We start from the raw sequence: 57,169 nt of genomic DNA on the forward strand, positions 1-57,169 counted from the left end.
CCTTGGAGAGGGAAGTGCTAGATCAGATCTTTGATGTGATAGTCATCGGCGGCGGCATCAATGGAGCAGGCATTGCTCGTGATGCGGCAGGCAGAGGATTGTCTGTCTTATTGTGCGAAAAAGATGATCTGGCCGAGCACACGTCTTCTGCGAGCACAAAGCTAATCCATGGCGGACTTCGCTATCTGGAATATGGCGAGTTCTCGCTTGTGCGTAAGGCACTACAAGAACGAGAAGTATTGCTTGATTCTGCTCCGCATATCATGTGGCCACTTCGCTTTGTGATGCCACACAATCAACACCTTCGCCCGGCGTGGATGATTCGGTTAGGGTTATTTTTGTACGATCATCTAGCCGCTAGAAAAACACTGGCGGGTTCTGCTCAAATAAGACTAGATCAACATGAAACCGGTCTGCCGCTCAAAAGCAGCTACAGCAAAGGCTTCATGTATTCGGATGGCTGGGTAGATGATGCACGGTTGGTTGTGTTAAATGCACGGGATGCCGCGCTACATGGCGCAAAAATCCTTACCCGAACAAAATGCATTCAAGCACAAAAGACGGGTGAACATTGGGTTGTCACGCTACGTAACGAACACGACACCTTTACGGTAAAAAGCAAATCTATTGTCAATGCAGCAGGCCCTTGGGCAGCTTCCTTTTTGGATGACGCGGGTACCAACCAGCCACATCGATCATTACGCCTAATTAAAGGCAGCCATATTGTTGTGCCGCGCTTATTTGACCACGAGTGCGCATACATCTTTCAAAACCCTGATCGGCGCATCATGTTCGCGATTCCGTATGAGCATGATTTCACCCTCATTGGCACCACCGATGTAGATTACATTGGCGACCCAGGAGACGCGACTATTTCGAACGAAGAAATAGACTATCTCTGCAAGATGAGTAGTGAGTACTTCACTGCATCCGTCACCCCTGACATGGTGAAATGGCACTACAGCGGCGTCAGACCATTGCTAGACGATGAACACAGCAATGCTGCTAGCGTAACGAGAGACTACTCTCTAGAACTCGTTACCAATGGGCCTGCATTACTTAATGTATTCGGCGGAAAAATTACGACATTTCGCGTGTTAGCAGAAACGGCTGTTAATCAACTCGTTGCCGCCTTAGGGCTAAGCTGCAAACCTTGGACGAGCAAAAGCAAATTACCGGGCGGGCATTTAGGATCGCTATCTAAAACAGCCTATATCCAAAGTGTATGTGAACACTACCCTCACCTCCCAACCGATATGGTCGCAAGGGTCGCGCAGCTGTATGGCAGTGAACATCGCCGCATATTAGGCAATGCAAAAAGCCTGTCTGATCTGGGCGGCTACGTGATCCCAGGCATGACGGCGAGTGAGATTCAATATCTGCGTAAGTATGAATGGGCGGTATCAGCCAAAGATATCTTGTGGAGAAGAACGAAATTAGGACTTCACGTACCAGATTGCGAGACAACTTTGCAGAACTGGTTAGTAGAAAATCCAACATGAGCAACAAAAACGAAAATAATTAGAAAAAAAAATAGTTCCAAAAACAACATTTAATACAATTTTAATATTAAAGTTAGAAAATCGCAGCTGACCAAATGATCAAGGTCATTGATTAAACAAGTTTAGTTTTAGCTTGAATGCGTTTAGTGCATTCAAGTAGTTGGCTTGCGGTACCGATGGTCGGTGCCGGCTATTTTTAACTGCAATTTGTTGTTTGACTATTCTTACCGAGGGAGATCTGTATGTTGAGTCGCCAATTGAAGTTGTCTACAGGTGCTGCATTAGTTGCTTTTGCTTTCCATGCACAAGCAGATGACCAAGTGTTGCGTTTATTGACTTGGGCTGACTATGCACCACAAGCAGTTGTTGATCAGTTTAAGAAAGAAACCGGCATTACCGTTGAAGTCACTTTGTCAAACAACGAAGAAATGATTTCAAAACTACGCGCAACTGGTGGCGCAGGCTTTGACTTGGTCAACCCAAGCCAAGACCGTATCACCGGACCAGCCAAAGAGTTCGGCATTTACCAACCAATCGATTTGAAGAAAGTGAAAGTAGCCAACTTCATTCCATCGATGTTGGAATCGACCAAAAAAGTAACTGGCTTAGATGGCAAAGTATATGGCGTGCCACTATTTTGGGGGACTGATGGTTTAGTGGTTAACTCTGCAAAATCAAAAGCAGCGGATTACAGCGATCTATGTAAAGCAGAATACGCTGGCAAAACCGCTGTGCGTCTAAAACGCCCAACGCTAATTGGCCAAGCGTTTGCAATGGGTAAAGATCCATTTAAGGCTTATGCAAATCCTAAGCAGTACGAAGCGATTATGAATGCAGCTGGCGACAAGCTAATTGCATGTAAAAAGAACTTGAAATACTTCTGGGAAAGCAAAGACCAGCTACTAAACGACATTCGCAATGGTGAAGTAGTTGCAGCTCAAATGTGGGATGCGGGTGGTTGGAAGCTAAACACCGAAAATGCAGCAATCAAATTTGTTGCGCCAAAATCAGGTGCATTGGGTTGGGTTGACACCTTCGCGATTCCATCTAAAGCGAAAAATGTAGACGCAGCTTACAAGTGGATTAACTTCATTAGCCGCCCAGACGTGGCCGCTAAAGTGGCGAAATCTGCCGGTAGCTTTACTGCGATTAAAGGCGCAGAAAACTACATGGATGCAGTCATGAAAAAACAATTGGCTGAATCTTTCCCACCTGCAGCAATGAAAAACATCAAATGGTACCCAGCAATCCCTGCTGGCCTAGAAGAAATTGATGGCAAAGTACTAGATAAGATCAAAGCAGCAAACTAAGTTTCACTTGCTTGGGCGGCATTCCTAGAATGCCGCCATTTTTATTCGGTATGTTACAGATTTTTGAAAGCCATCCGTTCATTCGGTTTTTATGAGCGGCAAATGAGGCGGTACAAACCGCACAAAGATGAACCCAATCCTCGTCTGAGATCGGACAAAGAGGGTAAGCAACACATCAGGATTGAGCCATGCAAACTTCGTCTTCATCTGCTCCGATTGACTTGTCTGTTCAGGCAGTCAGTAAACACTACACCAACTTTACAGCGGTCAATCAGCTAAGCCTTGATGTACCGAAAGGTAGCTTTTTCTCGATTTTAGGCCCTTCTGGATGCGGCAAAACCACCTTACTTCGGATGATTGCCGGGTTTATTACACCAGATGAAGGGGATATTTTGATCGGCGGTAAGTCGATGAATAATGTGGCACCAAACCGTCGCCCTGTGAACATGGTGTTCCAGCACTTAGCGCTATTCCCGATGATGACAGTGGGTGAAAACGTTGGGTATGGATTGGCAAGACGAGGCTTAGCGAAAGCAGAGATCCAAAGAAAAGCAGAAGATATGCTCTCCCGTGTCGGCTTACCAGGGATTGCTGGTAAGCGGATTGATCAATTATCTGGCGGCCAGAAACAACGGGTAGCGATTGCGCGCAGTTTAGTACTAGAGCCAACCCTGCTGCTATTAGATGAACCATTAGGCGCGCTAGATTTGAAGCTTCGTGAACACATGAAGCTAGAACTAAAGCAATTACAGCACGAAGTAGGTACCACCTTCGTTTACATCACGCACGATCAAAGCGAAGCGCTAGTGATGAGTGATCGCGTTGCGGTCATGAACAAAGGGCAATTTGAACAAGTCGGTACACCTCAAGAATTGTATTACCACCCACAAACCGCGTTTGTGGCTGGCTTTGTTGGTAACAACAACCGCCTAGAAGGCGCATTAAGTAGTGCCCAACAAGGGGCAACTGCGGCAGGACTACCTTTGCATGCCACATCGATGCAAGGCGGCACGAGCGGCAACGCCTCTTTCTTTATTCGCCCAGAAACCATTGCGCTCTCTAGAAATGCAAGCGAAATGGAAAACTTTGCCAATCAGTTCCGTTGCAAAGTAGAAACCCTATTCTTTGACGGTGCGAACTCTACCGTACAGGTGAGAGAAGTAGGTAGCGGCACTCAACTGCATGTTGCCTTACCACATACCGGGCAACATGCAGATTTAGTTCATGACGAAACCGTGCATATCGGCATTAAAGCTGAACATGTACAAGCGTTCCAGAGGTAAGCGCCATGAATGGACTAAGCCCTAAAAAACTCACGCTTTATCTTTTATTAGCCCCGGCCATTTTATGGTTGCTGCTGTTAATTGTTCTCCCACATACAGGCATGGGGATTATTTCCCTACGCGAGCGCGTAGGCCCCGGTGAATTTGCCTTTAGTTTTAAGCAGTACATGACCTTCTTTGAAGAGCCTCTGTACTGGAATACCTTTGTGCGTACCGCCGTGATGTCGTTAATCGCAACGGTTTTAGCTTTGGTGCTTGCCTTCCCTGTTGCTTGGACGATTGCCAAAGTAGCCAAAGGTCGCATGAAGGCACTAATGCTAGCAGCCACCCTACTCCCATTTTGGGCAAGTGAATTGGTACGTACGTTAGGCTGGCTAATCTTACTCAGAGGCAGCGGTGTGATTCCGGGCTTCTTCCAGATGATTGGTCTAACGAATGAGCCAGTAGAGTTGCTGTATCACGATGCCACCATTCTGGTTGGCTTGGTATATAGCTCCTTATTATTCATGCTGGTCCCACTGATTAATGCTTTAGAAACTTTGGACGATAGTCTGATTGAAGCAGCATACGATTTAGGTGGCAACCGATTTGATATTTTACGTCGGATTGTGATTCCGCATGCGGCACCGGGCATTGCAGCGGGTTGCATCATGGTCTTCATGCTGACGCTAGGTAACTACTTAACCCCAGTGGTGCTGGGCGGAAAAAGCTCGATGTGGTTTACCGAACAGATTTACACCCAATTTATTACTCGGTTTAACTGGGAGCAAGGTGCGGCATTTGCCTTCTTATTGCTCGGCTTATCGTCATTACTGGTATGGGCAGGTCTAAAAATTACCGGGCAACGATTTGCAGACGCGATGCGTCGTACTTAATTCATTGAGGCTATCATGATTCCAAGTTTGCCAGACTCAAAGTTTCTTACGCGTGGCAGAGCGGTTTATGTCACCTTGTTCTTTCTATTTTTATTACTACCGCTTTCTGTCGTTGCTGTATTTGCATTTAATAACTCACTCTTTCCTACTCCACCATGGAAAGGCTTTACCTTTGATTGGTTCATCGCACATACAGATGATCGTACCGGCTTATTCTTTGATACCGCGTTATTAACCAGTATTTGGGTAAGCTGCAAGGTCGCTTTTTGGGTAACCGTCTTGTCTGTAACCATTGGTACTGGCAACGCCTTTTTGCTAGAAAGAGCACAGTTCCCCGGCAAAAGCATCTTAACCACCATGATGCTGGTTCCATTGGTGATCCCAGGTGTGATCCTGGGCATCTCGATTCTCTCTTTTGCGAGCCAGATTGCCAACTTCGCTTATGATCAATGGGAGCTAGAATTAGAATGGTTGCGCCCAGGCTTACCTCTCGTGGTAGCGGGTCAGTTTTCCTATATTGTGACGATAGCAACGCTCACGATTGCGGCAAGGTTGAAGCGATTTGACGAATCACTAGAAGAAGCAGCGCTAAACCTAGGGGCGAGCCGTTTTGCAATATTACGAACAATTACCTTGCCTTATCTAAAACCAGCTATTATTGGTAGTGGAGCCGTTGCTTTCTTGCTCTCGTTCGAGAACTTCAATACAACGCTCATGTTAGTTGGTAGTGATAATCCGCTTACCGTATTAATGTACGGCCGGATGCGTGAAGGTGCCTCACCGGTACTCAATGCCGTGAGCCTGCTACTAATGATGGTCTCAGGCATTGCAGTCGCTCTGATGTACTTCAGGAAACCTCGTCAAAAGTGAGGGGATTGCCATGCTGGTACTGACGCAACTACTCGGCGCAGTTGCCCTATTAATTTGGGGCACTCATATGGTTCAAACAGGGCTAATACGCGCCTGGGGAGGACCTTTACGTAAAGCACTTGGGCAAAGTGTCAAAAGTCGCTTTACCGCCTTCTTTACTGGCATGGGTATTACCGCCCTGATTCAAAGCGGCACAGCCACTACCTTGATGGTGGCTGGCTTTGTTGGCCAAGGCTTAATCACCACAGCCGCTGCGCTTCCGATCATTTTAGGGGCGGATGTTGGCTCTAGTTTAGTTGCCCAGTTTTTCTCGCTAAAACTAGTGTGGCTATCTCCTCTACTCATTCTGATTGGCGTATTGCTCTATCGGGCAAATCGTAGCCAACAAAGTAGACAAGCCGGCAAAGCCACCGCTGGGCTTGGCATCATGATGCTCGCCTTGCAACTGATTGGTTCCACGATGGCCCCGATCAGCCATAGCGATGCGATTCAAGTGATTTTCCAATCCATCACTGGCGATACCTTATTAGATATTTTAGTCGCCGCTTGTTTAACCTTTGTTGCCCACTCTAGTTTAGCGATTGTGCTGTTAGTCGCCACCTTGGTTGGTAATGAAGCACTCTCCCCCTTGCTTGGGCTAGCGCTCGTATTAGGTGCCAATATGGGCAGCAGCATGAGCCCATTGCTATCTGGCGTCGGGAGCGGTTCAAATGGCAGGCAAGTGGCGATTGCGAATCTTGTTTTCAAACTATGTGGCATCGCCTTAGTCGCCCCATTTATCAAGCATGCAGGGCCTTGGCTAACCTACTTAGGTGATACACCTGAACGGCAAGTCTTGCATTTCCACGTTTTATTTAATGTATTTACGGCGGCGGTTTTCCTTTTCCTCAATGTGCCCGTTGCCAATTTATGCGCCAAATTGTGCAAATCGGCTAACGAATCTCGTCAACCGCATCAAACCAAATATCTAGATGAAGCGGCCTTAGAAAGCCCAGAGCTAGCGATTGCATGTGCGGCGAGAGAGGCAATGCGCATGGGCGATATGATCGACGAAATGCTTCGTGATACCGAATCAGCCATCTGCGAGAACGATGATGCAGCGACACGTCGCGTGGAAGATAGCGAGGTGGTCATCGACATCCTCTATAAATCGGTCAAAAACTATTTAATGCGAGTAGAGAGAGATGGACTATCCACAGAAGACAACCAACGCTGGGTAGACGTGCTTTCATTAACGATCAATCTCGAGCACATTGGGGATGTCATCGACAAAAACCTAATGGATTTAGCTAGACGAAAAATACACAACCAGCGAGTTTTCTCTGAAACCGGGAATGTAGAAATTCATGACCTGCACCAGCGTCTGATTAGTAACTTACGTCTTGGCCTAAATTTATTTATGCGGCCAGACGTCAAAAATGCACAGCGGTTACTAGATGAAAAAACTCAGTTTAATCAACTTGAACGACGCTATGCTGAAAATCATTTGCAACGTCTAGCAGAACAACGCGTGCAAAGTATCGAAACCAGTAGCCTGCATTTAGATGTCATTCGCGACTTAAAACGGGTAAATAGCCACATTTGTTCTCTGGCATATCCGATTTTGGAAAATGCCGGAAAGCTTAGTTCGAAGCAGCCACAAGTAGTGATTAAAACAAAGCGATATCCCAAAAGTGCCCATATCAAAGGCGCCTAAATAAACAACACCCATTCTGTTTTCAAGGACGGTATATGCAGCAAGCTTGGCCATTTCCTTTTTTAATTGCCCATCGTGGTGGTGGTAAACAGGCACCAGAAAATACGCTCGCAGGCATGATGGAAGCCATCAAACAAGGCTATCGTGCAGTGGAATACGATGTAAAACTAAGTGCAGACAATCTTTGCTTCTTATTGCATGACGATACAGTTGATCGCACCACCAATGGAAATGGATTGGCAGCAACCCAATCTTGGGCAGCGCTATCACAGCTAGATGCAGGCAGTTGGCTAACAGAAGCATTTGCCAATGAACCCTTACCCAGCTTTGCAACGATTGCGAGTTATTGCCACCATGCGGGATTAGCTTCCAACGTCGAAATCAAACCTTGCCCGGGTAGAGAAGAAGAGACTGGTAAAGCAGTAGCCTTAGCCGCACAGCAATTGTGGTCGAACCAAACAACTAAACCGCTACTCTCTTCTTTTGCCTACGAATCTTTAGTGGCCGCTAAAGCAGCAGTGCCCGCCTTACCGTGCGCTTGGCTAATTGAAGCTCCATGGCCAGAAGATTGGGAAGTGAAGTTAAAAGCGATCGATGCGGTATCTTTAAACACAGATGAAGCACTCCTCACGGAAGCGCGGGTGAAAGCAGTCAAAGATGCCGGATACAAGCTACTTGCCTATACCGTTAACGATGTAGAACGAGCAAAGACGTTACAAGCTTGGGGGGTAGATGGCATCTTTACTGATGAACTCACGTTGATGCAAAAAGCGTTTAGTTAATCGCCCCACAAATAAAAAAAGGTGCCTTCACAGCACCTTTTTTACTTCATCAGAGAAATCATACTTATTCGCGATGATACGGATGGTTATTCAAGATAGACACTGCTCTATATAACTGCTCTGCCAACATCACCCGGGCCAAGCCATGCGGTAACGTCATGGGCGACAAAGCAAGCAATTGGTCTGCGCGTTGCTTCACTTCAGGGTCAAGTCCATCCGCCCCACCAATCACAAACGCCACGTCACGGCCATCTTGTTGCCAAGCTTCCATTTGCTTAGCCAGATCCATTGTCGTCCAACGGGCACCGCGCTCATCCATCGCCACCAATCTAGCTGACTTTGGCAAGGCATCTAGAATACGCACCTTTTCAGCCGCCATGACTTGCTCTGCCGTCTTACCACCGACGCGCTTCTCCGGTTTCAGTTCAATGAGTTGCAGCGGCCATTCTCTAGGCATCCGCTTTGCGTACTCTTTGTAGCCCTCTTCCATCCAGCCAGGCTGCTTTTGCCCAACTGCCAGTAGCGAAAGTTTCATCGGCAAATCCGTTTCGTTTTTTCTGATTCTCTCGATGATTAAATGCGTTTCAATGGCACCAATTCATCCGCAGACATTTCGTCATACTTTTCCATTGGTTGATGAATCCAAGGATTATCTTCCAAGAAATCGACAACGTAGTCTGGTTTAAACACAGAGCAGGACTTTTCCCAAATCACCCCTGTTCGCACTTCTTTGATATGCGGGTAACGTTGCTTTAACTCTTCCACCACGCGGCGCAGTGTCACACCAGAGTCCACCAAATCATCTAACAACAAAATACGATCGCCCAAGGTGTCGGTCGCCATCGTAATATGCTCAGAAATCACTAATTGATTTTGCGTTTTACCGTTTGACTCACGATAAGACGAGGTAAACATCACGGCCAATGGGGTATTAAAAATACGCGCCAACACATCCCCCACGCGTAAGCCACCCCTTGCAATACAAATAATCTGATTAAAGCGCCAGCCTGATGTATACACTTTCAAAGCTAACTGTTCTGTTAAACGATGGTACTCATCCCAACTTACATGCAAATCTGCCATGTTTTCCTCATTTGATTGGCAAAGCGCAATCACACATTTATCTTTACTTAGACGACAAAAAAGCCGCTCAGTTGAGCGGCTTTTTCTTTGTTCATCCGCACATTAGCGTGGTGTAGAAACCGGCTTCTGGCCGCCCCACAACTGCTCTAAGCTATAGTATTGGCGAACAGCGGGTTGCATCACATGCACAACCACGTTCCCTAAATCAACCAACACCCACTCACCGTACTTTTCGCCTTCCGTGCTTAGCACTTCAACGCCTAATTCTTTCATTTTTACCGCGACATTATTCGCAAGTGCTTTCACCTGACGGTTACTATCACCACTCGCGACAATCAATGCATCCCATAAAGGGCTTAATTTGCTGACATCTAACACTTGAATATCTTTCGCCTTGATATCTTCAAGTGCATCAATTACCGCCGCTTTCAGCGCATCCAGTTCCATCTAACATTCCTGCCTGGCTATCGATATAGCCGGTTATCTAAAATAAAACGCCGCACAGGTTCAGCCAATAAGCCTTCTGTTCCCTGTTCTGATCGTAACCGAGATCTTAACTCAGTTGCAGAAACATCTTCGGGCGGCGTAGATAAAACGTATATTTTACCGTGACTTAGCGTTGGTCGACTAGGACTTGTTGCATTTTCTGATAAAAGGTGTGCAACCGTTGGATTTAAACCATGGGTTAAATCAGATCCTGGCCTTGCCGCAACGGCTAAATGCGCTAAATCTAGTATGTGTCGCCAATCATGCCATGTATGAAAATGCGTCAGCGAATCCGCACCCATCAAGAAAACAATGGGCGCAGACGCTCCCAACTCACCTCTTAACTCTGCTAAGGTTTCCACTGTGTAGCAAAACCGATCTCGCCTTAGCTCACGGTCGTCTAACAACAACCCCGGTTCGTTACCAATGGTTAACCGGCACATCTCAAGGCGCTGCTCGTTACTCGCAACCGCCTGCGCACGATGGGGAGGAAACCCCGTAGGGATGACCCGAATGCAATCTTCCGCTTCGTGTAATTGCAGTTCATCTCTTAGGGCGCGAACAATGCGAAGGTGAGCCAGATGCATGGGGTCAAAGGTACCACCAAAGACCCCTGTTACCGGCAACCATGCGGCATTATTGGCGGATATGGCCGTCTCCTAGCACCACATATTTTTGGCTGGTTAAGCCATCTAAGCCAACTGGTCCGCGAGCATGGATTTTATCGGTAGAGATACCAATTTCCGCCCCTAGTCCATATTCAAATCCATCAGCAAAGCGGGTAGAGGCATTGACCATCACCGATGCAGAATCCACCTCTCTTAAAAAGCGGCGAGCTTTGGTATAGTTTTCCGTCACGATGCTATCGGTATGATGAGAACCATATTGATTAATATGGTCAATTGCCTCATCCAACCCAGAAACCACTTTTACAGACAAGATTGGCGCTAAATACTCGGTTCCCCAATCTTCTTCTGTCGCAGCTTTAATGGTCGTTAAGACAGATAGCGTCAATTCACATCCACGAAGCTCAACTGATTTACTGTTATATAGTTCAGCCAGCTTTGGCAATACTTGATCAGCCACGCTGCGGTGAACTAGCAAAGTTTCCATTGTATTGCAGGTACCGTAACGATGTGTTTTGGCGTTATCAGCAATTGGCAATGCTTTAGCAATATCCGCTTCGTCGTCGATATACACATGGCAAATACCGTCAAGATGCTTAATCACCGGCACGCGTGCTTCACGGCTAATCCGTTCAATTAAGCCCTTACCGCCACGAGGCACAATCACATCCACGTATTCCGGCATGGTAATTAGCATACCCACTGCCGCACGGTCGGTGGTTTCCACCACTTGCACCGCATCGCCAGGTAAGCCTGCAGCTTCCAAGCCTTTACGAATACAATTCGCCAGCACTTGGTTCGCACGGATCGCTTCCGAACCACCACGCAGAATCGTCGCGTTACCAGACTTTAGGCACAATGCAGCCGCGTCGATGGTCACATTCGGACGGGCTTCATAAATGATACCAATCACGCCAAGTGGCACACGCATTTTGCCGACTTGAATACCGCTTGGGCGGTAAGACATATCGGTAATTTCGCCAATTGGATCAGCCAAGGTCACAATCTGATGCAAGCCTTCAATCATGGTTGCAATGGCTTTTTCTGACAAAATCAGACGATCCACCATCGCGGGGTCCAACCCATTTGCCCGAGCGGCATCTACATCTGCTTGGTTCGCTGCAATCAGTTCGGGTTTAGCCAATTCAATTTCTTTGGCAACCGCGATTAACGCACGATTTTTTTGCATGGTCTCGGCCCGTGCCATCACACGGGAGGCATTACGGGCAGCTTGCCCGAGTTGCTGCATATACTGTTGAACGTCCATAGTGCTTCCGTAGCATTGAAGGATTAACAATTAGGATGCCTAAAAAGGCAAAAAACTGCTTAGCTAAATTACCAAGCAGTTTGACTGATTCTACACAGGAATAAGAAGGATTTCACCCCAAGAAAACAACTAGGCCTCTGCCCGTTCGGCAAGTAGCTTTTGGTTAAGGAAGTTTTGAATCACCAACTTATCGATAAACTGGACTTCACCAAACTTCACGCCTAAAGCAATCGGTTGTTTCTCGGCATCATTCACATTGATACTTTTTACCGTTGCCTCTAACGAAATATAGTGATCCGTATCCAGCACATTGACACGAAAAGCCAACGTAATCGGCTGCTCTATTTCGCAGACTTTCTTCATCATATTTAATCTTGCACCATGCAAGCTAATGTCTGAAATCAAGCACGCGTTTTTGCTTGAATTAAAATCCTCATCGAGCATTTCAAACGAAGCCACAATATTTACGTTCACGCGACTAGCACTACGTACATTAATCACCTGCGCTTTTTCAGGGATTTTGAGATGCACATAAGGATATGGTGTCAGTACACTTTTCACTACATAGGTATCGAATGAGTAAATCGCGCGCCCAAGAAAGGCGCGAATACGAAAGGGTTGCCCTTCTCGCAATAAAACCAGGCTGCCATTAGCTGATGGAGTCGAAATAATGACGCTACCTTTATCATATAGGCCAAATAGTTTGACGTAGTAAGGATTAGCATCATCAGCAGAAGGTAGCACCTGTAAGGTATCACCTAGTTTAAAAGGAATTTGCTCTATCGAAATAAAGCTAGACTTATCTTGCTTTGCTGGCTCATGCGTTTTTTCATCATCGACGACATCAGGTCGAACAAACCGTCCAGGCTTCCAACGAGAGTCTCGATACATCCCCAGTTTCAGCAAGGTCTCTAACTGACGCTCAGACTGAATCAACTGCCCTTCTTTCAAGAGAAGCTTATGATCTCTATCAAATACAGGCCACTGCAAAACTTTCCCAATTTCAAAGTCTTGCCGGCGTAGCGGCATCAGGTCATTAACAGCCATTCAGAAACTCTCTAGTAACACACGTATCCACGTACTCTAAAGACACTAAGTCTTGTATAACGCTCATACTACCCATATTTATCAAAATAGGTAAGAAAAAGCAGTTAGGCAATTGATTTTTATAACAAACCTTTGATTTTGAGGCTATTATGCCTGCTAATGTTTAGTGAAATACGTCAAATACATGTTAAACAAACCTAAAACCCTTGTCCCCATCGACTTTTTAGTTGCGATTGTTATTTTATTTTTCGTCGTCAAACTTAGGTTGTTACCCGCATTACTTGGCGGTTTGTTAGTACATGAGCTAGTTGCCATGCTCGCACCAAGATTTTGGCGAGGGACCTTAGAAACAGGGAAAGCCAAATTACTCGTTGTTGCCATGATCGCAACCGCTATCATCACGATTTTGGCGCTCTTTGGATTTGGTTTTATTCTCGTCATCAAAGGTGGCAGCGGCAATGTCTCCCATCTTCTCCAGAAAATGGCCTCGATTATTTCGGAATCGAGAACCTTTATCCCTGAGTTTTTGTATGGTTACATCCCCGTTGATATTAACGAACTAAAAAGCACCATCACTAACTGGCTAAGAGAGCACGCAGATGAATTGCAACTCATCGGCAAAGAAATTGGCGTGGTGCTTGTTCAAGTACTGGTCGGCATGATTATTGGCGCGTTGATCGCATTGCAAGATATGGTGAGACCAAAGCCACTTGGACCATTGGGCAGCCTCATTCTTGAACACTTACAACGCTTTTCGAGTTCATTTAGGAATGTGGTATTTGCCCAGATTAAAATTGCGGCGGTAAACGCAACACTCACAGCGGTGTATTTAGCGGTATTACTTCCGCTGTTTGGTATTGAATTACCGTTGGTGAAAACCATGGTCATTCTGACCTTCTTATTGGGTTTAATCCCTGTGCTTGGCAACCTCGCCTCCAACACCATTATTGTCGTTGTGAGCATGAGTCATTCGCCTCAAATTGCAATTGCCTCACTAGCATATTTGGTCATTATTCATAAGCTTGAATACTTCCTTAACGCTAAAATCATTGGCCATCGCATTCATGCGGCCTCTTGGGAAATCTTGCTCGCCATGCTCGTCATGGAAGCGATCTTTGGTTTACAAGGCGTGATTGCTGCGCCGATTTTCTATGCCTACCTAAAAAGAGAACTCACCTTAAAAGGCTTAATTTAAATCATTACGTCGACTTCTCTATCGTTTTATCCGGCCAGAACACGCATTCTGATAAAGAATGTCGTATGATAAAGAGGTATAGATCAGGAGATGACAAATGAAGGTAGAAACTTGGTGGCTTTTTCTCATGACAACCTTTGTCATTTCAGCAACCCCCGGCCCCAACATGCTTTTAGTCATGACACACAGTGTTCGCCATGGTTTCAAAGACTCAATGGCGACGATGCTAGGTTGCATGACCGCCCTACTGATAATGCTCAGCATCTCTGCCGCCGGCTTAGGCGCATTACTAGAAGCGTGGCCAGTCGTATTTGATACGCTTCGCTGGATAGGCGCGGCTTACCTTGCCTGGCTTGGATACAAATGCTGGCGTTCACCGGTTCCAGCAGATGGATCAACAGAAGCTAGCACCCAATTTACGCCAAGTAAGCGCAGCAAAAGTGCCTTATTCAAACAAGGTTTTCTGATTGCTTCAAGTAATCCAAAAGCACTTGTCTTTGCGGCAGCCTTTTTCCCACAGTTTATTGATACACATCACCCTGCACTCGGGCAGTTTTCCATATTGTTAACCACATTTGCAGTGGTAGAAGTGGCTTGGTATTTTGTGTATGCAGCAAGTGGTCGCAAAGTGGCCGTACACTTGCAAAAAGCACCGATTATTAAGTTATTTAACAGAGTGACAGGTGGTGTATTTATGGGGTTTGGTGTTGCCATGGCGGCAGTAAAGCACTAAGCGTCATTACATAAACCACGCCATCACCGTTGTCTTGAGGTTTTTTATGCTGCGCCGATTCATTCTTGCATCGTTACTATTTACGAGCTTTTCTGCCAATGCGGCTTGGAAAGCCATTTATAGCAATAATGAAATGACGCTTTATCTAGATGAGGCCACCCAAGAAACCAAAGGGATGGTCGCCAAGGTTTGGACAAGAGAGCGTTATAGCAGACCTAAACAAGCAGATCCTGGCGACTTTTTCTTTAAAACACTCGCGATTCAGATGCAATACGCTTGTGACAAACGAACACAAACTCCGCTACTCAGTGTCTATTATGATTTAGCGGATCAGGAAATTAAGCGCCAAAATGGCGATGATAAGGCGCAGCCCATTGTGCCAGGCTCTGTGGACGAAAAACGCTTTAATGTCGCGTGTAAAATTAGTCCGCCGACTCCAGTAAAAGAACCAAGTACAGCACCAGCCAAACCTGCCACACCGAAAAAAGCACCTGCCAAACCAGCAACCAAACCGCCTGTCGTGGCAAAGCCAAAAACAACCGCAGAAAAGCCAGCCTCCGCAGCGCCCAAAATCATGACGCTAGTGGCGCCTGCGCAAGGCAAAACGGAGCTTTCTGAAGAAGAGCAACTCAAAGCAATTGTCAAAAACCTTGTTAATGACAATACCAGTTACATGAAGTCTCACCCAGCTAGTTTCTTTGACCCCATCAAAGAAGGTCAGTATCCACGAGCCACCGTGGTTACCTGTGCCGATTCGCGCGTACAAAGTACCGCGTTTGACCAAACACCGGAAGGTGACTTATTCACGGTCAGAAATATTGGTAATCAGTTTTTTAGCAATCAAGGCTCCATTGAATATGGCGTCCATCATTTAAAAACACCGTTGCTGATTTTCGTTGGCCACTCTGCGTGCGGGGCAGTAAAAGCGGCGATGGGTGATTACTCTTCGGAATCAAACGCAATCAAAAAAGAGCTTAACTCGCTGACGATCGATAAAAAGAACGACATCACTCAAAACGTAGTGTTTAATGTTCATAATCAGGTTAAAGCCGCGAAAAATGTCTTTTCTGAGGAAGTAAAAAAAAAGGAGCTAACGATTCTTGGCGCGGTGTTTGATTTTAGAGATGATCTAAAAAAAGGCATTGGCAAGTTGACAATCGTTAACTTCAACGGCGAAACGGACGCCAAGAAGGTCGATAAACTCTTAAGCGCATTAACGAGCGAAAAAGCGGCCCCAAAGAAAACCACAAAGAAGTAAGCCTTTCTTTCTATGCATAAATTGCCCATTACAATCCGTGGTTACCATTTAGATGGTTATGGCCATGTCAACAATGCTCGCTACCTTGAGTTCATGGAAGAAGGCCGTTGGTCTTTATTTCAAGAGTTTGTCGATCTACGTCAGTTAGATCAGGCAGGAGAAGCCTACGTCGTTGTGAATATCAATATTGATTATCGACGTGCAGCGTCTATGCACGATGAACTCGTACTTCTCACCCAAGTAAGCGCTTATAATCGCCGGCATATTTCTGTTGCTCAGCAGATGGTATTTAAAGATAGCGGAAAAGAAGTAATCCGAGCAGAGGTCACCCTTGCATTAATGTCTACCTCCACAGGTCGATCCATGGTGATCGAAGGCGCCGTTGCCGAGTTACTCGATAAAATGATTGCAACCAATGAGCACTCCGTAACTGCCGACAACAGTTGAATCATGACCCAATCCACCAGCCACACAGTAGCCAGATGAATAGCAGCCCTAAACCCCTACTTTTAGACATCCTCAAGAAACTAAATGCAACCCAGTTTGTTTCAGGGGAGGATTTAGCTGAAATGTTTCAAATCAGCCGGGCGAATATTTCCCTAACGTTGCAACAGGCAAAAACCTTTGGTGTAGACATCCAACGAATCCACGGTAAAGGGTATCGGTTAGCGACATCCATTGATTGGCTGGATGCCTCGCAAATACAATCGCTAAGACAAGAAACCGGCAGCGTCACCGTGTTACCGGTCATCGACTCAACCAATACTTGGATGCTGCAGCATCCTGATGATTTTGAGCATGGTAGTTGCCTGCTCGCGGAATGTCAGACCCAAGGGAGAGGGCGCAGAGGACGTCAGTGGACAAGTAGCATTGGGGGCAGCTTAACGTTTAGCCTGCGTTGGGATTTCCCTTTTGGCATTGCCCGACTGTCTGGACTTAGCTTAGCGACTGGCGTTGCAATCGCACGCGCCTTGCATCGCGTCGGACTAACTAGCGCCCAGCTAAAATGGCCAAACGATATCTTAATCCATAATAAAAAATTGGCCGGCATGCTAATTGAAACGCAGGGGGATGCGCTAGGCCCCATTCAAACCATTATTGGCATTGGCATTAATGTTCACCTGACCGCAGAACAAAGAGAAGAAATTGCCCAGTCGGTGACGGACCTATCTGAACACTTCTCCCACCCACCGTCTCGTAATGCCATTTTGGCGATTTTGTTAGATGAATTACATTCGGTGCTCAAGGTATTTACAGAAAAGGGGTTTGCGGCGTTTCAGTCTGAATGGGAATCTTTGCATGCTTGGCAAAACCAACCCGTTTCTATCATGCAAAATACCACGACGATTTTGCAAGGTATCGTCACCGGCGTGAATGCGGATGGCGCCCTTGTTTTACGGACGCCACACGGCGAAGAAATTGTTCATGCGGGAGATGTTTCTCTACGGAGAGCATCGTGAAGATTCAATCCCCTTACGCCTTGCTATTTGATATTGGCAATACCCGTATCAAGTGGGGCATGTACGATTTAGCCGTGGGGGTGTGGCATAAAAAAGGGCTCATTGAACACGATGAACTCGCTGATTGGCTCAACAAATATCGACCTATTTTAGATCAGGCCACCTTGATCAAAGGTAGCAATGTATCGACCTCGCATTTCCAAGAGAAGATCAATCAATCCTCTCATCACACGATCGAGTGGGTCGTGAGTGAAACGGCAAGAGCCAGTGTCATTAATCGCTATGATTTCCCCAATAAACTAGGTGCAGATCGTTGGTTATCACTCATTGCTGCGCGTTCTGCGCATGAGGGAAATGTAGTGGTGGTAAATGCGGGTACAGCGGTGACGATTGATGCGTTAGATGAGTCAGGCGCATTTAGAGGTGGCTTCATTGTGCCGGGCTTGCATCTCATGCGCCAAAGTTTGGCCAAAGGCACGGCGGGGCTACCATTACAAGAAGGTGGTTTTGCAAACTACCCAAGCAATACGGGCAACGCGCTTTACACTGGCGCCGTACAAGCCATTGCCGGCGCCATTATGCAAATCGCCCATCAGATGCTAAATGATGGCATTCCACCAGGAATGTGCATGCTATCTGGCGGTGATGCCAATATCATTGCCCCGCATTTATCATTACCAGTTACAATCGTAGAACACCTTGTTTTAGATGGCTTGGCAGTCATCTCACAACATGCTTATTCTTCTATGGGCAAAGAATGAAAAAACTATTTGTTTTTGCTTTATTAGCAAACCTGGGATTATTTGGTTGGTATCAATTTGGCAGAAAGCCTGAAGCGAAGAACCCTACATCAACCGAACTTCACGCATCACAGGTAAGGGTGATTGCAGAGTCCGAGATTCCTGCGTCCAAAGAAGAACCCGCATCAGTTGAAGTGCCTGCTAGTGCACCAATAGAACAACCTGCGAGTGCACCAACGCCTACCTCGCCAGTCGTCGCAGAAACCGCCAGCAAAGAAGTCGCATGTTTTACATTGACGAACCTAAATGACCCAGACTGGAATGCATTTCGTCAAAATTTAAGAACAGCAAAAATTACCCCTCTACGTCCCGTAGCAGTTGAAACCGCCAGTAAATATTGGGTATACATTCCACCTCAAGGATCTGCAGAGTTGGCACAAAAGAAAGCGGATCAGTTAAAAGCCTTTGAAGTGACAGACTACTTCATCATTCAAGATGGCAGTAAATGGCAAAATGCCATTTCATTAGGTATCTTTTCTAGCAAAGAAGCAGCTGAAAAACAATTGACCAGCCTACAAGCGCAAGGGGTGAAGAGTGCCATTGTGAGACCAAGAGAGCCGATTAGCCGCGTGTGGAGCATGAATTTTAGAAAACTAGACGAAGCAAAAAGCACGCAATTACGCACCCTAGCCAAGTCTTTAGCAGGCGCATCGCTAAGCAAAGTAAATTGCGAATGAGTCATTCGCAGTTTACAAACTCGTTAGATGCAAATGCGTCAGAATATAAACAACACTGAGAAGAACAAATGCCCAAGCGATTCTATTCACTTGGGCTCTGATTTTTACTTTCCACTCCGGTTTGAACAAATGGCTATAAATCACCACAAAGCCAAATAAACCAGCGAGTAAAATAATAAAGCGGGTAAAAACAGCAAGCACAGTTGCTTAGTTTCCAACCGATTTTTTCTGTTGATCCATGACGGACCATGCCTTATCTAAACGACTATCCGCTGCTTTAATCGCAGCTTGCGCATCCTGATTTTTCTTGAGTGCTAAATCTCGTTTTTGGGTCGCTTCGTCAAATGATTTTTGTGCATCTTGCAGGCGTTTTTTTGCTTTTTGCAAATCATCTTCGGCATCTTCTAACTGCTCTTGTGTCGCACTGGCTTCGTTTAACTTCATTTCGTGCCAGAGTTGTGCATGTCTTACTTCATCTTCAGCAGGACCAGCAAAAGCTGTTGTCGCACAAATTAACAACACACTACTCACTAGGATTCCAGCTGGTTTTTTATTGGTCATCATCATTCGTCTAAATAAATCAAAATAAAGAATTGCCCTAAAATTTATTCCGTACGCATGCACAGAAAGCCAGCGCCATGATGCCACAAGCAAAACGGGGTTAAAAGAGGGTTTACACTTTTATCAGGAAGGTCGCGTAGTAGCGACCGCTACGACGATCAAATCCAGATCGTCTTTCTTTGGCTATTTTTTCCTGCCGTTGCCGACGTTCGCGATATCGGCGACCATCGGGGTCTTTTTCTTGTCCGGTTTGATCGCGATCAGAATCAACCACCAAATCAGTGGTGTCGGTAGAACTAGAGACAATCGGCTTTACCTGCCGGGTGCTTGTTTGAATTTGATAGGTTTGTTCAATGACATGAATTTTCATATAGCCCTCCCGACTTGTAAAAGAATCAGGAAAATACAAAAAAGGCGGTTATTTACTTGTCAGCAAGCCTATTTCTAGATAAATAAGATGTTTAAGCATTTCTACAACCGCTAAAATACAAATGCACACGGCCTGCCCTGATTAAAATATCGGCAGAATGTAAAAATTCTTTAATTTTGCCAATTCTCAAATAGAGACACAGTGGATACCCCTAAATCGCAAACAAAGGAAAAGCCGAGTTATCTGGCCAAAAAGCGAGACCGTTTTCTGGCAATGTGGAAGCATCCGATTTATCGGAAAATTCTTTGGTTTAATGGCTTATTAGTTAGTTTGGTCTTATTGGGCACATTTGGTTATATGTTGCTTGAAGGCTGGTCTTTTTTTGATAGCCTTTACATGACCATCATCACTTTAGCCACTATTGGCTATGGTGAAACGCACCCACTAGGTGACTCAGGACGCCTCTACACCATGCTGCTCATCCTCTTTGGATCGGGCGTCATGGTGTATAGCATTACAGGCTTTATTACTTCCCTGTTAGAAGGTGATATTAGAAAGGCACTAAAAAAAATGACCATCGAACGCGCAATTTCCGAACTAAATCAGCACATTATTATTTGTGGAAATAGCCAAACCGGAAAATACGCCATTGATGAGTTGAAAAAAACCAAACAAAAATTCGTGGTCATAGACAACGATCCTGCTCGCCTAGAGAAAATCGATTCCCCGCAGATTCTTTGTTTGCAAGGTGATGCAACGGACGAAAGCGTGTTGATTTCTGCGGGCGTAGAAAGAGCAACCGGTTTAATCACCACCCTTCACCATGATGCGGACAATTTGTTTGTGGTGCTAACCGCCAGAGGCCTAAACCCTAACATTCGCATCATTGCGAAAGCCGTAGAAGAAAGCTCTTTAAAGAAATTAAAACAAGTGGGCGCAGATAGCGTGGTGATGCCGAACATCATTGGGGGACTAAGGATGGTCTCTGAAATGGTACGTCCATCTGTGGTAACATTTCTCGACATGATGCTTGGCATGTCGAACCAAACGATTAGGGTCGAGGAACTACAGATTCCATCTGGCTCTCCGGTGATTGGAAAGACGCTTGCCGATTTGCATATATTGCATGAGCCAGACGTGTCATTAGTCGCCATTTTACCGGCCTCAGGCGGAGCGCATCAATTTAATCCGCCCGCACAGACTCAGCTTATCGCATTAGACACTCTTATTTTAATTGGGGATGCGAGCCGTATTGCCAACCTCAATAAGCGCTTAGGTCTATAACCTTTTCGCCAACTTATTAGTCACAAGGATCAACAATGGAACTCGTTATTGCTCGCCCGGATGATTGGCATTTACACGTTCGTGATGGCGAAGCCTTAAAAGCGGTATTACCTCATACAGCAGCTCAGTTTGCTCGTGCAATCATTATGCCGAACTTAAAACCGCCAGTCACCAACACCGAGGCGGCAATCGCTTACCGCGAGCGCATTTTGGCGGCAGTGCCCGCAGGAATGACATTTGATCCGCTCATGGTGTTGTACCTAACCGATAACACGACTGGGGATGAAATTCGTAAAGCAAAAGCAAGCGGTATTGTGAAAGCCGTGAAATTATACCCAGCAGGTGCGACCACCAACTCGGACGCGGGTGTAACAGATTTATTGGCAAAATGTGAGGATGCATTAGCTGCTTTACAAGAAACAGGTATGCCGCTATTGGTTCATGGTGAAGTAACGGATAGCCACATTGATATTTTTGACCGTGAGCGAGTATTTATCGACCGCGTGATGGTGCCGCTACTATCAAAATATCCTAAGCTAAAAGTGGTGTTTGAACACATCACCACAGCTGACGCAGCAGAATTCGTGATGGAAGCGCCTGCCAATATTGCCGCCACCATCACTGCTCACCATTTGTTAATGAACCGCAATGCAATCTTTACTGGCGGCATTCGCCCACACCACTACTGCTTACCTGTGCTGAAACGTGAAAAACATCGTGTCGCCTTAGTAGAAGCAGCTACTTCAGGTAGCGAGAAGTTCTTCTTGGGTACAGATAGCGCACCACATGCCCAACATACAAAAGAAGCAAGTTGTGGCTGTGCGGGTATGTACACCGCACTTTCGGCAATTGAGCTATATGCAGAAGCATTTGAGGCGGCCAATGCGTTAGACAAACTAGAAGCCTTCGCGAGCTTCAACGGTCCAGACTTTTACCAGCTACCAAGAAATACCGAAACGATCACTCTAGTGAAAGAAAGCTGGACGATTCCAGATAGTTTGCCATACGGTAACGATGCACTAATCCCGCTAAGAGCGGGTGAGCAAGTCCACTGGAAATTGAAATAAATCAAATGTGGTGATGATAGAAATGGCTGGCAAATTGCCGGCCATTTTTTATTTAGACAAGGTATTGATAAACTGTCGAATTAAATTTTTCTGGGCATCCGGCAAGTTATTAAATTGCATGCCCACTTTAAAGCCTTTTGTTGACTGATAGACGCTGTAAACAATTTTTGCGTCCACTTCTAACATCTCTCTTGTTTTCACACCGATCAGTTCTAGCCTCATCCGGCAATACTCGTTTGCGACTAGGTTAAATGGTGCGATTACAGATAATCCAGACTCTGAAATATCGATGGACTTCCCTTCAAAGAGACGTCCATTCTGTTGCAGCACCAGCACCCTTGTCACATACATTTTACGTTGAGCGACGCGTCGCTCTTCCACCGCAGAGGGTTTTGCAGGGGCGTTTTGAACAGGTGCGTCTACCGGCGATGTCGATGGTCTCCCTAACTCATCAAACGATGCCTCAAGATCGGGGTCATTCAGCAAATTAGCTTCAACTTGCTCATCAGGGGTATCTCTACTCACAGCAAAACCTTTGTGTAAAACATAAATAGAGGTGACTCATGATTCAGTCTAGCACAGTCACACCACCAATTCTTAATAACAAATTGCAAAGACTTGGCCCCCTACTTCGTGCTAAAATTAATATAGAAGTTCGCCAGACAATCGCTGCCAATGTTTACATTGGGGGAGGAAAGTCCGGGCTCCGTAGGGCAGGATGCCGGCTAACGGCCGGGCGTTGAAAGACGACGGAAAGTGCAACAGAGAGCTGAACCGCCGATGGCCTCGAAAGAGGATCAGGTAAGGGTGAAAAGGTGCGGTAAGAGCGCACCGCAGTCGTGGCAACATGTACTGGCAGGGTAAACCCCATCCGGAGCAAGACCAAATAGGCAGGCGTTGAAGGGGCCCCCCGAGTCTGCGGGTAGGTTGCTTGAGCCTGTTAGCAATGACAGGCCTAGAGGAATGATTGTCAGTTTAATGTGTCGTAAGATGCATTGAATTACAGAACCCGGCTTATCGGCGAACTTCTTTTCCTTTTTCATTGAGTCGCTTCTATTGCCTTCAATAGGCATTCTCATGCAGACTCAAGGTTTTGACCAACAGAATCCTATCTTCATGAGTTCAAAACCCGCCATTTTTCTTGCATCTAACAGCCCAAGACGACGTGAGTTGCTTACTCAAATTGGCGTACCTTTCACCGCATTTGCACCCGATATTGATGAAACGCCTTTCGAGTCTGAAAGTGCGGCAGACTACGTGATTCGCATGGCGAAAGAAAAAGCAGAAGCAGGCTGGCGCATGCGAAATGTCACCGGGGAGAATCATAGTTTGTTACTTGCAGCAGACACGAGTGTCGTTGCCAATGGCAATATTCTAGGCAAACCCATCGATGCGGCGGATGCAATGGCCATGCTGAGCAATTATAGCGGCCAGTCTCATGAAGTCATGACAGCAGTTGCCGTTACAAATGGCAAACAAACTGTCGTCGAAAATGTAGTGACATCCGTTTATTTCAGGCATTTATCTGAAACAGAAATACGGCAGTATATTGAAAGTGGGGAACCGTTTGATAAAGCGGGAGGCTATGGCATTCAAGGCTTAGCCGCACTATTTGTTTCTCACTTAGAAGGCAGTTATACAGGGGTGATGGGCTTACCCTTATTTGAAACCGGTCAATTACTAGCGCAATTTGGGTATCCAATCTTATGAACCAGGAAATTCTGATCAACGTTACGCCGCAGGAAACGCGCGTCGCAGTCATGGAAGATGGCATCGTCCAAGAATTACATATTGAACGCGAAGCGCAACGTGGTTTAGTCGGTAACATTTATCTAGGACAAGTTCGACGAGTCCTGCCAGGCATGCAATCTGCATTCATCGAGATTGGCTTAGAAAGAGCCGCTTTTCTTCATATTGCTGATCTATTTGAACAACGCCACCACCCAGACCCTGACCTTCGGATTGAAAAGCTACTTCACGAAGGACAAACGGTGCTTGTCCAAGTGATTAAAGACCCCATTGGTACAAAAGGGGCAAGACTCTCGACGCAAATTTCATTAGCGGGTCGTTACCTAGTCTTGTTGCCGCAAGAGCATCATATTGGCATCTCTCAGCGCATTGGCAACGATAGTGAACGAGAGCACCTAAAAGAACGCCTCACCAATTTGCTACCAAGCAATAATCAGCATGGTTATATTTTACGTACGAGCGCAGAAACTGCGACCGATGAAGAATTAAAATCAGATATTACTTATCTGCAAAAGATCTGGGAAAGCATCCAAGAATCTTCCCGAAAATCTGCCAGCAAAACCTTATTGTTCCAAGATCTTTCTATGCCATTACGGGTATTACGTGATTTTGTGAACCCAGAAACCAAAGTTATCCGCGTCGACTCGCGCGAGACTTTTGTAAAGATGCAAGACTTTGCCGAGCAGTTTGTCACCGGCGTGTTGGAAAGAATCAGCCACTATGCAGGGGAAAGACCTGTTTTCGAAACTTATGGCGTTGAAGCGGAAATTGAAAGAGCGTTGTCTCGACGCGTCAACCTGAAGTTTGGCGGTTACCTCATCATCGACCAAACCGAGGCAATGACGACGATTGACGTCAACACCGGTGGTTTTGTTGGCACACGCAATTTTGATGACACTATCTTCAAGACAAACTTGGAAGCCACGCTAGCGATTGCCCGCCAATTACGTCTAAGAAACTTAGGTGGCATGATCTTAATTGACTTTATCGATATGGAAAGCGAAGAGCACCGTGAAACCGTGCTGGGGGAACTGACCAAAGCGATGTCTAGGGATCGTACGCGTGTCACAATTAATGGGTTTACTAACCTAGGCTTAGTTGAATTAACACGTAAACGGACGCGTGAAAGCCTCGCACACATTCTTTGTGAGCCCTGCCCAACCTGCCAAGGCAGAGGTCAAATTAAAACGGCCCAAACCATCTGTTACGAGATTTTGCGTGAAGTAGTGAGAGAAGCACGACAATACAATGCAAAAGAGTATCGTGTGCTTGCGTCCCAAGCGGTGATTGAACTCTTTTTGGATGAAGAGTCTCAAAGCTTGGCACAATTGGCCGACTTTATTGGTAAGCCAATTCGTCTGCAAGTAGAAACGCAATATGGGCAAGAACAATACGACGTGGTGATTTCATGAAACCCGGAAAAACCGGCCTTACCCGATTAATTCATGCATTTGGTTATTCTGTTGATGGTTTAAAAGCCGGCTGGCAGCGTGAAGCAGCCATTCGCCAAGAAATTATCGCACTTATAATTCTTTTACCTTTAGGTATCTGGTTACCAGTCGGTATTCCCGTTAAACTGGCTTTATTAGCTTCGACACTAGCAGTGTTAGTGGTTGAGTTACTTAACTCTGCCGTAGAAGCGGTGGTCGACTTAGCCTCACCCGACCGACATGATTTAGCAAAACTAGCCAAAGATTTAGGCAGTGCCGCCGTTTTGATGACACTCATTGTGGCGATAGCGGTTTGGTCCTATGCAGTTTGGCTGGCTTTTGGTACACATTAGCAGGAGCCCCCCCATGAAACACGTAAGCCCTCTCTCTATTTTAATGAGCGCAATGCTAGCAAGCAGCCTTTTGCTAACCGGTTGTACCACCAGCAAATCGGGCGATGTGTATAGCCGCAATAGTGCAAGAAGCATTCAAACGGTGGAGACGGGTGTTGTAAAAAGTGTGCGCCAAGTAAAACTAGAAGGCACCAACTCTGGTGTCGGTACGTTTGGAGGTGCAGTGGTTGGTGGGATTGCTGGCAGCCATGTTGGCGGCGGTGACGGCCGAATTGTCGGCGGTGTAGTGGGATCGATTCTGGGTGGGATTGTAGGAAACTCGATCGAGAAAAACACCACCCAATCAAACGGGCTAGAAATTACCATTTTACTAGACAATGGTCGTACCATTGCGGTAGTACAAGAAGGTAATGACGATATTCGCCCAGGGGATCGCGTCAATGTACTCAGTGGTAATGGCGAAAGCAGAGTAACGCGTAACTAAGTACAACCGCTTCAGGCATAAAAAAAGGAACCACAGTGGGTTCCTTTTTTTATGTGTGTTAACACGAATACTTAATACCGCCCGGCCATCTGCATCAAGCGAGAAACGCGCTCACTGGTCTCTGGGTGAGTTCTAAATAAGCCCGTAATGCCGCTACCCGACAATGGATTGATAATCATCATCTGCGCAGTTTCCGGGTGTTGTTCTGCAGCCGGCATCTGATAACCTTGCGCATAATGCTCAATTTTTTGTAATGCATTAGCTAATGCGACTGGGTCACCGCTAATTTCTGCACCACCGCGATCTGCCTCGTACTCTCTTGCACGTGAAATCGCCATTTGAATTAGCGTTGCTGCTAGCGGCGCAAAAATCATAATCAGAATCGCTACAATCGGATTTACACTGCGCTCGTCATCACGAGAACCGCCGGTGAAGAACATGGCAAAGTTAGCAATCGCGCTGATAGCACCTGCGACTGATGCGCTTAATGTAGAAATTAAGGTGTCTCTATGCTTCACGTGCGCTAGTTCATGTGCCATTACCCCGCGCAATTCGCGCTCAGACAACAAACGCATAATACCGGTTGTTGCTGCGACGGCAGCATTCGCAGGGTTTCGACCGGTTGCAAATGCATTAGGCTGCGCTTCGTCAATGATGTACACCCTAGGCATTGGCAAGCCTGCGCGTTGCGCAAGTTCGGCAACCATTCCATAAAACTGAGGGGCTGAATGTGCGTCAACTTCGCGCGCATTGTACATCCGCAATACCGCTTGGTCTGAAAACCAATAGGCCCAGAAGTTCATCCCACCCGCAAATAGTAAAGCAATGATGAGACCAGTTGCTCCACCGAGTGACAGTCCAATGACACCGAATAAGGCGGTGATAGCTGCCATCAGTAATGTCGTCTTGAACCAATTTCCAATCATGTTTGTTACTCCATAAACCGCAACGGCGGCACACTGGTTAGATTGGGTTAAGTGAAAAAAATTCAATCACCTAATTGAAGACCATTCACCAACTGTTGACCAGCCACTAAGGCTGCCGCTGGCGCTCGCTTACTACCGGCCTTTTGCACCTCTACTAGCCGTAACGCACCCTTACCGCACCCCACGAATACATCATTGCCATCTAGTTGAACACGGCCAGCTGCAAGCGCCATTTCAGTGGGTTCGGCCAACCAAATTTTTAATAATTCACCCGCTAGCTTCGTTGCAGCCCCAGGTGCGGGGTTTAATGCACGAATTTTCCGGGCTAACACCGAAGCATCGTGCGACCAATCTATTAGCGCTTCTGCTTTATCAATTTTAGCAGCATAGGTTACCCCCTCAGCAGGCTGAACAGTTGGATGAATCTCACCATTCACCCATTTCGGCAGCGTTTCCACAATCGCTTTGCCACCAATTTCAGCCAAACGATCATGCAGCAGTGCGGTTGTGTCTTGATCTGTGATGGCTGTTTCATAAATAGACAGCATTGGGCCAGTATCTAGCCCAGCTTCCATTTGCATGATGGTGATACCAGTCGCTGCATCGCCTGACTCAATCGCGCGGTGAATAGGCGCAGCACCGCGCCATCTTGGCAATAGAGAAGCGTGAATATTCAAGCAACCATGTTTAGGAATATCTAACACCAGTTGCGGCAAAATTAAGCCATACGCCGCAACCACCATCACATCAGCATTTAGCGCGGCCAGTTGCTGCTGGATGGTTTCGTCTTTTAGAGACAATGGCTGCCATACGTCAATCTGATGTGCTAATGCACACACTTTTACTGGACTAGGCGTTAGCTTCATGCCACGACCTGCAGGTCGGTCTGGTTGTGTCAAAACCAATACAATTTCATGTCCCGCATCAATCAAGGCTTTTAAGGCGACTTCAGCAAAGACAGGGGTTCCTGCAAAAATAATTCGCATAGTAGATTCACACTTCAATCAATATCTAAATGAGTTAGTAGCAAGCGATTACAGATTTTTTTGCTGCTGTTTCTTCAGTTTCTTTAAGATGCGATCCTGCTTTAGACGAGATAAATGTTCGACAAACACTTTGCCGTCTAAGTGATCGATTTCATGTTGAATGCAAATCGACAAAATTTCGTCCGCATCGATATGAAAGGTTTTACCGTTTTTATCTAATGCTTCCACTTTTACTGTGTCAGCCCTAGTGACTTTATCGTAGATTCCGGGCACCGAAAGGCAGCCTTCTTCATATACCCGCTCACCGGTTTTCGCCGTCAGTTTCGGGTTGATAAACACCATGGGGGCAGAGTGATCTTCACTCACATCAATCACCACAATGCGCTGATGAATGTTGACTTGCGTTGCAGCTAAGCCAATCCCATTGGCTTCGTACATCGTCTCTAACATGTCATCAATAATTTTTCGGATCTCATCGTTTACCTCTTTGACAGGTGCTGCCACGGTATGTAAACGTTCATCTGGATAGTGAAGAATATTCAGTAAGGCCATGTTTTTTGTCCATTTAAGGCATTTAAGCTTGGGCAAATGTTGCCTAAGGCGCAAAATGCATGCAGTATTATGCTATTTATCTGACATAATTAGATAAATTTTGATTTCTGCTATTGTACAGTTGCTGCAGTCACATACAAAATAGGCAATCCATTTTAAACCGTTTTTCGGGGCACCCCATGCGGAAGTTACTTGTTTCTTTGTTCATGTCAGTCAGTATTGCCGGTGTTCATGCCGATGATCTGACATTGAAAAATGGCTACCCTCAGACTTACACAGTCAAAAAGGGCGACACGCTATGGGCGATTTCAGGCAAGTTTCTTAAACAGCCTTGGCGCTGGCCTGAATTATGGAACCTCAACAAAAGTGATATTAAAAATCCACACTGGATTTACCCAGGCGATTTAATCACGCTAGATTTTGTGAATGGGAAACCTCGCTTGTCTCGGTCACGCGGGGCAAAAATGAGTGGTGGCATTGTTAAGCTTAGCCCGCAAGTACGGGTTGAGGGCATGGATAAAGATGCAATCCCTGCGATTCCATCGTCTGTCATCGACCCATTCCTGACCCAACCGAAGGTAATTGAAGAAGACGAACTAAAAGACTCTCCTCGCGTCGCAGGTGGTGCAGAAGGTCGTTTAAGCTATGGTCAATTTGATTACATTTATGCAACAGGCCTTGCAAATGCAAAAGAGGGCTCTATCTGGCAAATTTACCGCCAAGGTAAAGAGATGGAAAACCCAGACGAAGATGCAGAAGATAGCGACTTGGGTTTTGAAGCCATCTATGCCGCTGATGCACGCTTAGATGTTCCTGGTGAAGTTAGCAAATTAACGATTGTGAAAGCAGAACGAGAAGTTAGCCAGAGCGATCGCTTAACCCCTGCACCGCAAGCCGAACTACGTAACTATGTTCCTCATCCTGTTGAGCCAGGCTTCAGTGCCCGCGTAGTAAAAACCTATGCGGACATGGCAGAAGGTGCACAGTACTATATGGTCGTTATCAATAAAGGTACGTCTTCAGGCATGGAAGTTGGTCACGTGATGAAGGTCTTCAATGCGGGAAGAAAAATCCTGAAAGAAGACAAAAAAGAACCTGATTTGCTAACCCTTCCTGAAGAAGCGGGTACCTTGATGGTCTTTAAAACGTTTGAAAAGATTTCATACGCTTTAGTCATGGAGTCTTCTCGCCCAATTAAAGATGGTGATATTTTAGGCGCACCATGACAGAACAAGAAGCATGGCTTCGATTAACGCTGACGCCGGGCCTAGGTCCGGCGTATTTATTGGCACTATTGAAAGCCTTTAAAGACCCTGCTATTGCAGTCGATCAAACCGAATCAACCCTATCAGCTGTTGTTCCCAAAAAAGTTGCAAAAGCAATTGTAGAACGGCAAGGCACGGACAAGGTGGATGCGCATCTGGCATGGCTGAGTGAACCCAATAATTCACTCATGACGTTAGCAGATGCAGACTACCCGCCCCTACTTCTCGAAAGCCCTGCTCCGCCACCGCTATTATTTATCAAGGGCAACCGCGCTTTGCTCAACCAAACGGCAATTGGTATTGTCGGTAGCCGCCACGCGACCTCTTCTGGAATTGATAATGCAAGGCATTTTTCAGAGGCGTTATCTCAGCAAAAGGTAACGGTGATTAGTGGGCTAGCTGCAGGCATTGATACCGCCGCACACGAAGGTGGTTTGTTAGGCCGTGGTAGTACTGTGGCGGTTGTAGGTACCGGTTTAGACCGGGTGTATCCGGCACAAAATAGAGAGTTAGCACATCGCATCGCTGCTAACGGCGCGATTGTTTCTGAGTACCCTTTAGGCAGCCAACCGCTTGCAGGCCACTTTCCACAGCGAAACCGAATTATCGCCGGACTATCAAAAGGCTGTTTGGTGGTAGAAGCCACACTGGGCAGTGGATCACTCATTACCGCCAAAGAAGCACTCGAACAGGGTAGAGATGTCTTTGCGATTCCGGGGTCGATTCATGCGCCGCAAAGTAAAGGTTGCCACTATTTAATTAAGTCAGGTGCGAAATTAGTCGACGACGTCAATGACATTTTGTCAGAACTAGCTATTGATCTTCGCCCCGCAGCAAAAACCTTCACTTCGCCAGACTCGCTAACGCAACCAAGCTTCCCTGAGGGACTAACGTTTGACCCGGTAGACTTAGATGGGCTTAGCTTAAAAAGTCAGCTACCGATTGCAGAATTAATGCCTCTTTTATTGCAACTTGAGCTAGAAGGTTGGGTCGAAAGCTTGCCTGGTGGTCGCTATCGGCGGCGAAAATAGCCTTTCAGAGACATTTTTTGTGCGCTGCCGCGATAAGGGCATTGTGAAAATTTATGTAATACCGTTACACTGAAAAAAAGAGCGTGCTCAAAGCACGTGCACAAATTAGGGAAAGTGGCTCATCATGAGGGCCACATCAAGTGCGGCTAGATCGAAAGACGACGGATAAACATGGCAGCTAATCTGCTGATTGTAGAATCGCCGGCAAAGGCGAAGACCATCAAGAAATATCTTGGTAATGAGTTTGAAGTATTGGCATCTTACGGCCATGTGCGTGGATTGGTACGCAAAGATGGCTCCGTAGATGTTGATAATGACTTCGCGATGAAATACCAAGTCATTGCCAAAAATAGCAAGCACGTTGACGCCATTGCAAAGGCGGTCAAAGAGGCTGATAACATTTTTCTGGCAACTGACCCGGACCGCGAAGGGGAAGCGATTTCTTGGCACATCCTAGAAATCTTAAAAGGCAAACGTCTTACGGTTAACAAACAGATTAAACGCGTGGTTTTCCACGAGATTACCCAGACGGCGATTAAAGATGCAGTAGCGCATCCGCGAGATATTGCGTTTGATCTAGTCAATGCACAGCAAGCCCGATCTGCGCTAGATTACCTAGTGGGTTTTAACCTTTCTCCATTACTGTGGAGAAAGATTCGCCAAGGTCTGTCTGCCGGTCGTGTTCAGAGCCCTGCGCTTCGCCTGATTTGCGAACGTGAGAATGAGATTCGTGCATTTGAAAGCCAAGAATATTGGTCTGTTCATCTAGATAGCCACAAAGGTCGTACCAAGTTTTCCGCCAAGCTATTTCAACTAGCAGGTAAGAAGCTTGATCAGTTTGATATTAATAGTGCGGCAATTAATGAAGAAGTACTGGCAAAACTAGCTAACCAGTCAGCTGTTGTTACGCAAGTAGAGAAAAAGCGCAAAAGCCGCTCTCCTGCCGCGCCATTTACAACATCTACCATGCTTCAAGAAGCGGGTCGTAAATTAGGCCTAACAGCCGATAGAACGACGCGTGCCGCACAGCAACTTTACGAAGGTATCGACATTGGTCAAGGGCCAGTTGGTTTGATTACCTATATGCGTACGGACTCGGTCACGCTATCGAACGAAGCGGTTGAGGAAATTCGCCATTATATTGGTAAGAATTTTGACGCAGAGAGCTTGCCGAAAGCACCGGTACAGTACAAGAGTAAAGCAAAAAATGCGCAAGAGGCGCACGAGGCAATTCGACCAACTTCCGTTTTCCGAACTCCTGAAGCGGTAAAAGGGTTCTTATCTCCAGACCAGTTCAAACTGTATGAAATGATCTGGAAACGTACCATTTCCAGCCAGATGGCACCTGCTAAATTTGATGTCACCAGCGTTGATATTGAAGTAGGTGCAGGTAATTTATTCCGCGCATCTGGTCAGATTCTAGCATTTGCAGGCTTTATGTCTGTGTACCTAGAAGATGAAGATGACGCAGAAGACGAAGACAATGCAAAGTTGCCACCGCTAGAACAAGGTGATCAACTGCCAATCGACAAACTATATGGGGATCAGCACTTTACCCAACCACCTCCACGCTTTACTGAAGCGAGCTTGATTAAAGCGCTTGAAGAGTTTGGTATTGGCCGCCCATCGACTTACCCAAGCATTATCACGACGCTAAAAGATCGTGAATACGTATTGGTTGATAAAAAGCGCCTCACCCCTACTGATACCGGTGAAGTGGTGAATAAATTTCTCACCGAACATTTCACACAGTATGTGGACTATAACTTCACCGCGAAGTTAGAAGACAAACTCGATGAAATTTCGAATGGTGACCGCGACTGGGTTCCTGTAATGCAGGAATTCTGGAAGGGTTTCCACAAACAGGTTGAAGAAAAGAAAAACCTGACTCGTGCGGAAGTAACGCATGAGGCATTGGACGAAAATTGTCCGAAATGTGGCAAACAACTCTCGATTCGTTTTGGTAAGCGCGGCAGATTTGTTGGCTGTTCTGCGTACCCAGAGTGTGACTACACCAGAAGCTTGAATGCTGACCCAAATGAAGTGCCAGAAGATCCGGTGGAAGTAGAGGGCAGAGAGTGTCCGAAATGCGGAGGCCCACTTGTACTCAAGTCGGGGCAGTATGGAAAATTCTTGGGTTGTAAGAACTATCCAACGTGTAAGCATATCGAACCATTAGAGAAGCCAAAAGACACCGGGGTAACTTGCCCTGAATGTAACAAAGGCACGTTGATTGAACGTAAGAGCCGCTACGGCAAATTGTTCTATAGCTGCAACACTTACCCTGCGTGTAAATACGCAACGTGGAATCCGCCAATAGCAGAAAGCTGCCCGCAGTGTAACTGGCCTGTATTGACGATTAAAACCACGAAACGTCGCGGTACGGAAAAAGTGTGCCCACAGAAAGAATGTGGTTACGCTGAAGTGATTGAGCCGCCAGAGGGTAAAGAACCGAAAGGATAATGAATGAAAAAGCACTGGTTGCTAGTAATGACTTGTTTAGTGGGGAGTAGTGCGATGGCTGCGAAACCCGTTTTAAATGATCCTTGCTTTCAATCGGTGTTTGATAAGACATTATCTGGCTATCACTGGCGCGTATATGAATGCGTGCCTAGTGATAGCAGCGCAGACCCTTCGACTTACTACAAAACCCGCTTAAGCACGCCACAAGGGCCGAAAATAGACAGCCCGGTATTCACAGCACAACCTCAATTAGAAACGCAGTACAAACTCGTTAAACCAGACGTTTTACTACTAGACTTTATTGATGAGCGAAATGGCGAAGCTCTTCTTTTGCGCCCACTAATCAAAACGCCCAACTTGTCGATTGCTAGATTTCGTTATTTAACCGGTGATGAAGAATCACTGATTGTTCGACAAGACAACGCTTTTCTGACCTTCCTCCCTGCAAAAAACCGGATGCGAATTGAATTAAAACCGGATGGACATTTGTCGTTAATCAGATAAAGAATTATCAATTTATTTTTCATCCGCACGCATTATATTTTATAATAATATGCCATTGTAAAATAGCTACCATTTATGCAATCAATTACCCCCCACCTTATTACATAGACTGTTATTAAATCAAAAGCTACCAGTCCTTTGTCAAGTCACACAACCTCTTAAACTGTTCTGGAAAACGAAGTTTGACATCACCATATTGTGGTGCTGCGGTCCAAGGTTTTGCAGTCCCTTCTTTATATTTTTTCCATGCCCATTTGTCTACACCATCAACTGCATCACTATACGTCTGCTTTTGGCAATTGATGTAGTAGTTATATACAGGCGTTCCTGTAGTTGGCTCATCAGCACCCCCTTCATTAAACGGATATTCCGCCACACTAGGAGAGCCATAGTAAGAAATTACGACATAACTTGCCTTAACCACATGCCTACCAATTGCTTCAACTCCAACTAGCACTGCTTGATCAGACCCACCCGATCCTGCATTAATGGTTACACCCTTAGGCAGCAAATCAGGAGTCAATTGAACAGCTCGCGCCATATTCGAAAAAACTAAAAATAAAACAAATACAAAAACTCTCATATCATGCCTCATAAGAAAATATAACTTTAATATACAATCACAATATAGCTAATTAGCCTTCAATTTACTTTCAAAAAATACTATCCGTAATAAATAAAAGACAAAAACATGTTGCCGAACCATTTTTAATGGTTATCAATATACACTTTTTTTTCAACGGCCCGCTTGCCCCATCATTACTATTTCAGATGATGAGATTATATCTAAATATTTAAATAGCATTAACGATTGCAATTAGCAATTGGTTATTTATGCTAGGCTAGCATTGGCATATATTTAGTCTTGGTCTTCTGGTAAGATGTTAGGCACTAGGAGAAGTCTAGAAAAGGTAAAATAGGCTATTTCCCCCTCTAAATACCTTTGTCTTGCAATATCCCAGACTGTATTAAAGGACTAGAAATGTGCCAGTTACTCGGAATGAACTGTAATGTACCAACGGATATCGCTTTTTCTTTCCGTGGGTTTCGCCAGCGCGCAGGGGTAACTGATCAGCATAGCGATGGATTTGGTATTGGCTTTTTTGAAGAAGCAGGTTGTCGCTTATTTTTAGACTATCAGGCGGCAAGTGAGTCTCCTATTGCTCGCATTATCGACCATTACCCAATCAAATCGATTAATGTAATTGCCCACATTCGTAAAGCAACACAGGGGGTGGTTTCTTTAGCGAATTGCCATCCATTTCAGCGCGAAATGTGGGGGCAATATTGGTTATTTGCCCACAATGGGGACTTAAAGTCTCTACCGCCAGAACTGGGTAAAGGCCATTTTTATCAGCCTGTAGGTAGCACCGATAGCGAACAAGCCTTTTGCTATTTACTTGAAAAGTTACGAAGCAAACATGAAAAAATGCCATCTTCAGAGGTGTTGTTTGCTGAATTAAAAGAAATCACGTCTACATTGGCTGAATTTGGTGTGTTTAACTTTATCTTGTCAAACGGCAAATTTATGTTCGCACATTGCAGCACGAACTTAAGTTATATTGTCCGTAAAGCACCATTTACCACCGCCCATCTATTAGACGAAGATGTCACCTTCGACTTTAGTACCGTGACGACCCCAACGGATAGAGTTGCCGTGATTGCGACACTTCCGCTGACCGATAATGAAACATGGACAAAGTTTGAACCCGACCAGCTCATTATGTTTATTGATGGTGAACCGGTATTAGAGCAAAACTGCCCTCATTCTCGGCCTAGTAAGGCAACAACAAACACCTGTAGCAGCTAAGCTAGGTAGTTTGCGCTGTCCATTATCGACCCACCTGTTTTCTCAGGTGTTTACGGTAGAGTAAGGTCCATGCGGCTAACCCGCCCATGACGACGTAAAAAATGACAGGAGATACGATTAACACGGTCTCTAACGGTAAAGTAAACGCTAGACAAACGCGTAAAACACATTCAAAAACCATTGCAGACCCCCAGACGAGGGTTAATGTTCGCATCGCAACGTTAGCATTTGTGCTCTCCATTTGCTGCTCAAACCGTTTGGCAGTAGCCTCCCCTTCTCTTGCGACCATTGCCTTGGCTAAGTAATAAAGCGCCGGTCTTTTTAGCAATAATGTTGCCAGCGCAACCACGCCTAACGCACCGGTGATAAACGACTCTCGGACCAAAATTAATCGAGGACTACCGCCGAGCCACATGGCGCCGATTGATAACACAATACCAAGTAATGAAACGCCAGAGATGATATCCATTCGGCGATGCCAGATGAGCTCAACCAAACTCCACACCAAGGGCGGAAGCGCAGACCAAAGGAGCGCCGCCGTTTCGCTAAAGCCTCTATCATGTAATTGGTCATAGATTAACCATGGCAATAGGATGCTAATGATTAAATCCAATAACCAGACTTTCTTGCTCATGTTATGCTGCTCAGTTGTTATTCAATTGTAGTATTTAACGCATCAATAGCGTTTTCGTTCACCCATCGTTTAATTGTCTCATATAGCGACAATGACGTTTGCAGTTAACCGATAGACTTCACCGCTAGGAATATCTGTACCTTCATCATGTCAAAACTCCACCGTTACATGGAAATTTCTGAACGTTTGAGTCGTGAGATTCAATCGGGCATTTTACCTGCGGGGGAAAAGGCCCCGTCGTTGCGTGAAATTACCAAACAGTTTGGAGTCAGTCTGGGAACGGCGCTACAAGCCTATGAGCATTTAGAGAAGCTTGGCTTGCTCCGTAGCGAGCCCAAACGTGGTTTTTTTGTGAATCGAATCAATCCACCGAGGCTTCCTGAAAAGACGGTACCAATAGCCATTCAACCTGCCGATGTAAAATCGTTACCGCTAGTCGATGAAGTGCTTCAGCCAACGATTGGGGAAACCGAATTTTCGTTTGCAACGGCAGAACTAGATGTAATTTGGCAACCCGTTCAAGGCTTAGAGAAGGCGTTGCGGGCTGTCGTTAGGGATGAAATGGCGAGCCTTGGGCAGTATATTTCTAGCCCCGGGCACCCTGCACTACGGCAACAAATTGCCCTCCGCAGTTTTGAATGGGGGGGTAATTTACATGCGGATGAGGTACTGATTACGAATGGCGCAACCGATGCGCTCTATTTGTCACTACGGGCGTGCACGCAACCGGGCGACATCGTGGCGACGGAATCTCCTGCCTATTTTGGATTGTTGCAGTTATTGCAAAATCTTCAACTGCAAGTGATTGAAATCCCAACGGATAGTCAGACAGGGATTGACCTAGCCGCGTTAGAAGAGGCGTGCCATGCCTTCCCTGTTAAAGCGGTTGTTGTATCTGCTTCTTTTCAGAACCCATTTGGCTTCTCGATGCCAGATTCACACAAGGCTCAATTAATTACCTTAGCTAACAAACGCGATTTTGCGATTATTGAAGATGATGTTTATGGTGATTTGTTTTTCTCGAATGCTCGGCCTAAGCCAATAAAAGCATTTGATGACAAGGATCGGGTAATTTATTGCAATTCATTTTCTAAAACGGCGGTGCCGGGTTATCGGCTTGGCTGGTGTGCGACCAATCGCTATTTACCACGCATTAAACAGTTACAAATTGAACAAAATATTGCGGTTTCTTCCTTGCCACAATTGGTGATGCATCGCTTTTTACAACAAGGCGATTACAGCAAGCATCTGCTGCAATTGAGAGAGCGCTTACAACGGCAATTACCAGAGATTATTGAGACGTTACAACAACACATGCCACCGGGTACGCGCGTTAGCCGGCCAGATGGTGGGTTTGTACTTTGGCTAGAGTTGCCGGGGCATATTTCGGCGCTAGATGTGTATGTAGAAGCCAAGCAATTGGGAATATTAGTCACACCTGGTGATTTATTCTTTAGCCAGTCACCGAAGCGTAATTGCTTGCGTTTAAGCTGTGGATCGCCATTTAGTCTAGAAATGAAAACAGCAATGATGAAACTCAGTGAGATTTGTCAAAGTTTACAGTACGCAGGGACTTCATAATACGAAGTATCGTCAAGAAGAGAGTCATGGTAACAGGCGACGTTCGCCAACGTTCCAAGCGTATGAATCACTCGGTGTGCCCGTTACCACTTGCAATAGAATATTGTTTTAAATACCACAAAAACAGTAACAGTTTGTAAGAATGAACTAGAACAGATGGTATTTATAGTAATTATCAATTACTTTGATGAAGCAATTTGACGCTTACCGTCAATGACCATTAGCCTATACCTGCCATACTTTGTTTGAGACTTACTCGTGCCGCAGTTTATTCATAAATATCGCTTAGCATTAATTGTTAGTTTACTGCTGCTAGCTGGGTTTGCACTCCGCACATTTTTTGTTTATCAAAACTCTCGTCACCAAATTCGCGAAAGTATTATCGAGCAAGGCTTACCGCTCACTGGCGATACGATTTACTCCGAAATCAATAAAGATATTTTACGTCCTATCTTTATTTCTTCACTGATGGCACACGATACGTTCTTAAAGGACTGGATCATCAATGGAGAGGGGGACGTGACACAAATAAACCGTTATTTAAAAGAAGTAAAAGATAAATACGGAACAGTGAGTAGCTTTTTTATTTCAGAAAAGACCCGCCGCTATTATTACGGCAATGGCGTGTTAAAAACCATTAGTGAGAAGGATCATCACGATGTTTGGTATTTCAGAGCACGTGCGATGAAAACCGACTACGTGGTAGATGTGGACTCTGACGAAGCTAATCGTGGGCGGTTAACGGTCTTTATTAACCACAGAGTGGTCGATAGTAACGGCAAGTTTTTGGGGATTACCGGCGTTGGTCTTACGATTGATAAGATCGCTTCTTTTGTTCATGAATATGAAAAGCGCTTTAATCGCCATATTTACTTTGCGGATAAGCAGGGAAATTTAGTTCTGACCGGGGTTGGGCAACAACTCAAAAATATTTCAGGTCTTAGCAACTATGTTGGTACGATTTTATCCGCCGATAAAATGCGTGCACCACTCCGATTAGAATACGTAAAAAATCAGCACAATATGCTGTTAAACGTTCGCTACATTCCTGATTTGAGTTGGTACTTACTGGTTGAACAAGATGAAACGGAAGCATTAGCAGGATTAAATCGCGACCTTGTTTTGCAAATGGCCACCAGCACGCCGGTGCTCCTACTCATTTTAGCCATCATCATTATTACGATTCAGAAGAACCAGAACCAATTAAATCATCTGGTTTCTACCGATGCGTTAACGGGATGTTTAAACCGTCACGCTTTCTTAGCGCGCATTCCTGCTTGGAAAAAACGTTTTCAACGAACATCGAAAGCGCCGCAAGTACTGTTAGTTGACCTTGATCACTTTAAAAATATAAATGATCAGTTTGGCCACTTAGAAGGGGATGCAGTGTTAAAGCACATCGCCCACTTGTTGCAAGAAGAAGCACACACGAATGAAATGGTGGTGCGCTGGGGTGGTGAAGAGTTTTTATTATTCCTTCAACGCCCAGATCAAGTGGAAGCAACAGCAGAAAGATTGCGTAAACGGATTGCCAGCCAAGAAATTCGCTTGGGTAGCCACCCCTTAAAAATCACAGCCAGTATTGGCGCAACAGAATGGCAAGCAGGTGAATCACTCGATCATGTAGTGGCTAGAGCAGATATTGCGCTATACGAAGCCAAACATGGCGGACGTGATCAAGTCTGCGTTCGCTAGATTAGACATGCCTTTTCCTTACAAAATTTAACTGCAAAAAAGTATTTATTTATACTTGATAATGATAATTATTATCATTACAATAATCGCATGAATACTTATCACCCTTCTATCGATGAGCTTGCAGCATCGGTTTCTCGTGCAAAAAACAATGGCGTAGAACAGCGCCACCCCGCGCCTGTGTCTAGTACGCAATTGCTTGGCAAAGATGGCGTATTAGAAATATTGCATGATGGCCAGTTATATCTGCTAAGGAAAACCTCGACAGGTAAGCTCATTTTAACTAAGTAATTTTTAACACACTATTCGCACAAGCCAGCCGCCGCCAGCCAGTGCTACCTGCAAAGGAAAGCAAGCATGCCAACGATGACCCGTTTGGCGATGGCACTAAGCATGGCTTGGGGAATATTGCCCGCCTATAGCGCTGATCAGCCAACTCCATCTGAAGATGAAACCGTTTTACTCAAAGAAGTGACGGTTACTGCGACACGTACCGCACGAAAAGTAGATAACGTCCCGAATACCGTCAGTGTCATTACCAAAGCACAGATCGATGAAAAAGGTGCGCAGAATGTAAAAGACATGCTCGAAGATGAGCTAGATGTGTCTGTGCGCAGTGCGCCAACCCGCTTTACTGCGGCGGGTGCATCAACAGGACGGGCAGGTAACGAGAGCGTCAATATCCGCGGGTTAGAAGGCAACCAAGTGCTGATGATGGTGGATGGGGTTCGTTTACCGAATAGTTTCTCTTTTGGATCGATGGCGACATCTAGAGCGGATTTTATCGATATTGAAGGGTTAAAAGCCGTAGAAGTATTGCGTGGCCCGACTTCTACCCAATTTGGTAGCGATGGATTAGCAGGCGCGGTTAGCTTTAGAACGTTAGACCCAAGTGATGTACTGAAGAAAGATCAAACACTTGGTGGTTATATCAAGACAAGTTACGCCAGCATTGATCAATCGCTAAGCACAACAGCGGCGGTTGCCGGCCAAAATGAAGATTGGCAAGGTTTACTAGTGACCAATTATCGTAAAGGTCATGAAACCGAGAATATGGGCAGCGATAATAGCCAAAACAGTAACCGCACAGCAGCAAACCCGGTGGACTATGATAGCCAGTATGTGCTTGGGAAACTGAAGTATCGCGTCAATGCAGCCAACCAATTAGGTATTGCGTTTGAAGATCTAAAACGCGATCAAGAGACTGAAGTGTACTCTGCCCGTGCGGTCACAGCGAGTGCGTCAACTAGCGTGATTGATACCGATGCGACCGACCACACTAAGCGTCAACGCGTTTCGATCGAACATCAATTTAGTGATGTGAATGCCCCTTGGTTCCAAAAAGCGGAAACCAAACTGTATTGGCAAAAAGCAGAAGTGAATCAATTCACTACCGAAGATCGCTATACGGCAGCAGATCGCACGAGAGATAACCATTACAAGCAAGATGTTGTCGGGATTTCTAGCTTATTTGAAAGCAATTTAAGTGGTGCCGTTAACCAGCGCTTAACCTATGGTTTTGATTGGAGCCAATCGAACCTGTCTAGTTTACGTGATGGAACCGTGGCGCCGGCTGGTGAAACCTTCCCAAGCAAACCCTTTCCAGATACAAAATACACCCTAGCAGGTGCCTTTATTCAAGATGAAATTGAATTAGGTAAGCTAAGCATTATCCCTGGCTTACGATTTGATTCGTACCAGCTAACCCCTTCATCCTCTGGCTATACCGGTACTATTGTTAATTTATCTGATCAAGCGGTAACGCCAAGACTAGGGCTTATTTGGAAACTCGACCCAGCCTTCTCGCCTTATTTGCAAGTCGCCAAAGGCTTTAAAGCGCCGACACCAGACCAAGTGAATACCTCGTTTAGCAATCCGACCTATGGCTATACCAGTGTCGGTAACGCCAATCTAAAAGCGGAACGCGTCAATAGCATTGAGCTGGGTTTACGCGGTAAGACAGATCAATTCCGTTATTCGGTGTCCGCCTTTGATAACCGCTACAAAGACTTTATTAGTCAGCAAGTAGTAAGCGGTTCTGGTACGTCGGCAGACCCGAGTGTTTATCAGTACATCAACCTAGCCAATGCCCACATTCGCGGCCTAGAAGCACGCACTGAATGGAATCTCACTGATAAATGGTCGATGAATGCTGGCTTTGCCTATGCCAAAGGCGACAGTACAAGCGGAAGCACCACCACCCCACTCGATAGCATTAATCCACTAAAAGTGGTTTGGGGTATTGGTTACGATGCCGGCACGTATGGTGGTAAAGCAACCATCACACATAGCAAAGCGAAGAAGGCGAATGAAGTAGGTTCCGTAAATGGAAGCGCCCAATTTACCACGCCCGCTTACACCATTATGGACCTTTCCCTCTACTGGAAGCCAAGCAAACAACTAACCTTCAATGCCAACTTAAACAACGTGTTTAACAAGAAATACTGGCGTTGGTCGGATGCTAGGGGCTTAACCGCGAATAGTAGCGTCATTGATGCGTATACCGCTGCCGGACGTAATTTTGTCGTCACGATGAAGTATGACTTCTAAGTTAGGAGGGAAAGATGGGATCGATTCTAGATTTAGCCGTTTTTAAAAAAGAGTGCGATGCGTTTCCGTCGCAGTTTGCTAGCCTGCAGCTCGCCACCGTCAGCGCTTCTGGTGAGCCAGAGGCAAGCTATGCACCTTTCGTTGAGAAGGATGGAAGATACTACATTTTTGTGAGTGAACTGGCGGCACATACCCACAATCTGCGTCATCACCCGCAATGCAGTGCGCTATTTATTGAAGACGAAACCAGCGCCAGCCATGTGTTTGGCAGAAAACGGCTGACGCTTTCTTGCGAAGTGACCCATTGTCCGAGAGACGAAGCAAAATTTGACGTCGTACTCAATGCATTTGAAGAAAAGTTTGGCCGCTTTATCGAAGTACTTCGAAAACTAGCGGATTTTCATCTGTATGAATTACAACCGGTTCGCGGTGCATTTGTGGCCGGATTTGCCAAGGCCTTTGTACTAGAAGGCAATGGACTTTCTGAGTTCCGTCATCGCAATGAAGTGGGACACCAAACCACTGGCAAAGCACATCAGTCTGAAATGGACGCACTCGCTGCGCCCAATAGAACTGCGCACTAGGAGTAAGGTCATGACGAATAGAGAAGCGGATTTAGTGATTCGTGTCGCGGCCTTAAAGCAATCTACCGGCAAACGTTATATCGAAGTGGCCGCAGAACTTGGCTTAAGTGAAGGTGAAATGATCGCAGCTCACCAGCAACTGCCATCGGATATGAGTGCATTATCTAGCCAAGCGTTATTACCGCGCTGGTCTGAGATTATTCAAGCATTAGAAAGCGTGGGGGAAGTTATGGCGCTAACCCGCAACCCCGCTTGCGTTCATGAAAAAACCGGCGTCTACCAATTGAAGTCGAATGAATCGACACATATTGGCTTGGTGATTGGAACTGAAATTGATCTGCGCCTCTTTTATAAAGAATGGGCGTATGGTTTTGCAGTGACCGATCAGTCCGGCAAAACAGAACAAATTAGTCTGCAATTCTTTGATCATCAAGGCGTGGCCATACACAAAGTGTATTTAAAACCGACAAGTAATCGGGAAGCTTTTTTTACGTTGGTTAGCCGTTTCCAAAGTGCAGAAAAACTCGTCTTACCACCGAAGGCAGCCCTGCAACCAGTTGCCAAAATAGATGCGCCCGATGATCGGATTGATATAAATGGATTTAGAACTGCCTGGCGTAGCCTACGCGACACCCATGAGTTTTTTGGCTTACTCAAGCAATTTGGCGTGAGCCGAACACAAGGATTACGCCTAGCCGAACCGGAGTTTGCACAAGCGGTCGATAAATCGAGCACCCATCAGATTTTAGAAAGTGCGGCGAGCCTAGGTATCGAAATCATGGTGTTTGTGGTTAACCACGGTGTGATCCAAATTCACACAGGTACGGTGACGAAAATTGCGGTAATGGGACCTTGGCTAAATGTGTTAGATCCGGGGTTTAATCTTCATCTAAGAGAAGACCTGATTGCGAATAGTTGGGTCGTTCGTAAACCCACCGTTGATGGTTTAGTCACCTCTCTAGAAATTTATGATGAGGCAGGCAATGTCATTGCTATGTTTTTTGGTGCGAGAAAACCCGGCAAGCCTGAGCGTTGTGAATGGCGTCGTCTGATTGATGGGTTACTAGAGGAGAGCACCTCATGCGCGGCTTAAAGACTCCTGCGACGCTCCCCCGCTTAGATCGCAGAAGCTTACTGCAATATGGCGGAGCCATCAGCTGTTTAACCCTATTGCAACCGCTGACAGAGGCCTTAGCTGCCGGAGCACGTTTGCCCAGTCGTGTTGTGTCGATTGGTGGCGCATTAACGGAAATGGTGTATGCCTTGGGTGCAGCACCACAGCTAGCCGGGGTGGATACCACATCGCTATTTCCTCAGGCCGCGACGAAATTGCCAAGCGTTGGTTATGCGCGTGCATTGTCGGTTGAAGGCATTTTATCACTCGCGCCGGATCTTATTTTGGCAACAGAAGATGCGGGCCCTCCCGATGTCATTCGCAAATTACAATCGGCCAAAGTCAATGTAGCGATTTTACCCGCTAACCATCAATTTGAAGGCATGCTTACCCGCTTCCAAGCGGTAGGCAAATTACTTGGCAAAGAGGCGCTCGCCAACAAACAGATTCAACAGCTAAAAGCCGACTGGGCGGCTGCGCGCACTCAGATTACTACGGGAACGAGAAGTAAAAAGAAAGTCTTGTTTGTGCTATCTCACGGCCCTAGCCAGATCATGGTAGGAGGCAAGGAAACCAGTGCAGATGCCATGCTGGACTATGTGGGCATGGACAATGCGATGGGGAATGTAAGCGGCTATAAGCCCATGACAACCGAAGCCGTCATCGCGGCACAACCAGATATTGTGTTATTTACCAGCCAAGGCTTATCCGCGATTGGCGGGGTAAATGGCGCATTAAAACTGCCTGGTATTGCTCAGACGCCGGCGGGGAAATCGCAACGGATAGTGTCCCAAGAAGCAATGTTAATGCTTGGGTTTGGACCAAGGATGCCGCAAGCGCTTCAAGCACTGGATCAAGTGCTTCAACAATCATTAAAGGCGTGAGCCATGCGAGTAGAAGTGATGCAGCGACTATCGCTACTGCACTGGTTAAAACTCTCTCCGTGGGCAAGCCTTAGTCTAATGACGCTATGCGCCATTCTCTTTGCCTTACAAGCAGGCGCAGTACCTGTCAGCTTCGTCGATTGGCAAGCGGGCTGGCAGCATCGCTGGGAGACACTCAACGGTAGCGCATACGTGCTATGGGAAATTCGTTTACCACGGATTTTATTTGCCCTACTGATTGGTGCCGTGTTGGGGCTGTGCGGCACGCTAACGCAAGGGTTGTTTCGCAACCCTTTAGCGGACCCGGGTCTACTTGGCATCAGTAGTGGTGCCGCATGTGCTGCCGCATTAAGTATCGTTTTCCTCTCTAATTTAGACAGTATTCCTTTTAGCTGGCGACCATGGTTACTACCAGCGACAGCCTTTATCGGGGCGGTTGGTGTTTGTTTATTGTTAGATCGGTTTAGCCATTGGCTAACCATGGGCTCAATTGCGGGCTTATTGCTGACGGGAATCGCGCTTAATGCGATTGCCGCCGCGATTCTGGGACTATGCACTTACTTAGCAACAGATGAACAATTACGCAGCCTTTCATTTTGGACATTGGGCTCATTAAGTGCGGCCAACTGGGTATTGGTAGGCGTCGTAGCGGTACTTCTGATAGGCAGCTTCTTTGCGGTGAAACACTTACTTTCCCAAATGAATGCGCTTGCCATGGGAGAAACCGTTGCCACCCATATTGGCATCAATGTGCATCGCTTACGGTTAAAAGTAGTGTTGCTAGTCGCCCTACTCAGCGGGTTTGCAGTTGCATGGTGCGGCATGATCGGCTTTATTGGATTAATTGCTCCGCATTTAGTCAGAACATTACTTGGCGCAGACTTGCGTACATTAGCACCGCTATCGATGCTAATGGGTAGTGTCCTATTACTGATCGCCGATACGGCAGCAAGAACCCTCGTCATCCCCGCAGAAATCCCTGTAGGCACCTTTACCTCTTTATTTGGTGCTGCTTTTTTTCTTTCTTTACTCAATAGCCAACGAAAAATGAGGTGAGACATGAGAGAGTTAGCCAATACATCACCGCCAATTTTGGCAGTCGACAATGTCGGCGTATCGCTTGGTAATGCCACCTTTGGCCCATTTCAGTTTTCAGTCAGTCGCAAGGAAAGAATCGCCATCATTGGTCCAAGTGGTGCCGGAAAATCGACCCTTCTGAGTTTGATTAGCCGCGAGCGTCTAAAGGGAGAAGGTCAACTCTTCCTGCACCAGCAAGCCATTGAAGACTACTCTCTTGCCGAACTTAGTCAGATCCGTGCGGTACTGCCCCAGCAACATGATGTTGCCTTTGGTTTTGAGTGTAAGTTAATTGTTCAGTTAGGACGGGTCAGTAAACGGTTTGATCCGCAGCTTGGCAAGATTGTCCAATCCGCAGCGAAGCTAGCCCAAGCAGAGCATTTGCTTAATAGACGATTTGACTCTCTCTCTGGCGGGGAAAAAGCGCGCATCCATCTTGCCCGAGTGTTTGCCCAACTTTGGGATGTGGAAGGCGGATTGCTATTAGTGGACGAACCGTTGTCCGCACTCGACCCGGGGCTACAGTTATCACTCATGGCGAGTATTCAGCAATTTGTTGCCGAGCGTGAGCATGGTCTAGTCGCCATCTTGCACGATATGAACCAAGCTATTCAGCACTTCGACCAGATACTGATGATTCAATCGGGTCAGCAATTTGGGTATTTGCCGGCGTCACCCCTCATTCGCCCCGCCTTAGAAACGCTATACGGCATTCAGTTAGAAACTGCCCTCTCGGAATCTGGCACTAGTCTCTTAGTGCCAAAGGAAACTCGGCATATGAGCGAGTTAGCCGCATGAAAAAGATCCATCGCCCCGTTGCGTTTGCACATGTCAGTAGTCTCGTTTTCCATATTGGCATGGGTCTATTGATCGTCGCTTGCTTACCGGATGCAAAGTCTGATTATCACAGGTCATCCACTAGCAATCGGTCACTCAACATTAGTTTTGAGATCGAGACAGTAAAACCATCGGAAGCGCTCGTCCCTGAGCCCCAAACAGATATTCAACCGGAACCAACGAAGGCAGTTTCGCCACATCCCAAACCGCAGACAGCCTTATCCCACCAGTCTAAACCAGTGGTTGCCTCAACCGTCAATGCCATGGCTCAAACTAGCCACACAATAGAAACGTCTTTGCCTAACCTAACCACGACCGTCAAATCGTCAACCAGCAGCAATTCGGTCACCACAGAGAAAACGCAAAGCGTCGGTGTAGAAGCGACTCGTCTTTCTGCTGCAAACACCCCCGCTGCACAGCCAAGCACGGTCGAGCAGACGATTACAAAAGCCAAACCGGATTATGCGTTCAACCCTAGCCCAAACTACCCTTCCCTACTAAGAGAACAAGGTGTGGGTGGGGTGGTATGGATTAAAGTCTGGGTGAATGAGGAAGGCAAGCCACGAGAAATTGCGGTTAAAAAAGGGAGTGGTTACCGACTGCTAGATGAAGCGGCATTGGCCGCAGTAGAACAATGGCGATTCTTTCCTGCAAAGAAAGGCAATGAAACTGTTGCTAGCTGGGTAGAGTTTCCTGTTCGTTTCAGCCTAGATACATAACCTCTCTAGTCGCGTATTGATTGTTAGCCATCCAATCCTGTATCGCAACCTAACATCGAAAGGTTGCAACAGAGTATCGAAAAATAAGACATCCATGTCTTTTCATTATCCACACATACATACGATAATGAGAATGATTATTACAATCATTCAATAAAAAATTACTTAATCCTACATTTGCCATTAAGAGCCTTCTAGCATGAACTCGCACAAGCCCATTTTTCCCCTTTCCATTTTAGTCGTTGCACTATCAGCGGCCTTTAGCCAGGCTGCATTTGCAGACACAACAACCCCATCTGCGGAAAACCCTCAGCTAATGGAGACCATTGTTGTTAACCCAAGTGCTGATGCGTCTGCTGAAGGGTTAGTTGCTCCCTATGCAGGGGGGCAAGTCGCCAGAGGAGGAAAAGTGGGCATTTTGGGGAATCAAGACATCATGGAAACCCCTTTTTCAACAACCGCTTATACCAGCGAGTTAATTCAGGATAAACAAGCCAAAAGCGTTGGCGATGTCTTGCAAAATGATGCCAGCGTTCGCGTTGCTAGAGGATATGGCAACTTCCAAGAATCTTATGTGATTCGTGGCTTTAGTTTGTATTCAGATGATATTGCCTATAACGGGCTATATAGCCTATTGCCTAGGCAGTACATTGCAGCAGAATTATTTGAACGTGTCGAAGTACTTCGTGGGGCATCTGCCTTTCTAAATGGTGCCGCGCCTGGCGGGAGCGGTATCGGCGGCGCAATCAACTTGCTGCCTAAACGTGCCGGCAATGAAGACTTAAATCGCATCACCACCAGTGTGTCTACCGGAGGGCAAACCAGTGTGGCTGCGGATCTTTCTCGCCGGTTTGGTGAAGATAAATCGATGGGCATACGCTTAAATGCCGCTCATCGCAGTGGCGACACCGCAATTGCCAATGAAAACAGCACACTCAATGTGGCTTCTATCGGCCTAGACTGGAGAAACGATCACGCACGCCTATCTGCAGATATTGGTTGGCAAGAAAATTTATTAAAAGCCCCTCGCCCTAATGTCACGCTAGGATCTAGTGTGACAATCGTCCCTGCTGCGCCAGATAGCAGCAGTAACTATGCACAACCATGGAGTTACTCAAACGAAAGAGATGTATTTGGGACTGTCCGTGGCGAATACGACCTAAGCGACCAATTAACTGCGTGGGGTGCATTAGGCATGCGACAAAGCAATGAAAGCAACTCGCTTGCCAACCTAACCGTGAATAGTAATGACGGTAGTGGTACCGTTTATCGATTCGATAATACCCGCAAAGATAACATCCTAACTGGAGAGGCTGGCATTAGAGGCAATCTAAATACAGGTAGCATTGCTCATGAATGGACTGTTGCGACTAGTTTTTTCCATCAGGAAACCAGCAATGCCTATGCAATGGACTATAACAACACACTCGCAACGAACTTGTACTCGCCAACTACCTATGCACAACCAGGTTTTAGCGGCAGCACCTACTATGGCAACCAGCTTGCAAACCCAGAAAAAACCGCCGAAACCAATCTATTTAGCTTGGCGATTGGAGATACCCTCTCTGCGTTTGATGACAAGTTAAAAGTCACACTAGGCGCAAGACAGCAGCAAATCAAGGTGGCCAACTGGGCCTATACTACCCATGCACCACAAGCCACATACGATAAGCAACGGTTAAGTCCCCTGACAGGCGTCGTCTTCCGCGTGACCCCATCTACCTCACTATACGCTAATTATGTAGAGAGCCTTGCGCAAGGCCCAACCGCCCCATCAGGCACCACCAATGTCGGACAAATGTTCGAACCATATGTCTCTAAGCAAAAAGAAATTGGCGTGAAATGGGATACCGGTAGCACAGGCGTGAGTTTGGCAGCTTATTCAACCACCCGCCCTCGCGGTTATACCAATGCGAGCAATGTCTATGCCATTAGTGGGGAGAATCGTCACAAAGGTGTCGAACTGAATTGGTGGGGCGAACCCAAAAAAGGAATTCGCATCTTAGGTGGGTTGACCTATACCGATGCCCGTCAGATGGCAACCGGCTCAAGTAGTACGGAAGGCAAACAAGTGATTGGTGTCGCCAAACATCAGGCGACGATTGGTGCAGAATGGGATGTACCAGGGGTCTCTGGCCTGACACTGGATGCACGAGTAACCAAAGTAGGCAGTAGCTATGCCAACACCAGCAACACGCTCAAAGTCCCTGGATGGACACGTCTAGATTTGGGGGCTCGTTACATTACAGAAATAGGCGGAAAGCTCACCACATGGCGCCTTCGTCTAGACAATGCGACGAATAAATCTTACTGGGCATCCGTTGGTGGCGCATCAGACGCTGGTTACCTAACGGCAGGCGCGCCAAGAACACTTACGCTATCTGCGAGTATGGAGTTCTAAATCGCATGATGATAGCGAAGTGGTTTAATTCCTCTTCGGCACTCAAGAAATGGACCTGGCTGCACAAATGGAGCAGCTTGGTCTGTACCTTGTTTATGCTGATGCTCTGTATCACCGGTTTACCGTTGATTTTTTTTCATGAAATTGCCGAAGCAACAGGCACCATTGTGTCCGCGCCAAACATGGCGGTGGATGCACCAAGAGCCAATCTGGATCAGGTATTAGCCGTTGCTCAAAGTCGCTACCCTGACAAAAAGCCTATGTTTGTTTCTCAAGATGAAGAGGATGACCGTGCTTGGTTTATTACTTTAGCCAATCCAACGGTTCCTGTGAGTGGTTACAAACAAGTCGCCGTCGATGCTCGTACTAGCCAAGTGCTAAATGAACCACCGCTGGAAGGTGGCTTCATGAACATCATGCTCTCCTTGCATGTCGATTTGTTCGCGGGCTTACCGGGCATGATATTCCTTGGCGTGATGGGCATATTGTTTGTCATTTCCCTGGTTTCCGGGGTGGTACTTTACGCCCCCTTTATGCGGAAGTTGGCATTCGGTGAAATTCGCCAGCATCTTAGCACTAAAACTCGCCGCTTAGACTTACACAATTTCCTAGGCATACTTACCTTGGCGTGGTGCTTAATTGTCGGCACAACAGGGGCCATTAATTCATTTGGCGATTTGTTAGTAGATCATTGGAAAGAAGATCAATTAGCCAGCATGATTGCCCCTTATAAGGGTAAACCAGCCCCAGCCAAGTTAGGTTCATTTGATGCGGCCATGAAAAGTGCTCTCGCTGCAGAACCCAATTTAGCGCTGCAATTTGTCGCCTTCCCGGGAACCACTTTCTCTAGCCCCTACCACTACACCTTTTTTATGCGTGGAAATGAGGCTTTTTCCAAACGGCTGTTAAAACCCGTACTGGTAGATGCCAGCACCAGCCAACTTACCGATACGCGAACGCTGCCATGGTACTTTTATGTGCTAAAGATTTCTCAGCCACTGCACTTTGGTGACTATGGTGGGTTGCCAATGAAAATACTCTGGGCCTTACTAGACCTCCTACTGATTGTGGTGTTAATTAGCGGGCTCTATCTCTGGGTGGTGAAATATCGCTCTCAAAGCAGAAAGGTCATCCCATGCGCACCGTAAAGCACCCAACAAAGGGCCATCAACATCATTGGGGAATATGGAAATGGCCTGTCGGCATCGCAGCGGCGACAACCTTCACATTAGTTGGTGCGTTGTTTGAAGATGACGGCTGGTTAGATGTAGGCTGTGCGATTGTCTTAGGGGCGACGGTTGCGCTAGGGGTTTGGTGTTGGTTAATTCGTCCACGTATTAACCACAGCGCCAAATAAAGCCATAAAAAAGCACTTGATCCGTTAGGACAAGTGCTTTTTCTTTCTCCACTAGTTCAAATACTGAACAAGTCGATTATTCTTTGTACGGCGCAGTATCACCAGGACGGCGAAGCATTTTGTTCACTTCGTCTAGGTGCAACTCTTCTTGCACAATCATTTCTCGCGCATATTCTTCTAGCAAGACAGATTCGCCTTCCGCGATTTTCAGCAGGTCATAATATGCATTCAATGCATTGGTTTCATGCGCCAAGCTCTCACGCAAAATATCACCAATATCATGCTGCTCGGTTTCTAGTAATTGGCCAATTTTCAATGATGGGTGGCCGCCGAGCAAGGTGACTAACTCACCCGCTTTGTGTGCGTGCGCCAAGCTTTCATCGGCATTGCCTTTTAACCAAGAAACGATAGGAATACGGTTATAACCATAAACCATTAATGAATAGTGGGTATAGCGAACCACGCCAGCAAGCTCTAACTCCATAATCCGGTTTAGCGCTTCAATGGCTTGTTCTGTTTTTTTTGATTTCATTGGGTTCTCCATTACGTTTTGGGTAATTGATCAATTTGTACCAATCATTTGGAGGATAGTCTAGACAAAAAGTTTTGCCTAGTTAATTTACTTAGCTTTATTTTTTAAGCGCTAGATGCTTTCTTTACAAAAAGGCGCTTCAGCCATTGAATGGAATAGTGTTTCCTATCCCAGAAACAAGCTAGCACTGCCAATACAACCGAGAGACGTCCCCAGTCATGCAGAAAAAAGAAATAAGGCTCATACCAAAGCCAAGTATTGCCTAAGTAGACAAGGTACTCGCTCAATATAGATGCCGCTGTGAATAACCATATCACCAACAGCAAACCCATCTTCACAACCGTTCTCAAACGGCTAGGTGCCCGCCAAACTTTCTCGACACCGGTGAATATCAGCAAGAAAATCACCACAACAGGAAACGAGAGGAAAAAGATAGATAATGGTAAAGTGATCCAAGTGAAGATGCCTTGCCCAGCCACCATATCCCATTCGCCCATCACAGAGTTGGCGACTGCACCGATTACAAATATTTCGATCGATACCAACATCCACAGCATACGGGGCCAAAAAATAGACGCAGCGATGTTATTTAGCAAACGTTTGACGCCATTTCTATTTATCACATGAATGCCCTAACTCTTGTGCGACTTGCACAACTGTTTAATCACTCTATTGACAGAGATAATTGGATAAATATCCGTCGATTCTACCAAACGAACACCTATGACATTTCCCTAAACTATCTTTATTTACAACCTACCAGAATCATGTATTAATGCAAGCAGTGGCAAGCTAATTAGCCTGCTGAAGCGTTCAAAATAGAGGGGAAAACAATGCCGGTCATTGTGAAAAAAGGGAATGGTACATTCCAGCAGCACATCCAGATAGACAACCATTCCTTGGTTGCCGATGTACCCGTCAATTTAGGTGGCGACGATCAAGGCCCGCAACCGCATGATCTATTGGCGGCGGCCTTAGGTAGTTGTACCGCCATGACGATTGTCATGTACGCCAAACGAAAAGAAATGGCGCTAGACGATGTAGAAGTATCGGTTAGCCAAACCATGATAGCGGGTACTCATCTATTTACCCGCCACATTCATTATATTGGCAATCTCAATGCGGAAGAAAAAGCTCGCCTAACCGAGATCGCCAATAAATGTCCGGTACACAAAACACTCACTAGCACGATTCAAGTCGTTACCGATTTTAGCTAGCATTTGCGCGGTTTACCCACCATGCACTGACCATGATTAGGCATCCCCCCAGCCACGCAATCATGGTCAGTTCCTCTCCTAAAAATAGCACCGCAAACAAAGCCCCCCAAAATGGCTCGCTACCCAGAAGCACAGCGACCTTAGCAGGTGAGGTGTTCGCCAAAGCGCGGTTCATGGCGTAAAAGGCAAATAGCGTACAGGCGAGTACCAGATAAACAATGACGATCCAAAAGTTGGCTTGCGTCGGCAAGGTAATTTGCCCCTTAGCTTGCACTAACCAACACATTAAGCCCATCGCTCCCACCATCATCGATTGCACGGCCGTAAGCCCTAGCTGATCTGGCTGATATTTCTTAGCACAGTGCGTGACGAGGCATCCTTGAAACGCACGGAGCACCGCCGCGATTAGCATGAGCGCATCACCAATATTCCAATGATCGCTGACCCCACCGGTTAAGCACCACGTCCCGATGAACGCCACACCTGCCGCCCACCAACAGGAGTTCACCGGACGCTTTTTCATCCATAGCCACTCCACCGGTAACGTAAAGATCATGCATAGGCTAATTAGAAATGCCGCACGGCTTGCCGTGGTGTGTGCCACCCCACCAATTTCGGCCATAAAAATAGCAAATAGACCCACCCCCACAGGCCACCCAGCCTGCCAACAACGCCATTGCACCCTACGTGGCAAGCGCATGAAATAGGGGGCTAAAATAGCGGCGGTAAGTAAGAATCGAACTGCAATAAGCCCCATCACGGAAATAAACAGTAAGGAGTATTTGCTACTGCCGTAGCTCGTCCCCCACACAATGGCAGTGAGTAACAGCAGTAGTCCATCCCATTTCACCGAAGAGCTAACGTTGGCGGTGATCGCTTTCATTTTGCCTCCCGTTTCCATTGGCGAATTTGTTCAATATCGGCAGTAACACCACCACACACAATCACCAACACACGCTGATAATGTTCCAACACAGGCGAAGATTCGTACGCAATGGCCAATGCCGCCCCACAAGCGGGTTCGACTAACATGCGGTGATCGAATAAAAACTGATCGCATGCTGATAATGCAGCTTGGTCGGAGACTAACCGAGAGATCACAGGACGTTGTTGCGTCCATTCAAATGCAGCATGAGCGACTTTTCTCGCGCACAAAGAGGTTGCGACTGTTTGGGTAATATTGATTTCAACGGGGCTTCCTGCAGATATCGCTGCGTTTAATGAGCCCGCCCCTACCGTTTCCACCGCAATTATCGGGACATTTGCCCAATCATTTCTTTGCATCCCTTCCGCGACACCCGCCAGTAAACCACCTCCCCCCACCGCGAGCACGACTGCATCGGGGGTTAACCCAGATTTCGCCACTTCATCGATCATACTGGCATGCCCCTCCCACAGCAGAGGGTCATCAAATGGATGAATAAATGCCACGCCCTCTTCAATCAAGGTTTCTGCCAGTGCATTGGCCTCATACCAACTTTTGCCATGCACAATGACCTCTGCCCCTTCTTGTTTCAGGAAATGGATCGCTCGCTTAGTGGTGGTTTCTGGCACCACAACAGTCACTGGCACCCCCATCTCTTTTCCCGCATAAGCCACCGCCAAACCCGCATTTCCACCGGAAGAAGACACAAATTTGGTGGCCCCTTTATTTTTCCAGACAGTACACGCGTGGCCAATCCCTCTAATTTTGAATGAGCCCGGTGGCTGTAAGTTTTCCAGTTTTAGCCAAACTTCTCGGTTATTCGCACGAGAAAGCGGCGCAGAGCGAAGTAATGGGGTCTCGATATGTAAAGGCATGGCCACATCCAAATTCATTTCATTCTCAGATAGGGCTACTGTATATTTTTGCCAATTATTCGTTAATCCTATTTTTTATCACTTCATTTATGCCAAAATGGCACAAATAGACTCCACAGAAAAAAGAATCCCGTATGCTGCCGCAAAAATTGATTTACGCGCATTTAAGTGAGCTAGCACTGTTTGTCCAAGTAGTCGATGCTGGCTCGTTTAGCGCCGCTAGCAGAGCAACCGGACAAACCCCGTCGGCAATTAGTAAGCAGATCAAAAAACTAGAAGAAGTACTGCAACTACGCTTATTTGAAAGAAGTACGCGGCAAATTCGGCTAACTGAAAGCGGGCAAGAGATTTGTCTACATGCCAGAAAAATCACCGCGGCAGCCCACTCGATTATGGAAAGCTCTGTCAGGCAAACCACCATGGTGGAAGGCTTAGTCAGGATTTCTGCCCCCAAAGCCATTGCTAGACAATTGGTTCACCCCCTACTCCCTACACTATTAAAAGCCTACCCGCATTTACAGCTAGATTTATTAGTCAGCGATGAGCCGATTGATATGATTAGTGGCGGTGTAGATATTGCTATTCGACTAGGCGAGCCGCCGCTAGGCGTTGTAGCAAGGCCACTCTTTGCTGTCGAAACCGTGCTTTGTGCTTCGCCCATGTATTTAGAACAACACGGCACACCTCAGCACCCTGAGCAACTTGCGCAGCATAGTTGCTTACATCTAGGCGTCTACCCAGATGATGCGGTGTGGACATTTCAAAATGAGCATCATAAAGCACGCGTATCGGTTCAGGTGAAAGGCCGTTACGCCTCAAACCATAGTGAAGTTCGACGCGAAGGTGCGCTAGAAGGGCTTGGCATCGCACGGTTACCGCACTTTACCGTGACCCATTATTTAGCAAGCGGCGAATTAGTGCGGGTGTTACCTAGTTGGAAAATGCTGGGGCATTATCAGGGGACGAGTTGGCTACTCTATAGCGCAGACAGATACCGAACACCCAGAGTCCGTTTAGTGGTAGATACGCTCTTAGCACATATTGGGGGAAGGCAAGATCTAAGTTAACGGTTAACCCGCGTAATCGTCATCATCGGTGACGGGCAACAGATCATCAGGCAGTGGTTTGTTTAACTGGATAAGCGCATCCATCATCATTTCTTGCGGGTTTGGTGTATAGCCAACAAAGGTCGATGAACAAATACCCACCTTGAGGGTTAGATCGATTAGTTCATCGCCCACCAAACAGGGAAGCATGCCTGTCGCTTCATGCAGTTTGCCCCAAATCTCTGCGGTTTTGATCGCATCAGACTCCGGCAGCACCACCATAAAAGAGTCAAAATCATACACACCAATAGAATCAAATGACCGTGTTACGGAACGGATATTGCGCACCACATCCAAGGTAGCACTGGCCGTAAACGCATCACCATATTGCGCTTGTAAAGCCGCCATATTTTCGATTCTCACCATCATTAACGATAAGGCACGTTGATGGCGGTAGGCCCTATTTACCTCTCGATTCAGCACATCGATAATCGCCGTCTTATTCCAAATATTTAGATAGTTGTCGAGTAAACTACGCCGTTCTGCTTCATCGATTACTTCTAACATTTGCGTCTGGACTTCACTTAGGGTGCGCAATTTCATCACTTGCTCGACCCAAACGCCCAAATCTTTAAGCGTTAGCTTTTCTTGGTGAGTTAATTTGCGCCGCTGATGATCCACAATACAAAGCGTTCCCAAACGGAAACCTTCGCTGTTTTTAATCGGATAACCTGCGTAAAAAACAATATGGGGCGCACCGGTAACAAAGGGATTGCGGCAAAAACGAGGATCTTCTCTCGCGTCTTCCACCATCATGACGTCATCACTCAAAATGGCATGCGTACAAAAAGATAGGTTTCGCTCGGTTTCTCTAATCGGCAAACCAATACAAGATTTAAACCATTGACGCTCTTCATCTAGCAAGGTGATCAGCGCAATCGGTACTTGAAAATAGCGTTGTGCAACACGCGTTACACGGTCAAACACCTCTTCATCTGGTGTCGCAAGAATCAACATCCTTTTTAATGATGCGAGACGTTCTGATTCATTGGGCGCCAAAGGCACGGACTGCATGTAACATTCCTATCCATTAAGGGTAATGATAAATAGATACTCCTATTAAAATTTAGCAGACAAACAGTTTTTTGTCATAAAAAAAGCCCGCCAATTTGCGTTGACGGGCCATCTTTACAATTCGACTTTTATTAAACCGCAGAAGCGACCTTTTTATTACGCATCACACAGAGTAAATCCTGTGCGATATGCGCAGCAGCAATCGCAGTAATCTCGCTTTGATCGTAAGACGGAGAGACTTCTACTACATCCATCCCGATGAGGTTCACTTGCTCCATGCCC

61 protein-coding genes and 1 other RNA gene (1 of these 62 cut by a window edge) are annotated in these 57,169 nt (G+C 46.4%); 41 read left to right on the top strand and 21 right to left on the bottom strand.

Annotated features, from left to right (window positions below):
• Positions 1-14 precede the first annotated feature (14 nt).
• The 7 genes from glpD to ugpQ all read left to right on the top strand — a co-directional run bounded on the left by glpD (position 15) and on the right by ugpQ (position 8,318).
• Positions 15-1,502, top strand: a complete 1,488-nt coding sequence (glpD, locus tag LIN78_RS10000) for a glycerol-3-phosphate dehydrogenase (RefSeq protein WP_227180657.1) — start codon at positions 15-17, stop codon at positions 1,500-1,502.
• 242 nt (positions 1,503-1,744) lie between these two features.
• Entirely contained in the window at positions 1,745-2,812 is a 1,068-nt protein-coding gene (locus LIN78_RS10005; RefSeq protein ID WP_227180658.1) for an extracellular solute-binding protein, read from the top strand.
• A gap of 188 nt (positions 2,813-3,000) precedes the next feature.
• Complete coding sequence (locus tag LIN78_RS10010; protein WP_227180659.1) at positions 3,001-4,095, top strand: ABC transporter ATP-binding protein; 1,095 nt, start codon at positions 3,001-3,003, stop codon at positions 4,093-4,095.
• A gap of 5 nt (positions 4,096-4,100) precedes the next feature.
• Positions 4,101-4,970, top strand: coding sequence for an ABC transporter permease (locus LIN78_RS10015; protein ID WP_227180660.1), 870 nt, complete (start codon positions 4,101-4,103; stop codon positions 4,968-4,970).
• Between the two features lie 15 nt (positions 4,971-4,985).
• Positions 4,986-5,840, top strand: a complete 855-nt coding sequence (locus tag LIN78_RS10020) for an ABC transporter permease (RefSeq protein WP_227180661.1) — start codon at positions 4,986-4,988, stop codon at positions 5,838-5,840.
• A gap of 10 nt (positions 5,841-5,850) precedes the next feature.
• Positions 5,851-7,536, top strand: a complete 1,686-nt coding sequence (locus tag LIN78_RS10025; protein ID WP_227180662.1) for a Na/Pi cotransporter family protein — start codon at positions 5,851-5,853, stop codon at positions 7,534-7,536.
• Between the two features lie 35 nt (positions 7,537-7,571).
• A complete protein-coding gene (ugpQ, locus tag LIN78_RS10030) occupies positions 7,572-8,318 on the top strand; it encodes a glycerophosphodiester phosphodiesterase (RefSeq protein WP_227180663.1) in 747 nt (248 codons plus the stop codon).
• A gap of 64 nt (positions 8,319-8,382) precedes the next feature.
• Here the strand turns inward: ugpQ and rlmH are convergent, their stop codons facing one another.
• The 6 genes from rlmH to LIN78_RS10060 form a co-directional block, all read right to left on the bottom strand.
• Entirely contained in the window at positions 8,383-8,853 is a 471-nt protein-coding gene (gene rlmH / locus LIN78_RS10035; protein ID WP_227180664.1) for a 23S rRNA (pseudouridine(1915)-N(3))-methyltransferase RlmH, read from the bottom strand.
• A 38-nt stretch (positions 8,854-8,891) separates the two neighbouring features.
• Positions 8,892-9,401: a phosphoribosyltransferase gene (locus LIN78_RS10040; RefSeq protein ID WP_227180665.1), complete on the bottom strand. Its 510-nt coding sequence runs from the start codon at positions 9,399-9,401 to the stop codon at positions 8,892-8,894.
• 102 nt (positions 9,402-9,503) lie between these two features.
• Positions 9,504-9,848 carry a ribosome silencing factor gene (gene rsfS, locus LIN78_RS10045; protein ID WP_227180666.1) on the bottom strand — a complete coding sequence of 115 codons (345 nt, stop codon included), beginning with the start codon at positions 9,846-9,848 and terminating at the stop codon, positions 9,504-9,506.
• Between the two features lie 17 nt (positions 9,849-9,865).
• Positions 9,866-10,513 carry a nicotinate-nucleotide adenylyltransferase gene (nadD, locus tag LIN78_RS10050; protein ID WP_227180667.1) on the bottom strand — a complete coding sequence of 216 codons (648 nt, stop codon included), beginning with the start codon at positions 10,511-10,513 and terminating at the stop codon, positions 9,866-9,868.
• Positions 10,514-10,523: 10 nt separating this feature from the next.
• A complete protein-coding gene (locus tag LIN78_RS10055; protein WP_227180668.1) occupies positions 10,524-11,780 on the bottom strand; it encodes a glutamate-5-semialdehyde dehydrogenase in 1,257 nt (418 codons plus the stop codon).
• A gap of 129 nt (positions 11,781-11,909) precedes the next feature.
• Positions 11,910-12,827, bottom strand: coding sequence for a flagellar brake protein (locus tag LIN78_RS10060; RefSeq protein WP_227180669.1), 918 nt, complete (start codon positions 12,825-12,827; stop codon positions 11,910-11,912).
• 184 nt (positions 12,828-13,011) lie between these two features.
• Between LIN78_RS10060 and LIN78_RS10065 the strand changes: the two genes are divergently transcribed.
• The 7 genes from LIN78_RS10065 to LIN78_RS10095 all read left to right on the top strand — a co-directional run bounded on the left by LIN78_RS10065 (position 13,012) and on the right by LIN78_RS10095 (position 18,950).
• On the top strand, positions 13,012-14,022 hold the full coding sequence (locus LIN78_RS10065) for an AI-2E family transporter (RefSeq protein ID WP_227180670.1): 1,011 nt from the start codon (positions 13,012-13,014) through the stop codon (positions 14,020-14,022).
• A gap of 97 nt (positions 14,023-14,119) precedes the next feature.
• Positions 14,120-14,755 (top strand): LysE family translocator, encoded by a 636-nt coding sequence (locus LIN78_RS10070; RefSeq protein WP_227180671.1) that lies wholly within the window; start codon positions 14,120-14,122, stop codon positions 14,753-14,755.
• Positions 14,756-14,801: 46 nt separating this feature from the next.
• Positions 14,802-16,013: a surface-adhesin E family protein gene (locus LIN78_RS10075; protein WP_227180672.1), complete on the top strand. Its 1,212-nt coding sequence runs from the start codon at positions 14,802-14,804 to the stop codon at positions 16,011-16,013.
• Positions 16,014-16,025: 12 nt separating this feature from the next.
• Positions 16,026-16,460: an acyl-CoA thioesterase gene (locus tag LIN78_RS10080; protein WP_227180673.1), complete on the top strand. Its 435-nt coding sequence runs from the start codon at positions 16,026-16,028 to the stop codon at positions 16,458-16,460.
• Between the two features lie 35 nt (positions 16,461-16,495).
• Positions 16,496-17,473 (top strand): bifunctional biotin--[acetyl-CoA-carboxylase] ligase/biotin operon repressor BirA, encoded by a 978-nt coding sequence (gene birA, locus LIN78_RS10085; protein WP_227180674.1) that lies wholly within the window; start codon positions 16,496-16,498, stop codon positions 17,471-17,473.
• Positions 17,470-18,234 (top strand): type III pantothenate kinase, encoded by a 765-nt coding sequence (locus LIN78_RS10090; RefSeq protein WP_227180675.1) that lies wholly within the window; start codon positions 17,470-17,472, stop codon positions 18,232-18,234. The genes birA and LIN78_RS10090 overlap by 4 nt, the downstream gene beginning before the upstream one ends.
• A complete protein-coding gene (locus LIN78_RS10095; RefSeq protein WP_227180676.1) occupies positions 18,231-18,950 on the top strand; it encodes an SPOR domain-containing protein in 720 nt (239 codons plus the stop codon). The genes LIN78_RS10090 and LIN78_RS10095 overlap by 4 nt, the downstream gene beginning before the upstream one ends.
• Positions 18,951-18,962: 12 nt before the next feature.
• Here the strand turns inward: LIN78_RS10095 and LIN78_RS10100 are convergent, their stop codons facing one another.
• The 3 genes from LIN78_RS10100 to LIN78_RS10110 all read right to left on the bottom strand — a co-directional run bounded on the left by LIN78_RS10100 (position 18,963) and on the right by LIN78_RS10110 (position 19,881).
• Positions 18,963-19,151: a protein MIGRI gene (locus LIN78_RS10100; protein WP_227180677.1), complete on the bottom strand. Its 189-nt coding sequence runs from the start codon at positions 19,149-19,151 to the stop codon at positions 18,963-18,965.
• Positions 19,152-19,157: 6 nt separating this feature from the next.
• A complete protein-coding gene (locus LIN78_RS10105; RefSeq protein ID WP_227180678.1) occupies positions 19,158-19,481 on the bottom strand; it encodes a hypothetical protein in 324 nt (107 codons plus the stop codon).
• 142 nt (positions 19,482-19,623) lie between these two features.
• Positions 19,624-19,881 (bottom strand): hypothetical protein, encoded by a 258-nt coding sequence (locus LIN78_RS10110; RefSeq protein ID WP_227180679.1) that lies wholly within the window; start codon positions 19,879-19,881, stop codon positions 19,624-19,626.
• 201 nt (positions 19,882-20,082) lie between these two features.
• Here LIN78_RS10110 and LIN78_RS10115 point away from each other — a divergent pair, with 201 nt between their 5' ends.
• Together LIN78_RS10115 and pyrC are read left to right on the top strand one after the other, a co-directional pair.
• Positions 20,083-21,165, top strand: coding sequence for a potassium channel family protein (locus LIN78_RS10115; RefSeq protein WP_227180680.1), 1,083 nt, complete (start codon positions 20,083-20,085; stop codon positions 21,163-21,165).
• Between the two features lie 35 nt (positions 21,166-21,200).
• Positions 21,201-22,232: a dihydroorotase gene (pyrC, locus tag LIN78_RS10120; RefSeq protein ID WP_227180681.1), complete on the top strand. Its 1,032-nt coding sequence runs from the start codon at positions 21,201-21,203 to the stop codon at positions 22,230-22,232.
• 48 nt (positions 22,233-22,280) lie between these two features.
• On the opposite strand, the gene LIN78_RS10125 is transcribed toward pyrC, so the two are convergent.
• Positions 22,281-22,757: a PilZ domain-containing protein gene (locus tag LIN78_RS10125; protein WP_227180682.1), complete on the bottom strand. Its 477-nt coding sequence runs from the start codon at positions 22,755-22,757 to the stop codon at positions 22,281-22,283.
• 125 nt (positions 22,758-22,882) lie between these two features.
• On the opposite strand from LIN78_RS10125, the gene rnpB reads away from it, so the two are divergent.
• The 5 genes from rnpB to LIN78_RS10150 all read left to right on the top strand — a co-directional run bounded on the left by rnpB (position 22,883) and on the right by LIN78_RS10150 (position 26,248).
• Positions 22,883-23,265: RNase P RNA component class A (gene rnpB / locus LIN78_RS10130), an RNA gene on the top strand.
• An 83-nt stretch (positions 23,266-23,348) separates the two neighbouring features.
• On the top strand, positions 23,349-23,942 hold the full coding sequence (locus LIN78_RS10135) for a Maf family protein (RefSeq protein WP_227180683.1): 594 nt from the start codon (positions 23,349-23,351) through the stop codon (positions 23,940-23,942).
• The gene (gene rng / locus LIN78_RS10140) at positions 23,939-25,393 is read left to right on the top strand and encodes a ribonuclease G (protein WP_227180684.1); all 1,455 of its coding nucleotides are present in this window, start codon (positions 23,939-23,941) and stop codon (positions 25,391-25,393) included. Before LIN78_RS10135 ends, rng begins: the two co-directional genes overlap by 4 nt.
• Positions 25,390-25,764: a diacylglycerol kinase gene (locus tag LIN78_RS10145; protein WP_227180685.1), complete on the top strand. Its 375-nt coding sequence runs from the start codon at positions 25,390-25,392 to the stop codon at positions 25,762-25,764. The genes rng and LIN78_RS10145 overlap by 4 nt, the downstream gene beginning before the upstream one ends.
• 13 nt (positions 25,765-25,777) lie before the next feature.
• On the top strand, positions 25,778-26,248 hold the full coding sequence (locus LIN78_RS10150) for an outer membrane lipoprotein (protein WP_227180686.1): 471 nt from the start codon (positions 25,778-25,780) through the stop codon (positions 26,246-26,248).
• 71 nt (positions 26,249-26,319) lie between these two features.
• Here LIN78_RS10150 and htpX read toward each other — a convergent pair whose 3' ends face one another.
• The 3 genes from htpX to def form a co-directional block, all read right to left on the bottom strand.
• The gene (gene htpX / locus LIN78_RS10155) at positions 26,320-27,174 is read right to left on the bottom strand and encodes a zinc metalloprotease HtpX (protein ID WP_227180687.1); all 855 of its coding nucleotides are present in this window, start codon (positions 27,172-27,174) and stop codon (positions 26,320-26,322) included.
• A 62-nt stretch (positions 27,175-27,236) separates the two neighbouring features.
• Complete coding sequence (gene fmt, locus LIN78_RS10160; RefSeq protein ID WP_227180688.1) at positions 27,237-28,160, bottom strand: methionyl-tRNA formyltransferase; 924 nt, start codon at positions 28,158-28,160, stop codon at positions 27,237-27,239.
• Positions 28,161-28,208: 48 nt separating this feature from the next.
• On the bottom strand, positions 28,209-28,712 hold the full coding sequence (gene def, locus LIN78_RS10165; protein WP_227180689.1) for a peptide deformylase: 504 nt from the start codon (positions 28,710-28,712) through the stop codon (positions 28,209-28,211).
• A gap of 179 nt (positions 28,713-28,891) precedes the next feature.
• Between def and LIN78_RS10170 the strand changes: the two genes are divergently transcribed.
• The 4 genes from LIN78_RS10170 to LIN78_RS10185 all read left to right on the top strand — a co-directional run bounded on the left by LIN78_RS10170 (position 28,892) and on the right by LIN78_RS10185 (position 33,975).
• The gene (locus tag LIN78_RS10170) at positions 28,892-29,938 is read left to right on the top strand and encodes a LysM peptidoglycan-binding domain-containing protein (protein ID WP_227180690.1); all 1,047 of its coding nucleotides are present in this window, start codon (positions 28,892-28,894) and stop codon (positions 29,936-29,938) included.
• Entirely contained in the window at positions 29,935-31,008 is a 1,074-nt protein-coding gene (gene dprA / locus LIN78_RS10175) for a DNA-processing protein DprA (RefSeq protein WP_227180691.1), read from the top strand. Before LIN78_RS10170 ends, dprA begins: the two co-directional genes overlap by 4 nt.
• Before the next feature lie 171 nt (positions 31,009-31,179).
• Positions 31,180-33,471 (top strand): type I DNA topoisomerase, encoded by a 2,292-nt coding sequence (gene topA, locus LIN78_RS10180; RefSeq protein WP_227180692.1) that lies wholly within the window; start codon positions 31,180-31,182, stop codon positions 33,469-33,471.
• Positions 33,472-33,474: 3 nt separating this feature from the next.
• On the top strand, positions 33,475-33,975 hold the full coding sequence (locus LIN78_RS10185) for a hypothetical protein (protein WP_227180693.1): 501 nt from the start codon (positions 33,475-33,477) through the stop codon (positions 33,973-33,975).
• Between the two features lie 127 nt (positions 33,976-34,102).
• On the opposite strand, the gene LIN78_RS10190 is transcribed toward LIN78_RS10185, so the two are convergent.
• On the bottom strand, positions 34,103-34,558 hold the full coding sequence (locus LIN78_RS10190) for a hypothetical protein (RefSeq protein WP_227180694.1): 456 nt from the start codon (positions 34,556-34,558) through the stop codon (positions 34,103-34,105).
• 399 nt (positions 34,559-34,957) lie between these two features.
• On the opposite strand from LIN78_RS10190, the gene LIN78_RS10195 reads away from it, so the two are divergent.
• On the top strand, positions 34,958-35,785 hold the full coding sequence (locus LIN78_RS10195; protein ID WP_227180695.1) for a class II glutamine amidotransferase: 828 nt from the start codon (positions 34,958-34,960) through the stop codon (positions 35,783-35,785).
• Positions 35,786-35,807: 22 nt separating this feature from the next.
• Here LIN78_RS10195 and LIN78_RS10200 read toward each other — a convergent pair whose 3' ends face one another.
• Positions 35,808-36,419: a VC0807 family protein gene (locus tag LIN78_RS10200; protein ID WP_227180696.1), complete on the bottom strand. Its 612-nt coding sequence runs from the start codon at positions 36,417-36,419 to the stop codon at positions 35,808-35,810.
• A 147-nt stretch (positions 36,420-36,566) separates the two neighbouring features.
• Between LIN78_RS10200 and LIN78_RS10205 the strand changes: the two genes are divergently transcribed.
• The 13 genes from LIN78_RS10205 (at position 36,567) to LIN78_RS10265 (ending at position 51,218) form a co-directional block, all read left to right on the top strand.
• On the top strand, positions 36,567-38,000 hold the full coding sequence (locus LIN78_RS10205; protein ID WP_227180697.1) for an aminotransferase-like domain-containing protein: 1,434 nt from the start codon (positions 36,567-36,569) through the stop codon (positions 37,998-38,000).
• 258 nt (positions 38,001-38,258) lie between these two features.
• Entirely contained in the window at positions 38,259-39,695 is a 1,437-nt protein-coding gene (locus LIN78_RS18345) for a sensor domain-containing diguanylate cyclase (RefSeq protein ID WP_227180698.1), read from the top strand.
• A 90-nt stretch (positions 39,696-39,785) separates the two neighbouring features.
• Positions 39,786-39,986 carry a hemin uptake protein HemP gene (gene hemP / locus LIN78_RS10215; RefSeq protein ID WP_227180699.1) on the top strand — a complete coding sequence of 67 codons (201 nt, stop codon included), beginning with the start codon at positions 39,786-39,788 and terminating at the stop codon, positions 39,984-39,986.
• Between the two features lie 66 nt (positions 39,987-40,052).
• A complete protein-coding gene (locus LIN78_RS10220; protein ID WP_227180700.1) occupies positions 40,053-42,245 on the top strand; it encodes a TonB-dependent hemoglobin/transferrin/lactoferrin family receptor in 2,193 nt (730 codons plus the stop codon).
• Between the two features lie 14 nt (positions 42,246-42,259).
• Positions 42,260-42,829 (top strand): HugZ family pyridoxamine 5'-phosphate oxidase, encoded by a 570-nt coding sequence (locus tag LIN78_RS10225; protein ID WP_227180701.1) that lies wholly within the window; start codon positions 42,260-42,262, stop codon positions 42,827-42,829.
• A 10-nt stretch (positions 42,830-42,839) separates the two neighbouring features.
• The gene (locus LIN78_RS10230) at positions 42,840-43,922 is read left to right on the top strand and encodes a hemin-degrading factor (RefSeq protein WP_227180702.1); all 1,083 of its coding nucleotides are present in this window, start codon (positions 42,840-42,842) and stop codon (positions 43,920-43,922) included.
• The gene (locus LIN78_RS10235) at positions 43,910-44,827 is read left to right on the top strand and encodes a heme/hemin ABC transporter substrate-binding protein (RefSeq protein ID WP_227180703.1); all 918 of its coding nucleotides are present in this window, start codon (positions 43,910-43,912) and stop codon (positions 44,825-44,827) included. The genes LIN78_RS10230 and LIN78_RS10235 overlap by 13 nt, the downstream gene beginning before the upstream one ends.
• 3 nt (positions 44,828-44,830) lie before the next feature.
• Positions 44,831-45,883 (top strand): FecCD family ABC transporter permease, encoded by a 1,053-nt coding sequence (locus tag LIN78_RS10240; RefSeq protein WP_227180704.1) that lies wholly within the window; start codon positions 44,831-44,833, stop codon positions 45,881-45,883.
• Between the two features lie 3 nt (positions 45,884-45,886).
• Complete coding sequence (locus tag LIN78_RS10245; RefSeq protein WP_227180705.1) at positions 45,887-46,702, top strand: ABC transporter ATP-binding protein; 816 nt, start codon at positions 45,887-45,889, stop codon at positions 46,700-46,702.
• A complete protein-coding gene (locus LIN78_RS10250) occupies positions 46,699-47,460 on the top strand; it encodes an energy transducer TonB (RefSeq protein WP_227180706.1) in 762 nt (253 codons plus the stop codon). Before LIN78_RS10245 ends, LIN78_RS10250 begins: the two co-directional genes overlap by 4 nt.
• A 199-nt stretch (positions 47,461-47,659) precedes the next feature.
• A complete protein-coding gene (locus LIN78_RS10255) occupies positions 47,660-49,861 on the top strand; it encodes a TonB-dependent receptor (protein ID WP_227180707.1) in 2,202 nt (733 codons plus the stop codon).
• A gap of 5 nt (positions 49,862-49,866) precedes the next feature.
• Complete coding sequence (locus LIN78_RS10260; RefSeq protein ID WP_227180708.1) at positions 49,867-51,009, top strand: PepSY-associated TM helix domain-containing protein; 1,143 nt, start codon at positions 49,867-49,869, stop codon at positions 51,007-51,009.
• Positions 50,997-51,218: a hypothetical protein gene (locus LIN78_RS10265; RefSeq protein ID WP_227180709.1), complete on the top strand. Its 222-nt coding sequence runs from the start codon at positions 50,997-50,999 to the stop codon at positions 51,216-51,218. Before LIN78_RS10260 ends, LIN78_RS10265 begins: the two co-directional genes overlap by 13 nt.
• A gap of 76 nt (positions 51,219-51,294) precedes the next feature.
• On the opposite strand, the gene LIN78_RS10270 is transcribed toward LIN78_RS10265, so the two are convergent.
• The gene (locus LIN78_RS10270) at positions 51,295-51,750 is read right to left on the bottom strand and encodes a ferritin-like domain-containing protein (RefSeq protein ID WP_227180710.1); all 456 of its coding nucleotides are present in this window, start codon (positions 51,748-51,750) and stop codon (positions 51,295-51,297) included.
• 104 nt (positions 51,751-51,854) lie between these two features.
• Positions 51,855-52,373 (bottom strand): hypothetical protein, encoded by a 519-nt coding sequence (locus LIN78_RS10275; protein WP_227180711.1) that lies wholly within the window; start codon positions 52,371-52,373, stop codon positions 51,855-51,857.
• A 210-nt stretch (positions 52,374-52,583) separates the two neighbouring features.
• Between LIN78_RS10275 and LIN78_RS10280 the strand changes: the two genes are divergently transcribed.
• Positions 52,584-52,967, top strand: a complete 384-nt coding sequence (locus LIN78_RS10280) for an OsmC family protein (protein ID WP_227180712.1) — start codon at positions 52,584-52,586, stop codon at positions 52,965-52,967.
• Here the strand turns inward: LIN78_RS10280 and LIN78_RS10285 are convergent.
• Positions 52,960-53,850: a DMT family transporter gene (locus LIN78_RS10285; protein WP_227180713.1), complete on the bottom strand. Its 891-nt coding sequence runs from the start codon at positions 53,848-53,850 to the stop codon at positions 52,960-52,962. The two genes, LIN78_RS10280 and LIN78_RS10285, sit on opposite strands and share 8 nt — an antisense overlap.
• On the bottom strand, positions 53,847-54,767 hold the full coding sequence (locus LIN78_RS10290; RefSeq protein ID WP_227180714.1) for a pyridoxal-phosphate dependent enzyme: 921 nt from the start codon (positions 54,765-54,767) through the stop codon (positions 53,847-53,849). The genes LIN78_RS10285 and LIN78_RS10290 overlap by 4 nt, the downstream gene beginning before the upstream one ends.
• A gap of 134 nt (positions 54,768-54,901) precedes the next feature.
• Here LIN78_RS10290 and LIN78_RS10295 point away from each other — a divergent pair, with 134 nt between their 5' ends.
• Complete coding sequence (locus LIN78_RS10295) at positions 54,902-55,834, top strand: LysR family transcriptional regulator (RefSeq protein WP_227180715.1); 933 nt, start codon at positions 54,902-54,904, stop codon at positions 55,832-55,834.
• A gap of 3 nt (positions 55,835-55,837) precedes the next feature.
• Here the strand turns inward: LIN78_RS10295 and LIN78_RS10300 are convergent, their stop codons facing one another.
• Complete coding sequence (locus tag LIN78_RS10300) at positions 55,838-56,887, bottom strand: GAF domain-containing protein (protein ID WP_227180716.1); 1,050 nt, start codon at positions 56,885-56,887, stop codon at positions 55,838-55,840.
• A 131-nt stretch (positions 56,888-57,018) separates the two neighbouring features.
• Positions 57,019-57,169, bottom strand: partial view of an agmatinase gene (gene speB / locus LIN78_RS10305; RefSeq protein WP_227180717.1) — the end only. The gene runs 833 nt beyond the window's last position; 151 of the gene's 984 nt are visible here — the last part of the coding sequence; its start codon lies beyond the right edge, outside the window; it ends in the stop codon at positions 57,019-57,021.

Source organism: Leeia speluncae (assembly GCF_020564625.1).
Lineage (GTDB): Bacteria > Pseudomonadota > Gammaproteobacteria > Burkholderiales > Leeiaceae > Leeia > Leeia speluncae.

Bases quoted from the DNA above. Each gene is read 5' to 3' on its own strand.
- LIN78_RS10025 (WP_227180662.1), top strand. From the start codon at position 5,851: ATGCTGGTACTGACGCAACTACTCGGCGCAGTTGCCCTATTAATTTGG.
- birA (WP_227180674.1), top strand. From the start codon at position 16,496: ATGAATAGCAGCCCTAAACCCCTACTTTTAGACATCCTCAAGAAACTA.
- LIN78_RS10235 (WP_227180703.1), top strand. From the start codon at position 43,910: ATGCGCGGCTTAAAGACTCCTGCGACGCTCCCCCGCTTAGATCGCAGA.
- LIN78_RS10145 (WP_227180685.1), top strand. From the start codon at position 25,390: ATGAAACCCGGAAAAACCGGCCTTACCCGATTAATTCATGCATTTGGT.
- LIN78_RS10195 (WP_227180695.1), top strand. From the start codon at position 34,958: ATGTGCCAGTTACTCGGAATGAACTGTAATGTACCAACGGATATCGCT.
- LIN78_RS10255 (WP_227180707.1), top strand. From the start codon at position 47,660: ATGAACTCGCACAAGCCCATTTTTCCCCTTTCCATTTTAGTCGTTGCA.
- LIN78_RS10095 (WP_227180676.1), top strand. From the start codon at position 18,231: ATGAAAAAACTATTTGTTTTTGCTTTATTAGCAAACCTGGGATTATTT.
- ugpQ (WP_227180663.1), top strand. From the start codon at position 7,572: ATGCAGCAAGCTTGGCCATTTCCTTTTTTAATTGCCCATCGTGGTGGT.
- LIN78_RS10230 (WP_227180702.1), top strand. From the start codon at position 42,840: ATGACGAATAGAGAAGCGGATTTAGTGATTCGTGTCGCGGCCTTAAAG.
- LIN78_RS10240 (WP_227180704.1), top strand. From the start codon at position 44,831: ATGCGAGTAGAAGTGATGCAGCGACTATCGCTACTGCACTGGTTAAAA.
- rng (WP_227180684.1), top strand. From the start codon at position 23,939: ATGAACCAGGAAATTCTGATCAACGTTACGCCGCAGGAAACGCGCGTC.
- LIN78_RS10285 (WP_227180713.1), bottom strand. From the start codon at position 53,850: ATGAAAGCGATCACCGCCAACGTTAGCTCTTCGGTGAAATGGGATGGA.
- LIN78_RS10300 (WP_227180716.1), bottom strand. From the start codon at position 56,887: ATGCAGTCCGTGCCTTTGGCGCCCAATGAATCAGAACGTCTCGCATCA.
- rlmH (WP_227180664.1), bottom strand. From the start codon at position 8,853: ATGAAACTTTCGCTACTGGCAGTTGGGCAAAAGCAGCCTGGCTGGATG.
- LIN78_RS10060 (WP_227180669.1), bottom strand. From the start codon at position 12,827: ATGGCTGTTAATGACCTGATGCCGCTACGCCGGCAAGACTTTGAAATT.
- LIN78_RS10020 (WP_227180661.1), top strand. From the start codon at position 4,986: ATGATTCCAAGTTTGCCAGACTCAAAGTTTCTTACGCGTGGCAGAGCG.
- LIN78_RS10245 (WP_227180705.1), top strand. From the start codon at position 45,887: ATGAGAGAGTTAGCCAATACATCACCGCCAATTTTGGCAGTCGACAAT.
- LIN78_RS10170 (WP_227180690.1), top strand. From the start codon at position 28,892: ATGCGGAAGTTACTTGTTTCTTTGTTCATGTCAGTCAGTATTGCCGGT.
- LIN78_RS10065 (WP_227180670.1), top strand. From the start codon at position 13,012: ATGTTAAACAAACCTAAAACCCTTGTCCCCATCGACTTTTTAGTTGCG.
- LIN78_RS10260 (WP_227180708.1), top strand. From the start codon at position 49,867: ATGATGATAGCGAAGTGGTTTAATTCCTCTTCGGCACTCAAGAAATGG.
- LIN78_RS10290 (WP_227180714.1), bottom strand. From the start codon at position 54,767: ATGCCTTTACATATCGAGACCCCATTACTTCGCTCTGCGCCGCTTTCT.
- LIN78_RS10190 (WP_227180694.1), bottom strand. From the start codon at position 34,558: ATGAGAGTTTTTGTATTTGTTTTATTTTTAGTTTTTTCGAATATGGCG.
- fmt (WP_227180688.1), bottom strand. From the start codon at position 28,160: ATGCGAATTATTTTTGCAGGAACCCCTGTCTTTGCTGAAGTCGCCTTA.
- LIN78_RS10250 (WP_227180706.1), top strand. From the start codon at position 46,699: ATGAAAAAGATCCATCGCCCCGTTGCGTTTGCACATGTCAGTAGTCTC.
- LIN78_RS10150 (WP_227180686.1), top strand. From the start codon at position 25,778: ATGAAACACGTAAGCCCTCTCTCTATTTTAATGAGCGCAATGCTAGCA.
- LIN78_RS10270 (WP_227180710.1), bottom strand. From the start codon at position 51,750: ATGAAATCAAAAAAAACAGAACAAGCCATTGAAGCGCTAAACCGGATT.
- LIN78_RS10205 (WP_227180697.1), top strand. From the start codon at position 36,567: ATGTCAAAACTCCACCGTTACATGGAAATTTCTGAACGTTTGAGTCGT.
- LIN78_RS10015 (WP_227180660.1), top strand. From the start codon at position 4,101: ATGAATGGACTAAGCCCTAAAAAACTCACGCTTTATCTTTTATTAGCC.
- dprA (WP_227180691.1), top strand. From the start codon at position 29,935: ATGACAGAACAAGAAGCATGGCTTCGATTAACGCTGACGCCGGGCCTA.
- topA (WP_227180692.1), top strand. From the start codon at position 31,180: ATGGCAGCTAATCTGCTGATTGTAGAATCGCCGGCAAAGGCGAAGACC.
- rsfS (WP_227180666.1), bottom strand. From the start codon at position 9,848: ATGGAACTGGATGCGCTGAAAGCGGCGGTAATTGATGCACTTGAAGAT.
- LIN78_RS10280 (WP_227180712.1), top strand. From the start codon at position 52,584: ATGCCGGTCATTGTGAAAAAAGGGAATGGTACATTCCAGCAGCACATC.
- htpX (WP_227180687.1), bottom strand. From the start codon at position 27,174: ATGATTGGAAATTGGTTCAAGACGACATTACTGATGGCAGCTATCACC.
- LIN78_RS10070 (WP_227180671.1), top strand. From the start codon at position 14,120: ATGAAGGTAGAAACTTGGTGGCTTTTTCTCATGACAACCTTTGTCATT.
- LIN78_RS10055 (WP_227180668.1), bottom strand. From the start codon at position 11,780: ATGGACGTTCAACAGTATATGCAGCAACTCGGGCAAGCTGCCCGTAAT.
- LIN78_RS10265 (WP_227180709.1), top strand. From the start codon at position 50,997: ATGCGCACCGTAAAGCACCCAACAAAGGGCCATCAACATCATTGGGGA.
- pyrC (WP_227180681.1), top strand. From the start codon at position 21,201: ATGGAACTCGTTATTGCTCGCCCGGATGATTGGCATTTACACGTTCGT.
- LIN78_RS10200 (WP_227180696.1), bottom strand. From the start codon at position 36,419: ATGAGCAAGAAAGTCTGGTTATTGGATTTAATCATTAGCATCCTATTG.
- LIN78_RS10075 (WP_227180672.1), top strand. From the start codon at position 14,802: ATGCTGCGCCGATTCATTCTTGCATCGTTACTATTTACGAGCTTTTCT.
- LIN78_RS10040 (WP_227180665.1), bottom strand. From the start codon at position 9,401: ATGGCAGATTTGCATGTAAGTTGGGATGAGTACCATCGTTTAACAGAA.
- LIN78_RS10185 (WP_227180693.1), top strand. From the start codon at position 33,475: ATGAAAAAGCACTGGTTGCTAGTAATGACTTGTTTAGTGGGGAGTAGT.
- def (WP_227180689.1), bottom strand. From the start codon at position 28,712: ATGGCCTTACTGAATATTCTTCACTATCCAGATGAACGTTTACATACC.
- LIN78_RS10135 (WP_227180683.1), top strand. From the start codon at position 23,349: ATGAGTTCAAAACCCGCCATTTTTCTTGCATCTAACAGCCCAAGACGA.
- hemP (WP_227180699.1), top strand. From the start codon at position 39,786: ATGAATACTTATCACCCTTCTATCGATGAGCTTGCAGCATCGGTTTCT.
- LIN78_RS10110 (WP_227180679.1), bottom strand. From the start codon at position 19,881: ATGAAAATTCATGTCATTGAACAAACCTATCAAATTCAAACAAGCACC.
- LIN78_RS10295 (WP_227180715.1), top strand. From the start codon at position 54,902: ATGCTGCCGCAAAAATTGATTTACGCGCATTTAAGTGAGCTAGCACTG.
- LIN78_RS10225 (WP_227180701.1), top strand. From the start codon at position 42,260: ATGGGATCGATTCTAGATTTAGCCGTTTTTAAAAAAGAGTGCGATGCG.
- LIN78_RS10005 (WP_227180658.1), top strand. From the start codon at position 1,745: ATGTTGAGTCGCCAATTGAAGTTGTCTACAGGTGCTGCATTAGTTGCT.
- LIN78_RS10080 (WP_227180673.1), top strand. From the start codon at position 16,026: ATGCATAAATTGCCCATTACAATCCGTGGTTACCATTTAGATGGTTAT.
- LIN78_RS10010 (WP_227180659.1), top strand. From the start codon at position 3,001: ATGCAAACTTCGTCTTCATCTGCTCCGATTGACTTGTCTGTTCAGGCA.
- LIN78_RS10220 (WP_227180700.1), top strand. From the start codon at position 40,053: ATGCCAACGATGACCCGTTTGGCGATGGCACTAAGCATGGCTTGGGGA.